General features: G+C 42.6%; 55 protein-coding genes (1 of these 55 running past the window's edge). 4 read left to right on the top strand and 51 right to left on the bottom strand.

All coding sequences use genetic code 11. The features are described 5' to 3' along the window. From DXA36_RS20025 to DXA36_RS20065, 9 genes are all read right to left on the bottom strand, one after another. Positions 1–1,202, bottom strand: partial view of an alpha-L-fucosidase gene (locus DXA36_RS20025; protein ID WP_118681246.1) — the 5' portion only. The gene continues 463 nt to the left of window position 1, outside the view; only the first 1,202 of its 1,665 coding nucleotides appear in the window; it begins with the start codon at positions 1,200–1,202; its stop codon lies beyond the left edge, outside the window. 73 nt (positions 1,203–1,275) lie between these two features. Beyond that, on the bottom strand, positions 1,276–3,258 hold the full coding sequence (locus tag DXA36_RS20030; protein ID WP_182479177.1) for an AraC family transcriptional regulator: 1,983 nt from the start codon (positions 3,256–3,258) through the stop codon (positions 1,276–1,278). A gap of 123 nt (positions 3,259–3,381) precedes the next feature. Beyond that, entirely contained in the window at positions 3,382–5,064 is a 1,683-nt protein-coding gene (locus tag DXA36_RS20035) for an extracellular solute-binding protein (protein ID WP_118681248.1), read from the bottom strand. A 67-nt stretch (positions 5,065–5,131) separates the two neighbouring features. Continuing rightward, positions 5,132–6,055 carry a carbohydrate ABC transporter permease gene (locus DXA36_RS20040; protein ID WP_243114696.1) on the bottom strand — a complete coding sequence of 308 codons (924 nt, stop codon included), beginning with the start codon at positions 6,053–6,055 and terminating at the stop codon, positions 5,132–5,134. Between the two features lie 19 nt (positions 6,056–6,074). Next, positions 6,075–6,989: an ABC transporter permease gene (locus DXA36_RS20045; RefSeq protein ID WP_118681250.1), complete on the bottom strand. Its 915-nt coding sequence runs from the start codon at positions 6,987–6,989 to the stop codon at positions 6,075–6,077. A gap of 156 nt (positions 6,990–7,145) precedes the next feature. Then, positions 7,146–7,340, bottom strand: coding sequence for a hypothetical protein (locus DXA36_RS20050; RefSeq protein WP_118681251.1), 195 nt, complete (start codon positions 7,338–7,340; stop codon positions 7,146–7,148). Then, the gene (locus DXA36_RS34435) at positions 7,327–7,527 is read right to left on the bottom strand and encodes a hypothetical protein (protein WP_412894910.1); all 201 of its coding nucleotides are present in this window, start codon (positions 7,525–7,527) and stop codon (positions 7,327–7,329) included. The genes DXA36_RS20050 and DXA36_RS34435 overlap by 14 nt, the downstream gene beginning before the upstream one ends. After that, positions 7,527–8,006, bottom strand: coding sequence for a glycoside hydrolase family 2 TIM barrel-domain containing protein (locus tag DXA36_RS20060; RefSeq protein ID WP_182479178.1), 480 nt, complete (start codon positions 8,004–8,006; stop codon positions 7,527–7,529). Before DXA36_RS20060 ends, DXA36_RS34435 begins: the two co-directional genes overlap by 1 nt. A gap of 38 nt (positions 8,007–8,044) precedes the next feature. Next, complete coding sequence (locus tag DXA36_RS20065; protein ID WP_182479179.1) at positions 8,045–8,431, bottom strand: sugar-binding domain-containing protein; 387 nt, start codon at positions 8,429–8,431, stop codon at positions 8,045–8,047. Between the two features lie 135 nt (positions 8,432–8,566). Between DXA36_RS20065 and DXA36_RS20070 the strand changes: the two genes are divergently transcribed. Then, complete coding sequence (locus tag DXA36_RS20070) at positions 8,567–9,391, top strand: AraC family transcriptional regulator (RefSeq protein WP_182479180.1); 825 nt, start codon at positions 8,567–8,569, stop codon at positions 9,389–9,391. A gap of 239 nt (positions 9,392–9,630) precedes the next feature. On the opposite strand, the gene DXA36_RS20075 is transcribed toward DXA36_RS20070, so the two are convergent. The 8 genes from DXA36_RS20075 to DXA36_RS20110 form a co-directional block, all read right to left on the bottom strand. Continuing rightward, positions 9,631–10,236 (bottom strand): hypothetical protein, encoded by a 606-nt coding sequence (locus DXA36_RS20075; protein WP_118681256.1) that lies wholly within the window; start codon positions 10,234–10,236, stop codon positions 9,631–9,633. A 207-nt stretch (positions 10,237–10,443) separates the two neighbouring features. Beyond that, positions 10,444–10,827, bottom strand: a complete 384-nt coding sequence (locus tag DXA36_RS20080) for a DUF6262 family protein (RefSeq protein WP_118681257.1) — start codon at positions 10,825–10,827, stop codon at positions 10,444–10,446. Then, a complete protein-coding gene (locus DXA36_RS20085; protein ID WP_118681258.1) occupies positions 10,793–12,301 on the bottom strand; it encodes a tyrosine-type recombinase/integrase in 1,509 nt (502 codons plus the stop codon). Before DXA36_RS20085 ends, DXA36_RS20080 begins: the two co-directional genes overlap by 35 nt. Positions 12,302–12,305: 4 nt before the next feature. Continuing rightward, positions 12,306–14,036 (bottom strand): tyrosine-type recombinase/integrase, encoded by a 1,731-nt coding sequence (locus tag DXA36_RS20090; RefSeq protein WP_118681259.1) that lies wholly within the window; start codon positions 14,034–14,036, stop codon positions 12,306–12,308. A gap of 18 nt (positions 14,037–14,054) precedes the next feature. Then, complete coding sequence (locus DXA36_RS20095; RefSeq protein ID WP_118681260.1) at positions 14,055–15,170, bottom strand: tyrosine-type recombinase/integrase; 1,116 nt, start codon at positions 15,168–15,170, stop codon at positions 14,055–14,057. 193 nt (positions 15,171–15,363) lie between these two features. Further along, positions 15,364–15,714: a hypothetical protein gene (locus DXA36_RS33055; RefSeq protein WP_182479181.1), complete on the bottom strand. Its 351-nt coding sequence runs from the start codon at positions 15,712–15,714 to the stop codon at positions 15,364–15,366. Then, positions 15,674–16,108: a type II toxin-antitoxin system PemK/MazF family toxin gene (locus DXA36_RS20105; protein WP_118681285.1), complete on the bottom strand. Its 435-nt coding sequence runs from the start codon at positions 16,106–16,108 to the stop codon at positions 15,674–15,676. Before DXA36_RS20105 ends, DXA36_RS33055 begins: the two co-directional genes overlap by 41 nt. Before the next feature lie 601 nt (positions 16,109–16,709). Then, the gene (locus DXA36_RS20110) at positions 16,710–17,168 is read right to left on the bottom strand and encodes an RNA polymerase sigma factor (protein ID WP_118681261.1); all 459 of its coding nucleotides are present in this window, start codon (positions 17,166–17,168) and stop codon (positions 16,710–16,712) included. Between the two features lie 1,160 nt (positions 17,169–18,328). On the opposite strand from DXA36_RS20110, the gene DXA36_RS33060 reads away from it, so the two are divergent. After that, the gene (locus DXA36_RS33060) at positions 18,329–18,484 is read left to right on the top strand and encodes a hypothetical protein (protein WP_182479182.1); all 156 of its coding nucleotides are present in this window, start codon (positions 18,329–18,331) and stop codon (positions 18,482–18,484) included. Between the two features lie 716 nt (positions 18,485–19,200). Here DXA36_RS33060 and accA read toward each other — a convergent pair. The 20 genes from accA to DXA36_RS20220 all read right to left on the bottom strand — a co-directional run bounded on the left by accA (position 19,201) and on the right by DXA36_RS20220 (position 44,394). After that, positions 19,201–20,772, bottom strand: a complete 1,572-nt coding sequence (gene accA / locus DXA36_RS20120) for an acetyl-CoA carboxylase carboxyl transferase subunit alpha (protein ID WP_182479183.1) — start codon at positions 20,770–20,772, stop codon at positions 19,201–19,203. A 77-nt stretch (positions 20,773–20,849) separates the two neighbouring features. Then, complete coding sequence (acpP, locus tag DXA36_RS20125) at positions 20,850–21,089, bottom strand: acyl carrier protein (RefSeq protein WP_118681263.1); 240 nt, start codon at positions 21,087–21,089, stop codon at positions 20,850–20,852. 57 nt (positions 21,090–21,146) lie between these two features. After that, positions 21,147–22,172, bottom strand: coding sequence for a class I SAM-dependent methyltransferase (locus tag DXA36_RS20130; RefSeq protein WP_118681264.1), 1,026 nt, complete (start codon positions 22,170–22,172; stop codon positions 21,147–21,149). Further along, on the bottom strand, positions 22,147–23,043 hold the full coding sequence (locus DXA36_RS20135; RefSeq protein ID WP_118681265.1) for a hypothetical protein: 897 nt from the start codon (positions 23,041–23,043) through the stop codon (positions 22,147–22,149). Before DXA36_RS20135 ends, DXA36_RS20130 begins: the two co-directional genes overlap by 26 nt. A gap of 36 nt (positions 23,044–23,079) precedes the next feature. Beyond that, on the bottom strand, positions 23,080–24,075 hold the full coding sequence (locus DXA36_RS20140; protein ID WP_118681266.1) for an arginase family protein: 996 nt from the start codon (positions 24,073–24,075) through the stop codon (positions 23,080–23,082). After that, positions 24,062–24,520: a hypothetical protein gene (locus DXA36_RS20145; RefSeq protein ID WP_147366629.1), complete on the bottom strand. Its 459-nt coding sequence runs from the start codon at positions 24,518–24,520 to the stop codon at positions 24,062–24,064. The genes DXA36_RS20140 and DXA36_RS20145 overlap by 14 nt, the downstream gene beginning before the upstream one ends. Before the next feature lie 693 nt (positions 24,521–25,213). Further along, the gene (locus DXA36_RS20150; RefSeq protein WP_118681268.1) at positions 25,214–25,831 is read right to left on the bottom strand and encodes a TetR/AcrR family transcriptional regulator; all 618 of its coding nucleotides are present in this window, start codon (positions 25,829–25,831) and stop codon (positions 25,214–25,216) included. Then, complete coding sequence (locus DXA36_RS20155) at positions 25,831–27,060, bottom strand: MFS transporter (RefSeq protein WP_118681269.1); 1,230 nt, start codon at positions 27,058–27,060, stop codon at positions 25,831–25,833. Before DXA36_RS20155 ends, DXA36_RS20150 begins: the two co-directional genes overlap by 1 nt. A 666-nt stretch (positions 27,061–27,726) precedes the next feature. Beyond that, positions 27,727–30,339 carry a hypothetical protein gene (locus DXA36_RS20160; protein ID WP_147366630.1) on the bottom strand — a complete coding sequence of 871 codons (2,613 nt, stop codon included), beginning with the start codon at positions 30,337–30,339 and terminating at the stop codon, positions 27,727–27,729. A 282-nt stretch (positions 30,340–30,621) separates the two neighbouring features. Further along, on the bottom strand, positions 30,622–30,918 hold the full coding sequence (locus DXA36_RS20165; RefSeq protein WP_118681271.1) for a helix-turn-helix domain-containing protein: 297 nt from the start codon (positions 30,916–30,918) through the stop codon (positions 30,622–30,624). Between the two features lie 13 nt (positions 30,919–30,931). Continuing rightward, complete coding sequence (locus DXA36_RS20170; protein WP_182479184.1) at positions 30,932–32,749, bottom strand: VirD4-like conjugal transfer protein, CD1115 family; 1,818 nt, start codon at positions 32,747–32,749, stop codon at positions 30,932–30,934. Between the two features lie 892 nt (positions 32,750–33,641). After that, positions 33,642–35,078 carry a DUF3991 and toprim domain-containing protein gene (locus tag DXA36_RS34440; protein ID WP_118681272.1) on the bottom strand — a complete coding sequence of 479 codons (1,437 nt, stop codon included), beginning with the start codon at positions 35,076–35,078 and terminating at the stop codon, positions 33,642–33,644. Between the two features lie 14 nt (positions 35,079–35,092). Further along, complete coding sequence (gene mobP3 / locus DXA36_RS20180; RefSeq protein WP_118681273.1) at positions 35,093–37,924, bottom strand: MobP3 family relaxase; 2,832 nt, start codon at positions 37,922–37,924, stop codon at positions 35,093–35,095. Between the two features lie 157 nt (positions 37,925–38,081). Further along, positions 38,082–39,002 carry a BsuBI/PstI family type II restriction endonuclease gene (locus DXA36_RS20185; RefSeq protein WP_118681274.1) on the bottom strand — a complete coding sequence of 307 codons (921 nt, stop codon included), beginning with the start codon at positions 39,000–39,002 and terminating at the stop codon, positions 38,082–38,084. Further along, complete coding sequence (locus DXA36_RS20190; protein ID WP_182479185.1) at positions 38,959–40,473, bottom strand: Eco57I restriction-modification methylase domain-containing protein; 1,515 nt, start codon at positions 40,471–40,473, stop codon at positions 38,959–38,961. Before DXA36_RS20190 ends, DXA36_RS20185 begins: the two co-directional genes overlap by 44 nt. A 296-nt stretch (positions 40,474–40,769) precedes the next feature. Further along, the gene (locus DXA36_RS20195) at positions 40,770–41,201 is read right to left on the bottom strand and encodes a hypothetical protein (RefSeq protein WP_118681276.1); all 432 of its coding nucleotides are present in this window, start codon (positions 41,199–41,201) and stop codon (positions 40,770–40,772) included. Between the two features lie 659 nt (positions 41,202–41,860). Beyond that, positions 41,861–42,112, bottom strand: a complete 252-nt coding sequence (locus DXA36_RS20205; protein WP_069410255.1) for a DUF6103 family protein — start codon at positions 42,110–42,112, stop codon at positions 41,861–41,863. Between the two features lie 13 nt (positions 42,113–42,125). Then, the gene (locus DXA36_RS20210; RefSeq protein ID WP_069410254.1) at positions 42,126–42,737 is read right to left on the bottom strand and encodes a hypothetical protein; all 612 of its coding nucleotides are present in this window, start codon (positions 42,735–42,737) and stop codon (positions 42,126–42,128) included. A 39-nt stretch (positions 42,738–42,776) separates the two neighbouring features. Continuing rightward, the gene (locus tag DXA36_RS20215) at positions 42,777–43,799 is read right to left on the bottom strand and encodes a C40 family peptidase (protein WP_069410253.1); all 1,023 of its coding nucleotides are present in this window, start codon (positions 43,797–43,799) and stop codon (positions 42,777–42,779) included. A 52-nt stretch (positions 43,800–43,851) separates the two neighbouring features. After that, the gene (locus tag DXA36_RS20220) at positions 43,852–44,394 is read right to left on the bottom strand and encodes an SLOG family protein (RefSeq protein WP_069410252.1); all 543 of its coding nucleotides are present in this window, start codon (positions 44,392–44,394) and stop codon (positions 43,852–43,854) included. Positions 44,395–44,530: 136 nt separating this feature from the next. Between DXA36_RS20220 and DXA36_RS20225 the strand changes: the two genes are divergently transcribed. Then, positions 44,531–44,872, top strand: a complete 342-nt coding sequence (locus DXA36_RS20225; RefSeq protein WP_069410251.1) for a helix-turn-helix domain-containing protein — start codon at positions 44,531–44,533, stop codon at positions 44,870–44,872. Between the two features lie 23 nt (positions 44,873–44,895). Here the strand turns inward: DXA36_RS20225 and DXA36_RS20230 are convergent, their stop codons facing one another. From DXA36_RS20230 to DXA36_RS20280, 11 genes are all read right to left on the bottom strand, one after another. After that, the gene (locus DXA36_RS20230) at positions 44,896–45,405 is read right to left on the bottom strand and encodes a gamma-glutamylcyclotransferase family protein (protein ID WP_069410250.1); all 510 of its coding nucleotides are present in this window, start codon (positions 45,403–45,405) and stop codon (positions 44,896–44,898) included. 19 nt (positions 45,406–45,424) lie between these two features. After that, positions 45,425–46,459 carry an amidoligase family protein gene (locus tag DXA36_RS20235; protein WP_069410249.1) on the bottom strand — a complete coding sequence of 345 codons (1,035 nt, stop codon included), beginning with the start codon at positions 46,457–46,459 and terminating at the stop codon, positions 45,425–45,427. A 71-nt stretch (positions 46,460–46,530) separates the two neighbouring features. Further along, the gene (locus DXA36_RS20240; protein WP_207666370.1) at positions 46,531–48,375 is read right to left on the bottom strand and encodes a VirB4 family type IV secretion system protein; all 1,845 of its coding nucleotides are present in this window, start codon (positions 48,373–48,375) and stop codon (positions 46,531–46,533) included. Between the two features lie 53 nt (positions 48,376–48,428). Beyond that, positions 48,429–49,193, bottom strand: a complete 765-nt coding sequence (locus DXA36_RS20245) for a Fic family protein (RefSeq protein WP_069410248.1) — start codon at positions 49,191–49,193, stop codon at positions 48,429–48,431. A 95-nt stretch (positions 49,194–49,288) separates the two neighbouring features. Continuing rightward, positions 49,289–49,882, bottom strand: a complete 594-nt coding sequence (locus tag DXA36_RS20250; RefSeq protein WP_069410247.1) for a hypothetical protein — start codon at positions 49,880–49,882, stop codon at positions 49,289–49,291. Then, a complete protein-coding gene (locus tag DXA36_RS20255) occupies positions 49,879–50,136 on the bottom strand; it encodes a hypothetical protein (RefSeq protein ID WP_069410246.1) in 258 nt (85 codons plus the stop codon). Before DXA36_RS20255 ends, DXA36_RS20250 begins: the two co-directional genes overlap by 4 nt. A 62-nt stretch (positions 50,137–50,198) precedes the next feature. Beyond that, the gene (locus DXA36_RS20260) at positions 50,199–50,591 is read right to left on the bottom strand and encodes a 4-oxalocrotonate tautomerase (RefSeq protein WP_069410245.1); all 393 of its coding nucleotides are present in this window, start codon (positions 50,589–50,591) and stop codon (positions 50,199–50,201) included. 175 nt (positions 50,592–50,766) lie between these two features. After that, entirely contained in the window at positions 50,767–51,084 is a 318-nt protein-coding gene (locus tag DXA36_RS20265) for a DUF7768 domain-containing protein (protein WP_069410244.1), read from the bottom strand. Between the two features lie 17 nt (positions 51,085–51,101). Next, a complete protein-coding gene (locus tag DXA36_RS20270) occupies positions 51,102–52,004 on the bottom strand; it encodes a conjugal transfer protein TrbL family protein (RefSeq protein WP_069410279.1) in 903 nt (300 codons plus the stop codon). 140 nt (positions 52,005–52,144) lie between these two features. Then, complete coding sequence (locus DXA36_RS20275; protein ID WP_069410243.1) at positions 52,145–52,576, bottom strand: hypothetical protein; 432 nt, start codon at positions 52,574–52,576, stop codon at positions 52,145–52,147. A gap of 33 nt (positions 52,577–52,609) precedes the next feature. Continuing rightward, positions 52,610–53,572 carry a DUF4259 domain-containing protein gene (locus DXA36_RS20280; RefSeq protein WP_069410242.1) on the bottom strand — a complete coding sequence of 321 codons (963 nt, stop codon included), beginning with the start codon at positions 53,570–53,572 and terminating at the stop codon, positions 52,610–52,612. 378 nt (positions 53,573–53,950) lie between these two features. Between DXA36_RS20280 and DXA36_RS20285 the strand changes: the two genes are divergently transcribed. Next, positions 53,951–54,646, top strand: coding sequence for a hypothetical protein (locus DXA36_RS20285; protein WP_069410241.1), 696 nt, complete (start codon positions 53,951–53,953; stop codon positions 54,644–54,646). Between the two features lie 90 nt (positions 54,647–54,736). Here the strand turns inward: DXA36_RS20285 and DXA36_RS20290 are convergent, their stop codons facing one another. The 3 genes from DXA36_RS20290 to DXA36_RS20300 all read right to left on the bottom strand — a co-directional run bounded on the left by DXA36_RS20290 (position 54,737) and on the right by DXA36_RS20300 (position 57,614). Then, the gene (locus DXA36_RS20290) at positions 54,737–55,750 is read right to left on the bottom strand and encodes a nucleotidyl transferase AbiEii/AbiGii toxin family protein (RefSeq protein ID WP_069410240.1); all 1,014 of its coding nucleotides are present in this window, start codon (positions 55,748–55,750) and stop codon (positions 54,737–54,739) included. After that, positions 55,731–56,408: a DUF6088 family protein gene (locus DXA36_RS20295; RefSeq protein WP_069410239.1), complete on the bottom strand. Its 678-nt coding sequence runs from the start codon at positions 56,406–56,408 to the stop codon at positions 55,731–55,733. The genes DXA36_RS20290 and DXA36_RS20295 overlap by 20 nt, the downstream gene beginning before the upstream one ends. Positions 56,409–56,540: 132 nt before the next feature. Beyond that, complete coding sequence (locus DXA36_RS20300) at positions 56,541–57,614, bottom strand: hypothetical protein (protein ID WP_069410238.1); 1,074 nt, start codon at positions 57,612–57,614, stop codon at positions 56,541–56,543. Positions 57,615–57,671: the final 57 nt, after the last annotated feature.

Genomic DNA, 57,671 nt, shown 5'->3' on the forward strand with positions numbered 1-57,671 from the left:
ACCTGGATCACCCTGACGGTATTATCCGCATTATTCCAGTCAATTTCCAGCCGGTCTCCTGCCTGTCTGAAGGAAAGTTCCTTTTCATTACCTGTCAGGACACATTTTCCCGCCCTGCTTTCCAGTCCGGTCAGGGCAATCGTTCCCTCCGCTTGTTCCGTAATAATCAGATACAGAGAATTACCCTTTCGTGTCACATATCCCCATTGGGGCTTATAAGGGAATCCGGCTGCCACGGTCCCATAGACTGCTTCCCCATTTACTTTAAGCCAATTCCCTATTTTACAGAATTCTTTCTTCGCCTCATCAGGTATCAGTCCCTTTGCATCCGGCCCCACATTAATGAGAAGGTTTCCGCCTTTACCGGCAACTTCCGCAATTTTCCTGATTGTCTCTTCACCGCCTTTATAGTCAGCCCCTTCCACATATCCCCAACCATTATGGGTCGTCATAGGTGTTTCCCAGGGAATATCAAGACCGGAAGCCGGAATCGCATCATCAGCCATAGTCATATAATCTGTCTCAATCTCTTCGGAAAGTCTGCTGTTTACCAGACAGCCGTCCTGAGTCTCATAAACCAGCCTTCTTATCTGCATCCCCTGATTGGGTGATATCTGGGAAGGCGTATCAAACCATATGGTAAGTACATCCCCATATTGGGTCAGTAATTCTTTTATCTGGGGCATATCAAATTCATCGATATATGTCTGCAGATCCTTCTTATTTTCATTCGGATAATCCCAAAAGTTTCCATAATTGCCATAGAGATCCCCCCGTCCCTTCTTCTCAAAGCTTGCTGCTTTGGGATGGCACCACTCCCTCACATGGGAATAATAAAAGCCCAGTTTCAGCCCTTCTCTGCGGCAGGCTTTCGCAAGCTCCGCAAGAGGATCCCTGCCAAATGGTGTGGCATCCACTATATTATATGGGCTGACCTCTGTATGAAACATGGAAAAACCGTCATGATGCTTTGCTGTAATTATAATGTATTTCATACCATTCTCTTTTGCAAATTTTACCCATTCATCCGCATTGAATTTCTCCGGATTGAAACGGGAGGCCAGCTTTTCGTATTCTCCCACAGGAATTCTCCTGGTATACATCACCCATTCGCCCTGCCCCAGGATACTGTATAATCCCCAATGAATAAAAAGCCCCAGCTTTGATTCTTTCCACCACTTCAGATTTTCATTTCTTTCCATGAATATTTTCTCCTCTTTTTCCCTTGAATTATTTTTACTATATGGAACCTATAATCTGGACTGCTCCATCGTACTAAGGCGTATCCCCATAATACCGTTTCCAAGCCCTGCGGAATACCTGGGGAGAATTATAGCCCACAAGGACTGCAATCTCTGACACTTTTTTCTTCTGTTCCATTAGCTCCTTTGCTCTTTCCATACGGATTCCTTCTATATACTTGGAAAAATTTTCTCCCGTAGTCTGCTTAAACAGCTTGGACAGATAAACTTCTGTAATACAGAATTCCTCTCCTACCAGGCTCAGGGAAAGCTGCGGATCGTTGTAATTCTCATTAATATATTTTTTGATTTTATCCGTTAATACCAAATTCTGCAGTGATACATTTTTTTCCTGCATATTCATCTCATAAGTCTCCATATCCAGGTACTGTTTTGCCCGATCATACCATTGCACTTTATGAGTGCCGAATACATTCTGAGGAATACTCAGGGCCTTCTGGGAATGAACAAATGCTCCGGGCAGCTTAAGGATGTCATCCGCCACATCCCCGCCTACCGATATACTATAAAAGGCATCCCCGGCTATGGTATCCTTTACAACACAGATCAGCTCCTCCGCCCTTTCTCTGACTCTCCTGGCGGAAACATCCATGGAAGCCATAAACACTACCATTCTTGCAAAATCAATATGATAAATATCCTGTATTTCATCAAATTTTTGTTCCCTGATTATATTTTCCAGAAATACTTTCTGTGCACTGATGTCCTCCAGTCTTGCATCAACATTTATGTCATTACAGCTTACCAGGAGAATTACATAATGTGCCGCGCTGCTTTTCAGGCCGATTTTATCCAGAATCTCTCTCGTCTCTTCTTCACTGCCGCATTCTCCTGTTAAAAATTTATTAAAGGCATCAGTCCGCATAACGGCAACCTGCTGCTGCATTCTATCCATCAAAGCAGAATTTCGTTCCACCAGAACTTTTATTTCATCCACATACTCTTCCATGGGGACTTTTTTCCCCTTACTCCCCAGCGCATTTCCTATTTCAATCATGGGAGCCGCAAGTTTTTTGGCCACAAGAAGAACCAGGCTTACCCCTACCATTACAGCAAGCAGCAGCAGCAGAAGCATCAGTTTGCGAAATCCTCCCGTCACGGCAAGCAGACTGGCGGCCGGAACTGCCTCCACACACAGCCAGTCCCGGTTCTTACTCCGATAGTAGGTGACAAACATTTCTTTCCCATTAACATTCATATTTATATATCCGCTGTTGTCCACTAACTCGGAGGTATCTATGTGTCCAGCTTCATAATTGGTCAGATTATTACTGAATATAAGGTTATCCTTCTCATCCAGCATATAAATAAAACCCTCATCATGATATTCCAACGGCGCAAAAAACTGCAGCAGTCGTTTTTTATTCACATAGAACAACAGCTTTCCGGCTATGTTCCGGCCATTGGAACTGATGTGACGTCTGCTGTATACCAGCACTTCGTTATAACTCTTATTCATTGTTGCAGCGCCATGATTATAGGAAACATTGTCCTGTGATTCCAGATAGTTTGTCTTAAACTGCTCTCCGTCCATACCATCCATATAAAAACTGCTCCCATAATAGCGATCAAAATAAAGCGCATTGGTAAAATAATCGATTACTATTCCACTCTGCTTTGAATACAGCTGGATATTCAATATGTCGTTGTTTCCCACCCGTATCGCGGACAATACTTTCTGCGCCCTTAATACATCAGAGGCATGGTAACTAAATGAAAAAGTATCCAGATTATAGAAATTAATTATCTCGGAATTTTCACTTAAATAATAACTGATCTGATCCATATTGTCATAAAGCAGTTCCATTTTCTCCACACTGCTTTCCAATATCCCCAGATTCCGTTCATACGTCTGCGTCTTAAGTTTTGCATTCAGGCTGAAATATACAACAAGCAGGAGCAGAAACGGAATGAAAAGAACCAGAAACATATTGCCCAGGAACCGTACAAAAACGGGTCTGTTTTTGATATTGGATATATAGCTTTCGAATTTCATATATCGCCTCCTGAGCTTTATTTTAGCCTCTGTCCTGTAAAATCTCAAGCAGATATAAATAACAGTATACCGTAATCCACGCCTGAGCATAGATTACGGTAAGCCTATGATTTAAAAAATTTCTTACTGCTTTGCGTTGTAGGTTGTCTGGATCAGTTCGATCATCTTACCATACCCCAGTCTGTCAAGATCACTTAGATAGCTCTCCCAATCCTTATCCACATTCCTCTTTCCCGTAATGAAGTCCACTATCGCAATTTTAACATAATCATCAACTGCGGTTTTATACTGCGTGAAGGTGGCGCTGTCATCACCGGAATATACCAGGGACGGCATGGTATCCACATCCGCCGCATAGGGCATAAGCTTCATGGTCTCCTGATAAAGCCTGGATTCAAAATTAGCAGGATCCATAATATCTCCATCTGTCTGGACAAGAACCTTCCAGTCAGGTTCCATGCCACGATAGGTTCCCCACCACGCATCTACTACCTGTCCCGGAGTTTCATAAACCAGGAACTTATATACGGCAGGAGTTACACCATCCATTCCAAAGGTACCCTCATCCGCATAATCCCATTCCTTACCCTGGATTCCTACCTGGCCTTTCATTGTCCATTCCGCCGTACTGAACAAATCCGCAATCTGTATTGCAATTTCCGGATGCTCACAGGCATCTGTAATTGTAAAATTGGATCCGCTTAATGATATTGATTTATCATAAGGAATCGCCTGATAACCGTCCGGACCTTTCAACGGAAGCATCATCGCATATTTATGATAACGCTCCACATTATTAATATCGAGCAGCATTCCCACATGGCCTGCGCCGGAAACACCAAGTATTTCAATATCCGCATTATTTCCGATAGCCGTCAGTTGGGAATTATCCTGCGTAAATGCAGCCGGATCAATTAAACCGTTCGCATATAAATCATTCATATAGCGCAGCCCTTCCCTTAGGTAATCCTGATCAAGTATCGTATGAATAGTGTCATCCTTGAGATAGTAATAATTAGTATTGAAATATCCGAAAGCATTCAGAAGAAACAGGTAGGGATCCGCATTCCAGGAATTAATGCAGCCAGTTAGCGGAATTTCATCTGCAATACCATTGCCGTTAGGATCATCATTCTTAAAAGCAAGAAGAACCTCTTTAAACTCTTCTGTCGTAGTCGGCATGGAAAGCTCCAGGTTGTTCAGCCATTCCTCATTAATCCAATATTTCATAGGACTGTTTACATGGCCCACGCCGCCGGAATCTACTGTAGGGATTCCATAAATGTTACCATCGGAACTTGTCATATCCTCTTTCCAGTTTGGATGTTCCTCCAGGCGCTCTTTAATATTGGGACAATATTTCTCAATCAGATCATTCAGGGGAAGCAGGATCCCCTCCTGTACGCCGTACTTTTCCAAATCCTGTGCCGTAAGAGTCGGCCCCATGATTACGTCCGGATATTCTCCGCTGGCAAGAAGCAGGTTCAGCTTTTCGGCCGCATCCTGCCCCGGTGCCGTAATCAAATTAAAATCAATTTTGGTATGCTCTACCAGATCCTGATACACCACGTTTTCCTTCAAATCAACAACATCACTGTTTTGTGACATAAACACAGTTAAGGTAACAGGCTCCTTCAGCGGGAATACATCCGCCGCCTCTTCTTCTGTCTGTACCGCTTCTGCGCCCTGACTGTCCGCACCCTCCGTCTGAACAGATCCATCGTCTTGTCCGCTCTTACCGCATGCCCCAATAGAAAGAACCATCGCCGCTGTCAGTAATACCGCAAGCATTTTTTTCAGTTTCATACCTTCTCCTCCTGTTTTTTGTTATTTGTAACAGTTTATCACTGCTGCTACCTTTCCTTTATCAAACCTAACCTTTAACCGAACCAATCATTGTTCCCTTAATAAAATATTTCTGCAGGAACGGATAAACCACAAGCAAAGGCAGACTGGACACAATAATCAAAGAATATTTCAGAAGCTCCGACAAATACTGCTTATGTAGTTGAGAATTAATATCCGTGCCTGCCATTCCCGCTACATCCACCGAATTCTGTATCAAGATATCCCTCAAAACAATCTGAAGAGGATATTTATCCGCATGATTGAGATAAACAAGCGCACTATAATAAGAATTCCAGTGTCCCAGCGCAAAATTCAGCGCCATCACCGCAATAATTGGCTTTGCCAGCGGCAGTATTACTTTAACAAAAAACTGAATATAGCTGCCACCATCCAGGCAGGTGGCTTCATACAGTTCTTCCGGAATGGAAGACATAATAAACGTCCGTCCGACAACCACCATCCATACGCTCAACGCTCCCGGAAGCACAATGGCCCAAATGGTATCCAGCACGTGCATCTGCTTCAGCCACAGATACGTAGGGATCGTTCCCCCATTAATAAACATGGTAATCATAAAAAAGGAAGTCACGAGCCTGCGTAGCGGAAATTCTCTTCTTGAGAGTACATAGGCAGCTATCAATGTTACCGCGGTACCGATTATTGTACCTGTTACCGTATATAAAATGGTATTAAAATAACCCATCCATACATTATTGTTTTTGAATACCGCCGTATATCCCTGCAGTCCCGGTTCAACAGGCCAGAAAAAGACACGTCCCTGTATCAGCGCCTCAGGACTGGAAAAGGAACAGCTCACCACATAAAGCAACGGATATAAAACACACATAGTAAATACAAGCAAAAACAAATAAACAAAAAACAGATAAACCCTGTCACCGGTCGACATTTTTATTCGATTCTTTTTTAAAGCATGATGTCCTTTTTTCACGATTTTGCTCCTATCCGCCTTAAAACAGGCTTGTCTCACTGAACTTATTGGCAATTGCATTTACAAGAACCAACATAATACAGTTAACCACCGCATTAAACAGGCCTACCGCAGTAGAAAAACTGAACTGCGCTTGTTCTATACCTGTTTTATATACATAAGTCGCAATTATTTCAGATACGTTATAATTCGCCGGGTTCTGCAGCAGATATGCCTTCTCAAATCCGATGCTTAAAACATTTCCCGCATTCAAAATTAACGTTATAATGATGGTAGGCGCAATACATGGCAAATCCACATGAAGGACTCTCTGAAGCCTGCTGGCCCCGTCTATTGCCGCAGCTTCATACAAGGAAACATCCACGCTTGCCAGCGCTGCTATATACAAAATAGAGCTATAGCCTGCCCCCTGCCAGATACCGGAAAAAATATAGGCGGGTTTAAAAAAATTCTCCCGGCCTGTAAAATTTACGGATTCTATTCCCAGCATATTCAAAAATGAATTAATCACGCCATATCTATAAGAAAACATCTGGAAAATCATACTGACTACCACTACCGTTGATATAAAATAAGGTGCAAAAGAAATCGTCTGCAGAGTCTTCTTCAGGCGTGCATTTCTGATTTCATTGAAAGCCAGCGCAAGTATAATCGGAAAGGGGAAACCAAACAGCATGCTTTCCAGACTTAAAACAATGGTATTTTTCAATATAGTTGGAAAAATGGGAATCGTAAAAAGCTGCCTGAAATATTTCAAACCAGCCCAGGGACTTTTAAAAATACCCTTCCGTATGCTGAAATCCTTAAATGCCAGCAAAATTCCTCCCATAGGAATATAACTGAATACCAAAACAAACAAAAATGGAATTAATGCGAGCAGATACAGCTGATGATACCTTTTATTTTTCTGACACTTTCTTTTAAAACAGCCCATACACACCCTCCTCCTGTTTTCTTTCCTGTCGTCGTCTGTATCCTCAGCATATCTTACAATTTCTCCACATAAAAGAGGCTTTTTTAGTTATATTTACCATATAAAGTTCAATGGAACTATTTTTTCCAGTTATATTTAAAATAATTCCATTACAATTCATAACTGAATCGTTACTTTTTGCATATTTTGTATTTCTACTTCAATAACCGTGTTTCCACATACAGCAAAAATAGACTGAAGCTTTCCGTGAAATGCCCTCCTGTAATTGCATTTTACATTTTCATGGCTGGACGGATCCCCGTTCCCGGTTCCCAAAAAGACTGTTTTGTCAAATAAATTAATTTCTCTCATATCTACCTCTTTCCAGTTTCTTTTTTGAAAGAAGAAACTGTACCTGAAATTCCTTTTCACAAAACTGATACTTTTCAGCCAAAGCGGGACCGCATCTTGTGGAGCCTATTCCCGACTGTTTATAATTCAGACAAAGAATGCCTTGGTCACACCACTCCCATACAAAACCTCCGCCCAGTCTGTTCATTATATAAAAAAGTTCCAGTAATCCTCCAAATCTCCCGATCCGTTCCCCAGCATGGCAGTATTCGCAAAGGATAAGCGGCCGTTTCTCGTTTTTCTTTTCCAGAAATCCTTTTCTATCCAGGCAGGGGCCGGATACATAACAAAAACCATATCCAGGGTTTCTTCGCTGTCAACTGCTTTGGGTGCTCCTTCCAATTCATGCATACTCTGATAATGAACAAGCCTGGAAGGATTCTCCGCCCTGATCCATCTGGCGACCTTCTCAAATGCCTTACTATAGCCGCTCTCATTTCCCATAGACCAAATCAAAACAGAAGTCCTGTTTCTGTCTCTTATTACCATCATCTGAATTCGATCGAGAATCGTTTTTTCAAACAATTCATTATTGGCAAAAAGGGCAATTCCTGAATAGTCTCCCTTATTATCTATTGTATGTGAGGCCTCCACACTGCCGTGCCTGATTACACCTTTGAACTTCACTGCGGTTCCATTCAGTCTGATACAGCCATCTGATACTTCTATTGTACGGATTCCGATTTTTTCCCCAACAGTCTCATTCTCCGTCCGTAAAAACCGCTTATACAAATACAGATTTTCTGTATTCCAAAGAATTCACTGGTCATATAGGGCACCTGATTGTAACCGGCAAATTGTTTATTGATATACAGATAAAAACAGCTGTCCCCCCCTTCGAAATTCAGATACCGCTCCATACCATCAGACAGCTCCATATGAAAGTGCCTCTGATATACCCCTGCAGGATTCTTATCCGGCGCAAAAGGCGGATCATAGGAAATCGGATAGCGAATATTCAAGTAAACAGGTTTGTCATAGCCTTGCAGCTGCCAATGGGAGGGAACCGGAATCGTTTTGACAAATTCCTCCTCCATAAAATTCTCACCCATGAAAATAATATTCCATTTTTCCCTCCATATATAATATTTTAAATACAGCATATAGAGATTATATGACTTATATTGTATGCATTTCAATCATATGATATTATTCTATATAAATATATGAAACAAGGAGTTACGAATATGAGCCATTCTCTTTATCCTATGAATCCGTTCAGTCTTAATCTGCCTTTAATTGTTTTTGGTATCGGTTATGAAGACAACCAACCACATGTTTTAAGAAAGGAAGGCTTTCCTTTACCACAACTTTTTTTCTGTATCAGCGGAGAAGGGCTTCTGAAAACAAATAATAAAACCTGTTGCATTAAAGAAGGGAATTTTTTTTATCTTCTTCCTGATATTCCGCATGAATATTGGAGGATTACGGAAAAATGGGAATTATACTGGATCGCTTTTTCAGGCAATGCCGCCCTGCCTCTTCTGGATACGTTAGAATTAGATAGATGCAAAACAGGTACTTTCAGCAATAAAGCCAGAACGGAGGCCTTATGCAGAAATATTTTTACGGTTCTTAAGACAGAAGAACCTGAGGGTAAAGCTGCCGCTTCCAGCATTTTGTACGAAATGATTACAGAACTATATGCGGCCGGTCGGGTAAAAAAGAAAAAAGAGCAGTCCCCAAAGGAGAATGCTCTTCTTCAAATCGTAAAGTCCTATATTGATGAAAATTATTCAAAGGAATTAACTCTTGCAGAGCTTTCTTCTTTGGTCCATATTTCTCCCCAGTACCTTTGCCGCCTATTCCAGAGATATTTGAATCTGCGTCCATTTGAATATATTGCTATGAAAAGAATCCAACAGGCTAAAATACTCTTGTCAGACCCGAACATATCCGTTTCTGAAGCCGCCAGCCTGACCGGTTATAATAATTGCAGCTATTTTTGTTCTGTTTTCAAAAAGCAGGAAAGAATCTCTCCATCGGAATTCAGGAGAAGAGCTTCTTACTGACGGTCCTGCTCAAACCATACATTATCCGCTTAAGCGCCGTATAATGTTCCTGATACGGAAGATCTCTGACGTTATCCTTATATGCGCCGCCAGGCGCACTGAAGAGGAAAAACGTTGCCGCCCTATTAACAGGACGTTCGCAACGTTTTTTAGTCTCTGACTGTATAAGGAGGGATCATAAACAGATTTATCTGTCAGGGGGAGAATTTTTTTCTTAATGTAAGTATAACCGGATTTTTTCAGCATCTGCCGCTCTCTTCCCACTCTGTCATCAGCGCTTCCAACTGTTCATCCGCCGCTGCGCATAGTTCCTCCAGCTCCATCAGCTTCTCATAATCCGACTGAATCGAAGGATCCTTACACTGTGCCTGATATGACGCAAGCTCTTCTTCCTTCTGTGCAATGAGCATTTCCAACCGCTCCAGGCGGCGTTTTCTCTTCGCTTCTTCTTTCCCCGGATTATAACCCTTCCGGCTGTTTTCCTTTTTGAGCGAAGACTCGCCGTCCACTGCATCCATCTCCGGCCATCTGCCCTTTGCCGGTATGTCTGCATTTTTACCAACGGACTGTATTTTCCCCTCCTCCTGCGGCCCCTGCCGCTCTTTTTCGTCCGCCCGCAATTTTTCCCAATATTGCTCATAGCCGTAAGGATAATAATTAACGGTTCCATCCTCAAATACCAGCAGGGAATCCGCAATTTCCTTCACAAAATATCTGTCGTGGGAAACAAAGAGCACGCTGCCGGGATACGCCTTCAGCATAGACTCCAGTGACTCCTTTCCCACGATATCCATATGGTTGGTCGGTTCGTCGATAAAATGTACCCCTCCCCTGCAAACCCGCATAAACGCTGGCTTTAACGGTATGTAAAAGTGTGTATACTGTTCATTTTATCCGTATTTTCAGAAAGAAACAGGTATGACCTTCGCCATACCCATTCCTCATCTCTTTCTGTCTATCCTGCAGATTCAAGTCCCGGAAACTGCCATTTTATATCTAAACTGTTAATCGCAGGATATGTATTCAATTATGTTCTTATATGAAAGATAATATTACAGGTTCCGAAGCAGCTCCCTGTTCTTCTTCTCCATTGCCTTTCTTAGTTTTTCATTTTCCTTCTGCAGTTCCTCTTTTTCACTCTGAAGGATCCTCAGCTGCTTGTGAAGGGCTGAGATTTCACTGTTCATTGCCATATCAAGGATATTTTTTCTTGGATGGCTTACACCGGCCTGCTGTTCCAACGCCTTGTCTACGGCCTGTCTTACCACCTGATTTTTGTAGAAAAACCCTCTGGAAAGTCCGGTCTTTTCCATCAGCTTTGGGATGGTTACCTTTTCATTCTCATCCATCAGCTCGAATATGGCTTTACGCGCCCGTTCAATTTTTTCATCGCTGGCTTTCTTATTTAAAATCAGCATCTTGTCGTATTTGTTCATACTCCGGCTCCCATCCATCTAAATTCTGCAGAATAATGTCTGACAACAGCTGTCTGACTTCCCTCGTTTCATCAGCCAGAACCACATTACTCATTCGTCTGTAATATTTTACATTCCGAACACCGCTATGCCCCAGCAGCTTTGTTATTGTAAAATCATCCAGATGCATTTCCGTCAGTTTTACACCGTAATAATGCCGATACATATGTGTGCCAAATCCAAATATTTTTCCATTATCATCCCTCAAATTCTCTCTGTATATCATCGTAACCACTCTGCTCTGTATCGTAGTATATTGTAAAGGTTTTTCCGGATTTTTGTCATCCACAAAAATATATTTTGTCAGTCCATACCATTTTTCGGTATATTTTATCGCTTTACGAATCAACGTAGTCAGTTCTTTACTAATCGGTTTCTCATAAGACTTACTTTTCATCTGTCTGATTTTTATAATATTTTCTCCTCTGCTTTCATAGAGGCAATCAGTTTCAAGCGTCAGAGTATCGGATATTCTGGTGCCCAACATTTGATGAATTACCATTGCCCTGGCAACCTGCTCGTCCATTTTCACAATACAGGCATTCAGACGTTTCAATTCCTCATCTGAATACACCTTAAATTCTGGACAATGTGCGGAAGGGATATCACTGTTCAAAAACAATCCTTCCAGATTTGGATAATCACATATATTGCCTATACTCTCCAGAATACATCTGAGACGGTTTAGCTCCGCATGAAAATATTTGTTTGAAGTTTCCTCAGTATGTAAATATATTAAGTATTCTTCTATTACGTCTCTGTCTATATCCCGGCAAGACCGTACCTTTTTCTGCTTTTCAGCTAAGAATCTTGAAAATTTCCTCATGGAAGACATTTCATGCTGTATACAGTCGATTGCTTCTACTTTGAGATTGAGATAAATACCTTTTTTTAATTCTTCTCTAATATCAGGTTGTAAAATCTTAGAAAAATTAATTGTCTTACATTTTTTTATTGGGTTTGTCTTTACATAAATATCCAGTTTATCAATATACCATATATCCTTTTCCTGCTCGTTTATATTATCTTTCTGCTGTAAGAATTCTACCACACTTCTTACATAACATATCAATCTGGAATTTCCTGTGTTTGAACTACCATATATATTATGATATTCACTTGTTAATGCGATTCCTTCTTCTAACATCCATGCCTTTAAATGTCGTAACCAGGTTTCCATATTACGATCTTTAAAACTTTTAATCCGCTTAGCCTTTTTTTGTAAAAAAAGAACCAGCTTATTAAAATAATATCGTTCGACAAAAAGAGTTGATAGTGCTACCTGACCTGCTCTGTATTTAATAAAAGCAATTATTTCCACTTGCATACCTACCGAAGGTATCCCCTCCAAATTATAAAAAGGATTTTGGGATACACTCTTGGGAACTAACGTGTCTTTCTGATATAAATCAAATAAATATATTTTGTTTTCCATTATGTCACCTCTTTTTCTTTATCAGGCTTTCCGCAAGGCTGCCATGGTTATTAAAATAATCTCCGTTAGCATCGGCCAGTTTTTTTGGCATATAATCTATATATTGCCGAGTCATTTCCTCATAGAAATGTCCCAGATAATCCCGAACACTCTGTAAAGATACTCCATTGTCATAAAATAATGTTGCTACGCTATGTCTATAATCATGAGATTGAAATATATATTCTCCATTCTGAATATAATTTAGATTACAATATTTCAACATTTTTCTCCGAAAGGTAGTATTATTATAAGCTCCGCCCTTCCTATTCTTAAATATATAATCTTCTTGTCCTATATTACACTTTTTCAGATATACCTTCATTAATCTATATAATGACATAGGAATAGGAATCCTTTTATAACTTTTCATTTTTATTTGATAAACCTGTATCCAGGCATCAATCCCCTGTGTAAAATAGGCATTTCCTTTAAGTGTACATACTTCACTCACCCTAAGCCCTACGGCCCATAAGTGTAGATACATCAATCTTAAATTCAAGGGAAAATTAGGAAGCTTTTGAATTATTTCCAGTGAAACTTTTAACTCTACACTCCTGTCGTGATGTTTCTGTACCACTTTTTTCAAATAATAATCTGCACAAAATGGAATCTTTTCGATATATCTATGTGCCATCAGGAAGTTAAAAAAATGAAGAATAATCATGACAATTTTATTGTAAGTACCCGCCTGAATATTCCTTTCCTGTTGTATACGGAAATATATGTCTACCTGTTCACCTGAAATGGCACTTATATCTGTATTGTTATCCATCTTGATTTCTGTTAAAAAACTACGTAAATAATTCAGATTTTGCCGTAGATTATTAATTGTCAGCTCTGTCATTCCCAGTCCATAGCGCATATATTTTTTCAGCAGTTCCCGATTTCGTTTATGCGTAATTTCCAGAAAAGAAAATGATATCACTGGATTTGAGGGATTCATCCTCTCTGGCAGTAAATGCAACCGTTCCAGATACCATATATGAGCTTCCCAATGGATCTCATCTGAATTGATAAAAAGTATTTTTCTACATAGATCCACGATTCTTAATGTATTTTTTGGCTTTCCTTCACTTTTCAACTTATCTGCAAACCTTTGAAAGTCAGTAAGCTCAAGCAATTCTATATCATTCATTAATTCTTTCACACAAAAATCATAAAAAGTTCTTAATGAATCAATATGGCTTCGTAATAGTTCCTGTTCCAAATCATTCTCCAGAAAGTAATGAAGAATACGAAAAACTTGTCTCTTCATCTTCTCAGGAGCGTTTCTGCTAAAATCCCATAACAATTCATCTTTTCTTTGTACTCTGTCCAACTTACTAACCAGTTCCTGATTCGGATGATAGGGTAGGAATAATATATGATTTTCGTATTTGATTTGATTATTTTTACCACTTATTACTTTAGTTTGGCCGCGTATAGAATGCTGTTTTATTTGATCAAATGCCTTCTCATAGTCACGAAATTTATTAGGCTTAATCTTTTCCGCCAAAAATTGTCGGAATAACTGCCGTTTAGTATAATCCAAATCTGATATATGCCAAATTCCGTATTTTAACATATATTTTTTTATCTTTATCCGATAAGCTATTTGTACTTCAGTACAATCAGCAAGTTCTGATTCCAGCTGTTTCTGAAGTTGCTCTGTATCCTCCTTTAATTCCGGTAATAATAATTGTTGTGCAGGCACCTAATATCACCTCCGCTTCTATAGTATCCTGTCGATACCGTAATTGGTGGAATGCTTGGCATAGAACTCACGGCTGGCCTCCAGCAGTTTATCATCGATAATGCCAAGATATTGAATTGTGGTATCCAGATGCTTATGCCCCAGGGCTTGGCTTATCAATTCCAAGGGCCATTCTGCATTCCATCGTGTAACTGCGAAATATCTTCGCAGCATATGCGGCGTCAGTAAGGTTCCAGTTTTTTCTGCTGCACGGTCCAGCATGGAATAGACACTGTCGACTTTCAGCGGCTTTCCTGCCGTATCCCCGGAGATATTTATAAACAGGTAATTCTGGTATTGCAGCAGGTTCCGGTATTCCGCCAGGTAATGCAGCAGGAAATCAAAGGTATCGTCACTAATTTTGGCTTTCCGGAATTCTGCATTCTTGGCACGCGCCTGGTTCTCATTATCCTCCCGGAAATATACCCCAAGAGTATGGTTTTCATAGTCTATATCCCTGCTGTAATTCACGCCCAGGATTTCTCCGATCCGGAAGCCGGTTTCCGCCAGCAGCAGGAGCAGCAGCTGATCCCTGCTGTTGGTGCATGCCTGCAGAGCCTGAATAATTTCTTCTTCTGTTGCCGCACGCACGTTGCGTTCCTCTGCTTTCATAAATCCACGGAAAGCTTTGGAACGCAGGGTGCGTCTGACTCCCACTCCATTGGTTACTGTAATCTGACTGTAAGAGAGTACCCGAAGGCTTGGTACATAATCAATCTCTGATAAAAAGAAATAGAACCCGAACACATCCTTTAAGTATGCGTTGCAGGTTCCACTGTCAACATCCCCTATTTTCTTTTTTTCCGTATGACGGCCTTCCTTCAGCCAGTACAAAAACTGCGTGAAGTGGCTGGATTGTTCTTCAAAGCCTAATTTACAGACCTGAGGGAAATCCAGTTCCTTCTCTGCCAGGTATTCCAGGTAACAGCTGAGGGAAAAGGCATACCGTTTTACTGTGTTTGGGGAAAGATTGGACTTTGTCTTATGCTTCAGATATTTGCTGGGAAAGAGCGCAATATCCAATGTCTCCCTGTTTAAAATGTAATAGTACCGTTTTGTGCCTTCCTTCATAATTTCCACTGTATACCGTTTCACGGCTCCACCTCCTTTCCTAACGCCATACACAGTATATCGCGTCGGTATATGGATAGCCATACCCACCACCACTAAAGATTCTTACCTTTTTTGAAGCAGTACTAACAACGGAATTTTCTGCCTTTGCTATTTTCTTCCATTGCCACTCTATCTAAAACTGTCGCTGCCAAGACAGATAACTGTCTGAAAGTAATCAATATTCTTGAAAAGATATCCTCCCTGTAAGAGGGGAATACACCTGTATTTTACACAGGCTTATAAATGCCAGAAATGGTGCGCGTATGCTTGGGTACCTGAGAATACGGGATGAATCTATAATTAAAAGGGCGTCCGCGTTCCCCTGCATTACTGCTTTATAAAAGAAAGTTAAGCCGTTTTCTTTTCCCCATACTGTTGCACCCACGTCACAAGAACTGCCAACAACTTCAAAACCCATTTGTCCCGCATAGTCTGTAAGCTGCTGGAGCTGTCCTTTCAAAGCTCCATGGGTATCCTCCGGTGCATCAATATGGCAGTAGAGCCATACCCTTTTTCTCATCTTCACTGCACCCCTCCTCTTTCCTCTCAGGCAACACTATTTCCTTATTTGTTTCTCCCTTCAGGCCAAGACTGATACTAATAGCCCTATTCATACGATACATCTGCGCCTCATTCAGTCTTCCTATGTATTCCTTCAACCGGGAACGGTCAATCGTGCGTACCTGTTCCAGAAGAACCATGGAATTCCGATACAAGCCCGGAAAATCGCTCCCTATCCAGATGTGGGTGGGAAGACGATGCTTGCCAAGGCGGCTGGTAACCGCTGCCACGATCACCGTGGGACTGTACCGGTTGCCGGCATTATTCTGTATAATTACCACAGGCCTAATGCCTCCCTGCTCACAGCCTACTACAGGTGTGAGATCTGCATAGTAAATGTCACCTCTCTGTATTGCCATAACTATATCACCTCTGTTTCCTTCTCTTTCTTTTCCCTGCATTTATGCTCCAAATATCATGGGCATGCCCCTATCTTCATAAAACGCGGCAGCCCAGCCGTTGATGACCAGGCCGCCGCAGTCATTTATATAAATTTCCTGCTTGTACTTCATTTTCGTCTGCTCCTGTTCGACACTACTCCCCGGAGCCGGAAACCGGATGGTTCCCTCAGGCAGTCAGCAAAGACCAGCCCTGGTTAATGGCCGTCATGGGGTTCTTACCCCTCCGGGGATCTCCCGAAGCCGCCCTCATTGCGTGTTCCCGCTCCCGCGGGGCTGTGACTGGACGGAAGTATCATAATAGGCTGTTTCGGTTTTGGCGGGGCGGCCCACCATAGGCCTCTTTTGGATCAGACAGGTATCGCTTTGCACCTTCGATGTTATTGGGTTAACAGACAGCTCTGGCCTGTCTGCAGGTGGTCATGGCGTGTCCTCCATGCCGCTTTTCGCTTTCGCGCGAAACAGCTAATGTATCTATGCTGCTGGATATGAAATTATCAAGGATCATAAGAAGGCAGGTGGCCTTCACTTATTTACACGTTGGGAGAAGCTTTTGCACACCCTAAATTTCAAAATTTTTCAAATTTTTTTTAAGTTTGTGCAAAATTCTTAGTTTCCGCTTATGTATCGCGTTGTGGCAGATCCCTTTCTTCTGTGCAATGTCACGTTCTGATTTTTCGTCAAAATAGAGCAGTTCTACAAGCTCTTGTTCCTCTTTTGTTAACATTTGTATGGCATGATGTAACTCTTCAAACATAACAGCACGGATTGCTTCCTCTTCCACGGACGGTTGTTCTTTGGTAAATTGATGCTCCAAATCCAGGAGTCGATCCAGCGAGTCCTCCCGGCTGGATATACAGATTGCTTTTTCTTCTTTCTGGTTTATTTCATAATTCTCGGCCTTTAGGTCACGTTGTTGATATTGCATTTTTCTTTCTGTACGGCGGAGCACTTCTATGACTTCTTCGCTGGCCCCGGGATATATATTTCTAAAATCTGGAACTCTATATTTATTTTTCATTCTTTCTTCTCCTTGTCCTTCGTAATTACTCAAAAATGAAGAACAAGGGGGAGGTGAACGGCAACGAAACTTTTCCGCTTCTAGATGAACAAAAAATTGTAATAAAAAATAGTAATAGATGAGATAGGCTGACTTACAAATCAATTATGTCAAGCCTAAGTAATGTAAAATATTAGTATCTCTAAAAGCAATCGCATTTTCCCATCTAACCCTCTTTTTTTAGTGAAAACGCATTCTATTACCTGTTCTTTGCCCATCCAATTTATCAAGAGAATAAAGTTACTGAAATATGCAATGATCGTTATATTCTATATATAAAAAATCGACTCAACTTTTATTATATTTTGAAAGTTTTCATAGAATATTTTAAAAAATTCTCAAAAAAATTCTGCCACAAAAATACCGTCATGAGCAAAAACTCATAACGGTATCCTCAAACGAAAATGATATTTGTTCCTAGGCACTGTAACCCTTCCACAAACCTGCATAAATACTAAATCCCAAAATAAAAACGGTTAACATATCGTTTCCTTCTGAGTAAAAGAGCAGGAAAATGGAAGAACCACTACATTTGGAATATACATTTAGAATCTCACATAGAGAATAGATTATTATAACAATACAGCCTTATATAAATTTAATTTGTCCACTAACAGTCACATTTTGACTTTAAATGTATTTTGTAATATGATAATTAAGATTATGTTTAAATATGAATACCCTATTCCACACTCTACTACTTCTTGAAAAAGTAAATATTAAGGTTAATTGTGTAATTTAAATCAGAGAAAATATGAAAAAGTTTTTGAGAAGAAAATAAAAGATGTGAACATAACGTAAGCCTGAAAAAGGTTTAGCTCGACGGCCAGTTTTTGTCAGGAACCTATTACTCCATCCAACCAGAAATGCTACTAACAGTGCTGAATATTTTGTCAGCTTGCAAGGCCGGAGGAATGAGGCGATGCGCCGGCATCGTTGACTGACGACAACACGGCAGATGGCAAAATAGGCAGTACTGTCAGTAGCATTTCTGGCTGGATGAAGTACTATTTATTGTTTTATAATTATTTTGCAGGATTTCATAATCGTATCTAACACTACAGCGAACGTTCTTTTTGATTTTACCCACTTTTTTTGATACAATTAAAGGGGGTGGTTTTATGATGACTTATACGGCATATGATCCGGAAACTTTGGAACAATGGTGTTCCGACAAAACCAATTTTCAGCTTTTTGATTCCGCATTACACGATTATCTTCAGATATTTACAGACACCGGACCCTGGATAGTCGGCTTTTCCATGCACAGTGGATAGGCTGTGACACAGCCTACGGGAACGGCCACGCCTATTCCCGTTCCCCTCTATCCGATCAGCAGTTTATGGATACGTACCAGCAACGTCTGTCCGCCATACTGGATACTCCAGATGGCATGCTGTCTGTGGATGAGTGCGGTTTCGAACCGGAATTATGTGGAACCAGGCTCGGAAATCTGGCTGTACCTGCGTAAGTATCAAGATGGGAGAATCAAGTACTTCGTATCAAATGCCCCTGGGAAAATAGAACCACAGGAATTAGACCGTGCAGCAACCCTAAGATGGCCGATAGAACAGTGCTTTGAAGAATACAAAAGTTATTTGGGGATGGGCCATTATGAATGCCGGTTATTGCAGGAAACAATCACGTTCACCTGTTCCCATATGCTAGAGAAGGTATGCTAAAATCGTTGTGCCTATCTGTCTCACCGCAAAAAGAATCTAAAACGTTTACTGTAGTGCTAGTACGGGCCGTTCCCGAGCATCTCACCGATCAGACTCGGTTTATTGCAATATCCGCAGCCCTTCCCTGTTATCAACGAATATCAGAATTACCTCAAAGGCTGTAATATATCATCCATCCTGTATGACGAGCGTATGGACTTTATAACCAAAGTATATTTGATGCCTCCTATAATTGTATCGCTACAATTAGAATCGCACATTTTATTAGATTTCATTATTGTTTTTAAAGTATAACAGTTTAACTATACTTTTTAAAAATTTCTAAATTTCTTATATCTTTCTAATTTAATGTTTCTATGACTTTTTCTTTGATATGTATATATAAATCTTACAAATTCTTCATATAAACACTCACAGACATTAGTCATTGATTCTATTTCGATTGGAGTATCTTCTCTAATAATCTTATCTACAATCTTCAGATCATATAACTCTTTTGCCGAGAACTTTAGTTTATTAATAGCTTTATTAACCATTTCTGCATTTTTCCAAACAATAGAAGCATATCCCTCAGGAGATATTATGGAGTATATGGAGTTCTCTAACATCCAAACTTCATTAGCTACTCCTAATGCCAAGGCCCCACCGCTTTCCCCTTCCCCAACAATGACAGATAAAATAGGGACACTTATATCTGACATATCATACAGGTTTCTTGCTATAGCTGAAGATTGTCCATGCTTTTCTGCTTCTTCTCCACAATATGCTCCAGAGGTATCAATAAGGCATATAATCGGACGCCTAAACTTCTCAGCCTGTTTCATCAGTCTGAGAGACTTCCTATATCCTTCCGGCATTGGCATTCCAAAATTTCTATACACAGCATCCTGCATTGACTTCTTACCTTTTTGAATACCTACAACTGTTATAGGAATTCCATCAAGTGACGCTATTCCACAAATTATCGCAGGATCATCTCCATATAATCTATCTCCATGAAATTCTAAAAAATCCGGGAATAAGTATTGAATATAGTCTTCACTTGTAGGACGCTTCTGAGATCGTGCAATCTTCACTTTATTTAATTTAGTTTCCGGCATCTGTATATCAATATTTCCATGTACATTTCCTGCTTTGTTCCGGTGAATTGTCATTTTTCTCTTTGCACCATGTAACCGTAAAATTTTGCTAATAACTTTTTTTTCGTTTTTAATATCAACAATATAATCTATCTGTCCATGGTTCATTTGAAATTCGGCTTTCTGGAAACTGTCCGGCATTTTCTTACCTATTGTCTGTTCCATAACCCGTGGGCCTGTAAATCCTATAAAGGAATCAGGTTCTGCAAGTATAATATCAGCTAAAGTTGAAAAACTGGCTAATACTCCTCCTGACGTCGGATTAGTTAATAAAGAAATATAAAGCAAGCCAGCCCTACTATGTTTTTTTACAATAGCTGCTGTCTTTTCCATCTGCATTAAAGAAAAAATACCCTCCTGCATCCTTGCACCTCCTGAACAACAAATTAGAAGTACAGGCAGCCTTAGCTTTATTGCTCTCTCAAATAACCTACATATTTTTTCGCCTACGATAAATCCCATGCTTGCCTTCATAAATTTAGTATCCATAATGCCAATCGCCAGCACTTGTCCGTTAATCTTTCCTTTACCACACAGTATGGCATCATAAGCATTTGTTTCTTTCCTTGCCTTTTCTAATTTCTCTAAATAATCCCTCTCAACATTAAAGGGTAGTTCCCGAAGATCAGAATCCCATTCTTCAAAAGAACGCGAATCTATTATATTATATAGTCGTTCATATGTGTTGTTTATAAAACATTCTTCACATCGTTCCGCTAATTTACTTCTTTTAAATCCATCCATAATAGCATCCATATTTTTATACCCACTTGCTGATAATTGTAAACATCCAAAATAGTTACTTTCCTTTTAGGAAAGTTTCAGATATCATAACCAATAGAGTGTTTTTTTAAATAGTCTACAATATCATTCACTGTTTTCATATTCTCTACTATAGAATAAGGAATTTCTATATCAAACGCCTCTTCTAATGCCAGAAATATTTCCATGATTGCCAGGGAATCTGCTCCCAGATCTTCTTGTATTCTGCTGTCTTCTTTTATCTCACTAACCTCAATGTCCAATTCTTCTGATAGTATATACTTTATCTTATTTATCATCTTATCTCCTTCACTACAATAAGAAACATATGAGTACATCATTGTTTACACCTAATGTTAATAATTAAATATATTTTTAAGCTTATATTTGCTTACATGTTCCATCGCTTTCTCCCAATTCTTGTTCAAAGCATAAATAAAACTAAGCTCATGTTCAATAGAGTGTTCTTTATTTTCAAGAGTCTTCAAAGAGTATTCTGCAGTACTATAATCAAGAGATTTATCTTTGTTGTTTAAAAGAGGTCCCATAATTTCTATTATTTCAGTTAACCTATAATACACATCAGGATCCTCTAAGAATAAGTTGTCTATAATAGATTTTTCATAATCTTGTATTTTCGTATATGTCCATGGACGTTCAATTTGGGGAATATTATGTACTTCTCTGATTATAGGAATAATTCTATTTTTAAAAAACAAATCCAGCCACCTAACTTCGTTATAGCATGAATCTATTTTTTCTCCAAGATTTCCTACCCAAAGCAAATAGCTACTCCACATTGGAATTACAAAAATATCTTTTAATGTCATACTTTTTATTAACATTATCATAGTAATAAAGATAGAAGGAACCTTTTTAATTTCCGTTTCTGTAGCGAGCAACGTACCTGAAAACTCAACACAGTGAAAAACAATTCTACCGTTTGGTCTTAGCAATTTTAAATATAAAGAAAAAAATTGTTCATCATAAGCTTCGCTTACATATCCTTTTTCATCATATACATCTACAATAATCAAGTCAAACTTATCTGTACTCTCTTTAACGAAATCTTTAAAATTACAATATCTAATGATAAACTTGTCTTTTTCTGTATTGAAATCCATATAGCCCTTATCTATTTCTATTCCAACACCAGTACATTCTATTCCCCATTTTTCGAGTATTTTAAGAAAAGTTCCAGCCCCATGTCCAATAGAAAGTATGTAAGGATTATCTAAAGTAGCAACAGCCCATGCTAAATAGTCCCAATATTTAAAAGTAAGTTTTTCCTTTGGAATTATAGAATGCTTTAAATTTGTTGGATTACCAGATTTATTATCCAGAACGATAAACTCGTTATTTATTTTCGTCCATGTATTCATAAATATCACCTTTTTCTTCTTCTAAAATAAGTGTAGGTTTTACTTCATTACAGCTCCATATCGCATTAGCTTTGTAATTATCTTCACCTAATATATTTGGAGTATCTTTTATAAATTTATGGTGCCTATACCACAATCTCCATTTTGCCGGATTATTAATAAGATGAACCCTAAAAAAACTCATCAACGACGAAGCTGTAAAATTAATATCTTTAGATAGAATAGGACGAGATACTGTTATTTCAGCATCATTAGATTCAATTGCCCCAATTGCAGGTATATTAAATTTATTTAAAAATCTGAATAGTCCACTCCTTACTTCTATTGTTGAACTAATAAAAGGTAATAGAATTGGATGTAGATCATCACCAACACCTGTCAATCCGTCTAAATAAACAATTATTACCCCTCCATTTTTAACATGCTTAGCCATCTGTAACCCTACTTCCGGCCGTTCAGCAATTACCATTTTCACTCGCATTTCCTCATAAAAGTCCCCCCACAGCTTTAAATTTTTTTCTGTACTATATGACTCTGAATCCACTATCAATAATATATCTTTATCAGCTTTCAGTTTATGCATTTCTTCTATAAATAGTTGTGCAACATGACGGTGTGCGCCATAATGATATAAAACCAATGCAAATCCTTTATTTGAATATAGCATTCGAATATCTGACAGTGAAAAACCTAAAAACTTTTCAAAATTTAGACTTTGAGCTGGACCTATACGATGTTTTTCCTGTTCTTCAATTTTTCGACAATATTCTTTCCACACATTAATTGGTTCATAATAACCAAGAAATCTTAATTCCTTAATTATATTTGATAATGCTAAAAAGTAATCCAGAGAAAGAATTCTATTTTCCATTTTGTCACCTCTTTAAATAGTTATTGATATGAATACTTAATTTCTTTGACTAAATATGCTCAAAGCTGTAATCATTATTAGAAGTGGGATATCATAATCTCCATTATGAATATCTCCCTTAGAATTTCCTTCAACAATATCTAAACCGACGACATTTGGAATAATCATAGATATATAATTAAGAAATTCATTTAAAAAATAACCATCAGGAACTGCATAATCCACATACGGAAAAATTGATGGATCCAAGCAATCTAAATCAATGGAGAGATAATGACTCTTACTTTTGTATTTATTTAAGTAAAATTTAATTTGCTCATTTTCATTATTATCTTTTGATATTCTAATAACTTTCCCATTATCAATTATTTGATTCTCTACACGTAACCCCCTACTACCTATCTGAATAATTTTTTCTACAAACGGCAACTGGGAAATAAAAGAAAATACATTTCCATGATCCATATCACTATCGATAGGATACAAATCATTATGGGCATCAAAATCCCATATTATAAGACCTGAAAATTTACTATCTAAATTGTATATAATGTCATATACAATTGAATGATCTCCGCCAATGCAAATAAATGGTTTATTTGCGTCTGTCGAACATGATACAGCTTTATTTATATTTTTTTTAAGTTCCAGTCGTGTTTCAGCCAATAAATTACCCAAATCTAATATTTTTCCGCAATCAAAAACTCTATTATTTTTTATCTCTGTTATCTTTATATTCGATGGCATTGGATAACTATTAAAACATTGCAATCTGTTTGATGACAATCTTAACTGTTCGGGAAATTTATCTACAGATGTTCTATCATATCGACTTCCATATTTAGCTGGAATACCAAAGATTATTGCATCAGGATTTGAATATGGATAATAGTATGAAAAAAAGGGGGGTACTAATTCTTCACTAAAGTGATTTTTTCTTTCATTATAATCAATTTTACAATATGTATTCTTTTTTTTGTCATAAAGATAAATAAAGCCATTTTCTATTGACCTTATTTCATATTTTTCCATCAAAATTATTTCCTTCTTTCGTAAGTTTGATTATTCTAAATAATACTCGAATCCAAACAACAATGTAAAGAAATTTCATCAGCACAAAACTCTCATTCTTTATTGTTGAATTACTGGAATAAAAACAAAAGCCAATAACAGTAATTAAATTCAATAAGAATACTAAGATCCACAAAATTACTTTCATAAATTTAGTTGGATATCCCATAAATAAATATGCTCCATCTGTATTTGAAAATGGGACTAAATTAATAGATGTAATACTTAGATTTAAAAATGCTAGTTGCTGAAGTACATCCTTTTTTAGAAAAACTAAAACTAAAATATTGGCCAAACATTGGCATATAATACCGTTAACAGTAAAAAAAACATATTGTCTATAACTCATATTTGTTGGATAAATAAAATGGGTTTGAACCCTAGGTAATTTTATATTTATTGCCACGAAATTCCCGCCGATTATATACATAGCAATAACATGTCCGATTTCATGTATTAATATCATTATCATAATATATAATAAAAAGATTAATAAAAGTTTAATAATATCATTGCCTCCTGTTAAACAAATAAGATTTAAATTTAAAATATCTAAAGATTTTATATGTTTATTCTTTATAGCACCAAAGTCATTTAGTTAACTAAATAACTTTGGAACTGATGCAATAACTCATATGTATATCTTCTTAATACTATGAACTGTATGAGTTATTGCATCACATACTTTTAAAAGAATAAAATACATAACTTCTTTCGACTGTTTACAGTTTTTGATTATGACTATGATTTTATTATTATGCCTTTTGAAATCAGCATCTGATTAAACAACGGATTAAGTTACGTTGAGATTCTAACTTTTTCAGTTCTTCAGCTGTTAATGGCTTTTCTTTCTGCTTATTTTCCTTTTCCATTGATGAATCCCTCCTTCCTTTTTCTTAAACATTTAGACATCAAGATAAGAGCTAAACAAATGAGTTATTGAATCATTATTCCTTTTGAAAAATCAGCATCTGATCAAGCAACGGATTAAGTTACGTTGAGATTCTAACTTTTTCAATTCTTCAGCTGTCAACGGTTTTTCTTTCTGCTTATTTTCCTTCTCCATTAATGAATTCCTCCTTCTTTTGTTATTTAACATTTAAACATCAAGATAGGTACACATATGTAAAATTATATTCCTGATGTATGTCATCTCTCTTTTGGGTGGTAAAAGATTGTAGCTTACAAAATATGCCACTAACCCATCTATTTGTGACCACCATAATCTTGAAAAAGCTTCAACAATTTCAGGCGCAATATTAGGTTTTGTTTTATAAATAATCTCTTCTACGATCCCTAAACTGGTATTTGCATTTTCTTTCATTTTATCTCTAAGTAATTCGTTTTTTGATGCTTCAAGCCAAAATTCAAATTTAATTCTGGCAAAATTCAGATTATCCTCTGTCCACTCATTTACACTCTCATCCCAGACACAAAGTAATTTTTCGGTTAATGTCATATCTTCAGATATAACCTGACTTAATGTGTCTCCAAGAGAAGGGGAATTTATAAAGTCATTCCAGTGCTCTGCTAATTCAAAAAAAATCTCTTCTTTACTCTTAAAATAATTGTATACTAATCCTTTACTAATGCCCGCTTCCCTTGTAATATCATCTATTGATGTAGCATAATATCCTTTTTTGGAAAAAAGGCCTAAAGCGGTTTTTAGTATATCCATTTGGCGTTGTTTCTTTTTTTCTTCTGATATCTTAGGCACTATGAAACCTCCGCATATATTTCATAATTTTCTTTGCTAGTAAAAATCAATATGATAATCGATATAAAGACAATAACTCCACCCGAAATAAGATATAGGTTATTAATGTTAAATTTATCAAGCACTATTCCTGTTATCATATATGAAACTGGTTGAAGACCGGTAGAGCATAAAAATTGTATGCTCATTACCCTTCCAACAAGAAAATCTGGAGTAAGTTGTTGTATTGTAGTAATAAATAATACATTTATGACTCCCAAAAGTAGTCCGGCTATAAATACAGCACCCAGAATTACCGGTTTCGAAGAACTGAAACTGAAAACCCCCCATACAATACCGAGAATAAGTGAACATCCTAAAATCATACGAATTGATTGGGCATTTTGCCTTCGTTTCATATTTCCTATTAAAATGGCACTTATCAAAGAACCCAGCCCCGTCATAGATAATAACTTCGTATATCCATCCACTCCTTCGGGAAGATTGATCATAGCTATTACAGGGTAACCGACCTGTTGAGGACCGATAATGCATAAATTTAGGATTGCAGTAAAAATCAATAATAATATTAATATAGGAAGTTTGAATAAATGCTTAAAGGATCCCTGTGGCGATACTCCCTCTTCATCTATACTATCGCTTTTCTCTTTATTATCCTTGTATTTTACTTTAACAAAAAGAAACAATGCAGTGATACTAGCAATAGCCAGTATCGGATATGCTTTATCGCTTGTTTTTTCAACAATGATTCCAGCTACAAGAGGGCCTACCAGCGTAGAACCTTGGTTAATAAACTGCATAACTGAATTAGCTTTTTGTAAATACTCCCTATTTACTAACGCCGGGATTGCAGAATAGAGCGCTGGTAATAGGGCTGCACTTAATCCCCCAAACAAAATTGCAAAAATAAAAATAAAATTTGTATTAACAATATTTATTTGAGTCACAAGAAAAAGGGAAAACATCAAAACACCTAATAATCCGCTTCCAATAACAAGAGTTTTAAATATACCCATCTTATCTGTTAAAAACCCACTGACCGGTAATATAAAAATTCTTGGTATTACCATAGCGGTCATAACGGAACTTAACAATAATATGGAACCAGTACTCTTCATAATCAGGGACACTTGTAAAACACTGTATAATTGATTGATAAGAAATAAAATAATACATGCACTAAAAAAAAATATAGCATTAATAGATAGAAACTTTTCTTTTTTTTCCATAAACTAAATACCTTTCAAAATTAAAAACTGACTATTTAGTTTATTATACCTCAAATTTATTTTTTTACAAGTGTTTTTTTATATTATTTAAAATATTTATCAAAGAACGTCCTTTCCTAACTGTTTATACAAATGCTACATCCCATTTATTTCTTACCTCCAGCAAAGCATTTCCTCTGGTAAAATACTGTTCCCCCGAGGTTTCTGCCAATACATCGAATCGTCATAAGCTTTAGATCTATTTCCCCTCCTTAACAGAAAGTGGAGATTACCTTTCAATTCCCCTTAAAAAGAACGATGTATTGATTCCTTTATTATTATCTATTTCGTCAGAGTTGGCCATTCATGTTCCCCCTCTAATGGAATTTTTTTTCGATGTTACATTATTGTAAAAACTTAAGATATTCCTACACAATCATAAAAACAATCATTCGCACCATGCATTGCCTTTATGCTTTTTTAGATTTGAACTACCTGAGCTATAATTAGAAAGGAAAAAATCCATAAACACTTTTTCATAGTCATGCGTTCTCCTCCTGCATAAATCCCCTAGCATTCTTCCTTGTTATAAAAAGGCACAAGTGATCGCCATCTCACTTGTGCCTTTTTGAATAACAATCCAGAAACACACCGTTACCTGTTTCCCATTTGTAAATATCAGAATCCCTATTCTTCCCTATAGCTTTCTGAGGTATCACCAGCTTCCGACTCTTCCTGTTCCTTTTCCTCTGCCGGCTCTTCATTGGCGGACAGTGACTCCATTTCTTCAGAAGGCGGTTCCGCTGCACTGCTGCTTTCGGTTTCTGTCCCTCCTGTTTCTTCCTGCTCTTTTGACTCCCCCTGCTCTTCCCTATCCTGCGTTTCCGTTTCAGCCACTGTCTCTTCCGGTACCGTTTCTGTCCCCATCTCTTCCCCTATTTCCGATTCCCTTTCTTCTTCCTCCCGGTTCGACCCTTCGTCATTCGGGATAGCTACGTAGTCCTCATACCTTTTCGGTATATAAGCATTGACTGCCACCTGTGTAACAGGAGCAACATAGACTTCCGGATCATACAGGATATGCGCCCCTATGATCTGCCCATCCACAAAGCCGCATCCCACATCCCAGCCCACAAACGTGGCATTTGTCTTCCCGCAGGACAGCCTGTCATAGGTATGCGTGGAACTGTCATAGCCATGGAATCCATCGATTCCCGGGCCGTGGTGCTCGGTAAAGGATATCTGGCCATAATTATCATCCGCCCCGCAGCTGCTATGTTTACGGATTACATTCTGTTTGATTTTATGCACATTTCCATGGCAGCTGCACCAGGTATCGCCTTCACTCCAGAACCCTCCGTTTCCATGTACGGTTACCGTACAGGTGGCTTTCGAATAACATGCCGGGCCATGCTGGTGGTAGCGCTTTTTTGTATAGCACCCGCTTCCCTTCTCACTGTCACCGGTATGATAGTGGTAATCATAGCTTATCGTCCCGGGTACCTGCTCCACGCCTATAACCAGCTGCTGTTCTACCCGGAGGATGGCCTCATAAAATTCATGGAACGTGGCATCCTTCGTTATCGGTACGTTTTTTGCGAGCAATGCGGATGCCAACAGCTGTTTGCCATCACTCGCACGCTGAAAAACCGACTGCACATCCTGCTCCAGCTGGGAGAAGCCTGCCGAAGTATGGTTCTCCAGTTCTGCAATCCGGTTTAGCAGCTCTCCCTGATTACCCTCAACAGCCTGGTTCACGTTGCTGACTGAAGTAGATAAATCAGAAAAATGATTTTCAAACCGGCTTACCATTTCCTCCTTATTGCTGGCCACATTCTCCCCGATATTGGTTACTGTATTTGTAAGGCTTTGAAAATTCTGATCTACATGGCTGCTCAAATCCGCAAACCATTTCTGGATCCCTTCCGTTTGCGTCTGCAGGGTAAGGATCAGCTGATCCAGATTTCCGGTACTTGTCTCAGAAAAAGACGTATCCATCCGGGTAAGAGTGGCTAGCAGCTCCTGCTGTTTTTCATTTTCGGATGACTGCAGGGCCTCTATCATCTCTTTGATTTCTTCATGTGACCGGTTCATTACCGATTGGATTTCCGAAAGGTTCGTCTGGATTCCTGTAAACCGTGCGAGAATCTCTTCCATCCTGCTGGTATCCAACTCGTCCATATCCTGCAATACCCCTGCAATCTCCTCCTGGGTATGGGAAATATCGGTATGGGCCTTCTCCAGATTGGACAGCAGCTGATTCACCCCGGTATCTGTTTCCGCCAGCTGGGCCTCCAGGGTTTCAAAGGCTTCCTTTAACGCCGATGCGAAAGCAGAGTGCAGCGTATCAAGTACCAGCAACAGCTCTTCCTGGGATTCCTCCAGATTTATAAGCAGATCCTTGTTCTCCTGCTCCCCTGTTTTTCTCAGTTCTTCCAGAAGCTTTGTAATATCCTGGTTTACCGCAACAAGCTTCTCACGCACAGAAGTCTCCAGCTTATCGACTGTATTTTTGATGGATTCATACCGGTCTGCGCTGTTGGTGTCTGCGGTATGGATCCGTTCTGTCAGCTCTGTCTGCACCGTATCCATCTCATCCTGGATGCTCTCCAACTGCATCTGAATTTCACCATATACTTCCGTATTGGAATTCTGCGTACAGTCAAATTGATTTTCATAAGCTGTAAACTGCTCCTTCAGGCCATTGATTGTAAGCTGCAGGTCTGCCACATGTTCCTCCAGGCTGGCATAACCGCCATCTTGCACGGTAGTCAGGTGCAAAATTTCTTCTTTGTTTTCTGTTATACTCTGATCCATCTGTGTCAGATATTCGGAGATTGCAGTCAGATCCTGTTTCATCTCTTTAGTCCATGTGTTTTGCACAACCATTCCGGAACCGTCCCCCTGATCCGACGGGGAAAGAGCGGACTCCTTATGCGCAGAATAAAAATCTACCGTCCACTCCGCCAGTTCTCCTGCTTCTTTTTCGGCCAAAACCCCTGACTGAAGAAAAGCTTCGCGCAAAGCGGAGACACTTTCTTCCCCTGCCGTCCCATCCGGCAGTTTTCCCAGTACCTCACAGGCTATGTTCGCTATGGCCGGTATCCTGCCGTCGTCCCCGGACAGCCAGGGAATCCCCCCTGCCTCCAGCGCCTCCGCCATTTCGGCCTGCATATCCCCCCTTCCCTCCTGCATTTGGGAAACAGCTAATCCGGTTACTAAAACAGCTATAAAAACCACCAGCAGGACAATCCCCGCCAGAAGCTTCCTGTCCTTTTTACTCCATTCCTTCTTTTTCATTCTCTGCTCCTTTTCTGTAACGGTTAAGGCAGGCAACGGTACCCTTTTCTTACCTGACATGAAAAAAGAAGCATAAACCACAATGCTTCTTCCCTCTTCCTCCTCCTGTTCCGTGCCTTCCCGGTTATTCTCTTTTCTCTGCGCTGTCTTTTCTTCTCTTGTTCCCTTCCAGCATACGTCATCCTGGCATATCCCATATGGCACCGGGGAGGCAGATCCCACCCCACGCGTATTTGCCCAAAAAACAGACGGATCCGGTTCCCCCTTCTTTCCGGCAGCCTGTCAGCCTCTTCCTTCTATGGAGTCCGTCCCCGGCGGAGGCCTGCAGCGTATGGTATAAAGCAGGCTGCTCCGCCCTCCATTCTCCCGCCAGCGTTGTTCTTTCCTTAGAAGCCCTGCCTGCACCAGATCCGCAATAGCACGCTCCACCGTCCGGCGGGAGAGGTTCAGCTCCCGTGCGATGGTGCCAATCGACGGAAAACATTTCCCCTCCGCATCCGCCCGGTCCTGCAGATACATATAGACGGCTTTCGCCCGGTGGGGAAGGTTTTCCCGGTAAATGTATTTAAAATATCCCATTTTTAACCTCCTGTTAATCCGTCCGCAGCGGCGGTTTTCCAGCCCGTTCCACAGGCCTCCTGGGAACCCGGGAAGGATCCCGCCGTATTCTGTACGGCGTTTCATCTGCCGGTGAAACGGGCTGCCGCCACTCGGGGAGATCCTCCTCTTCCTCCCCGCTCTGTCTGGCGATTTCCTGCTCCAGTTCATACCGGTCTGCATAAACCACCTTCCGAACTGCACGCTCTTCCTCTATAAACTCTTTATCCAGGCAAATCCCCCAGTGTAAAAACAGCGGCAGCTTTGTCCGCATGGGGTTGCAGCCTGTCTTTGCCAGGATAAACTGCCCTTTGGGAAGTGTTTTCAGCTCATCCGGCGTCATCAGCGGCCGCTGGATCATCTGCAGGCTCTGGCTGGGATCATTCTTTCCCCTGGATATGGATCCGCTCATCACCGTCTGGTTTCCCAGCGCTTTGGACAGGATCTCTGCACTTTCCGAATTCGGCGCAAAACCGCCGAACAGGATGTCCTGGCAATTGTCGATGATAATTGCGGCCCCCTCCTTCCCGTAATTCCGTTCCAATTGTGCAAAGCTCTGGATGATCGGCACCATGGAAATCCGGCGGGAACGTCCGGCGGAAAACATCATTTCCATGGACTGGATTTTGGGTATGGTCCCGATCTCATCAGCAAACACCATCACCCGGTTGGGAAGCTTCCCGCCGTGTTCATCGGCGATGGTCAGCATCTCCCGGTAGAGCTGCTGCAGGAACAGGCTCACCATGAAATACTTGGTGTTGTCCTCTTCCGGAAGTACAAGAAAGATGGCAGACTTCTCGTTACAGAAAGTTTCCGTGTCCAGGGAGCCGTCAAAACAGAGGATCTGTTCCAGTTCGGAATCCAGGAAGGCGTTTAAGCGGGACATGGCGGTGGTCAGGACGGAGGCCATGGCCTGATCGGCTGAGTTTAAGGCAGCGCCCGCAAACCAACGGGCCTTATGCTCCGGGGGCAGCTTGTCCATCAGGAGCTGGAACTGGCTTTTATTCTTAACCGGGGACGGGGCCAGCAAATCCTGGATCATCTTGAACACCGAAACGATATGGCGCTTCGGGGGAGGGCAGTACTGGGCAATGAGCAGGATCACACTGGCAAGCAGCCCTTCCGCCGCATCATAGAAAAAAGCGTTCTGCCCATAGCTGCCGGCATCCTCCCCGTTGGAGCAGATGATGGTTTTTGCTGTGATTTTGGCATACTTTTCCGCTTTGGCTTTGTAAGCCAGGTTCTCCGGATGGGCCAGCCAGGCATCCATGTACCGGTTGACCAGCATCAGGATGTTGTCCCCATCCGAGCGGGTGGGGTTTCTCAAATCCAGGATAGAAATCCGGTAGCCGTAATAGTCTTTTGCAATCCCGGCATAGCTGCGGAACAGATCTCCTTTGGTGTCGGTGGTGAGGAAACTCATGCCGGAGGCACAGGCATATTCGATGTTGGGGTATAAAAAGAAGGCGGTTTTCCCTACGCCTGCGGCTCCAATCATCAGGCAGTGGATGTCGCCGCTGTCTACCAGGGCGGTTAAGGAACCGCCCTTTTTCCGGTACCCAACTACCAGGCCCTGGGTGGAAGGCAGGTTTTCTCCACGCCTCCACCGTTTTGGATCGTAGGGGACATGGGAATAGGTCTGTTGAATCTCCTTTTCGGAAGCAAAGCGTGCCGTACCGTACTGGCCGTCCCCTACGATCCGGGATTTGATACCATCCAGTGTGTAATAGTGGGCCAGCATGGATAATCCGCCGATGACAGCGAACATCCCCAGGCCGCATACCAGGAGCAGTACAATTTGTGGTGTCTGCATGGATTCCTCCTTTATAAAGTAAATTTATTGTGCTTGAAACAAAGATGGTAAGACTTATCCATTCCCCAACAGGAAAAGAAAACATAAAAAAAAGCAGCAAATCTTTAGGAAAGACTTACTGCTTGATGGGCCGCAAACGATGAAAGACGAATATTCAATTATAAAAGTAAAGAGGGAATTGGCAATCCTGCTCTCTCTCTTCAACAAATGAGAAGTTGCACGTTGGCAATGAGCCATGCAAAAAAGGATGAAAGCGAATTTGCGTTGTGCTCGCACATAAGCAAATTTGATTTTGACCTTTTTTATAGGGCGAAGCCTGTGACCGAGATGGAGCGTCAGCGAAATCGAGGTGCATGGCGGACTAATCGGAAAACCGGAATTCGTTGTTTAGTTATAAAACATTTAAAGCAAAAGTAAAAACAACATACCAATGGCTACGAACCCCTCACATATACAAACAATAGTATAATTTCTTTTGCTCATCTTGCCTTTTTTATACTCATCATTACATAGGTATATTGTCAACAGTGAAAATACTATACACATAATTTCAAAATATAACATACCGCAATCCTCTCCCAAAAATTCCAATTTTGCACCCAGTTCAGCTCTTCCGAAATACCAGAAGTTATCAATCCCAAACTATACAAAATGGATGCCCAGCAGGGTCAATCATAGTAATCCACTCACCATCACCATACTGCTGGATTTATCCTTTTGACACAACAAAAGGTATCTCCTGCCGTTTTCAACCGAATTTTTACCTGTCCTAATTATAGCACCCAGTCCCTCACTCTTCTACAATAATTCGGAATAGTCGAAATTTTTCTCCTTCCATTTTATTAACAAATAGCCAGTATATTTTGAAAGCTATCTTTTCCAGATACTCCTTTTATCCCATACTCTGCATGACCGAATTCCTTATACGGAGCAGTTCTGCTTGTTTATGCCAGCCAAGTTCTGCCTTCACCTGTAACCGTACACAGTCAAGTGCAAGCTGCCTGTATGATTCTACCAACTGCGGATGTCCCTGGTTCCCTATCTCTCCCATTTTGTCCGCTTGCTGTTTAATTGCCCCCAGCTGTTTCCGTATCTCTTTCTTTTTATCCTCCCAGCTGCCACGGTTCTGGTGGGGAAGGTACTTTTTTTGCAGCTCTGTCAGCCACTGTCCGTTATCAGGCGCAGATAATCCTGCAAGAAGAAATTCCTTCTGAGCCAAGGCAAGACATTGGAGTACCATTTCCTGACACCATCCGGTTACCTCCTCCCGTAAGTCAGAAGCAGGCAGCTTCAAGCCCGCTGTCAACCACGCCGCCTTCCATCCCCTATCCAGCAGACTTTGGACACTGGCTTGCCCATTTCTTTCTTCCCTCTGTGAAAGGTTCTTGAAAAATGCAGCGCATAAAAGAAGCTGTGAGTGTTCCTCCGCTGGAAGGGCCTCCCTTCCCCGGGCTGCCTTTAGCTCTTCATTCCAATCCTTATGCTGAGGCTTAAGGGAAAACACCTCTGCATAACTCTGTCCCCGAAGGATTTCTTCCAGACGGCCTGTTGCCTCGATACCGGCAGCATCATGATCCAGACACAGGCAGACATTTTGGATATCCGGATGTTCCTTCAGCATCTGAAGCAGTGCATGTTCTGCTACTCCGCAGAGACACACATAGCTGTGCTGCTGCCAGTTTTTCGGATATAAGGTAAGGAAAGAAAGCATGTCTATAGGTGCCTCAAAAACATATATCGTATCGCTCTGCCCTGTGAAATGAAAACTGTACCGGGGATCACATCCTTCTACGTTCCCCTTATAAGCGGCGCCTTTCGTACAGGTACCCCTTTTATGGGCATGCCGGGCTGTCCCGTTACTGTCAAAGCCCACAAATACCGCATTATGATATTTGGCATCTTCATATAGCATCCCCGTTTCAACAAAGGCAGACACGATTCCCCTATCAAGGCAGCGGGTTTTTGTCAGGTAGGCAGACACACGGTGCATATCCTCGCTCTTTTCAGGAAGCTGAAATGGTTTGGGTGTCTCCTGCTTACTCTGCCGATAGGTTTGATAAGCCTGCCCCTGTTCCCCATCCAGAAGCATGGTTACCGCATCCGGGTATTCCAGGTTATAGAACCTGCGGACAAAGCTGACTGCCTGCCCTCCCTCATTGTCAGCATGGTCGTACCACTCATTACCGCGTATGGTGATACTCCTGTCACTGGCCAGACGTTTCTCCCTGCCGGAGGAAAACAGCTTTTCACCGTGTTTCGTAAGGAAATCCACTAAATCTACGTGATTCGCCCGTTCTTTCTGCTCTTCTGTAAAATAGATATAAGACAATGCAGTCCCTCCCTTCAATAGTTCTGCTGCTGATTTAACGGTTCCCTGTCATCTTTTTTATGTCCCTGTGCCTGCTTTTTCTCCGCCAGTTTACGGCGGCGTTTCCTGTCAATGGCAAATTGGCTGCTGTCTGATACTTTCGCAAAGTTATTCCGGAACAGATTTTCCAGCTGGTGCAACAGTCGGGTTGCTGCCAGAAAAGCGGAAGGATCGCGGAAAGAATCCATATGATCCAGGAAAAACCGGGCATAAATATTTCCCTGGGCGGCAGACGACTGTAGAAAGAACTCCGCTTTTTCCTTATCCCGGGGAATCTCATGGCCACACAGATACAGCTTGCCCAGGACATACTGTGCATACTGGTTATTCTGATCTGCTGCATCTGTCAGCCAGCGGATTGCCATCTCTACATCCTTAGGCTGATACTCACCGGAAAGATAAAGTTTTCCCAGCAGATACTGGGCGGACGCATTTTCCTGGTTCGCCGCAGACGTGAACAGTTCTACCGCCCGGGCATTATCCTGCGGCATCTCTTCCCCTGCTAGATATAACTTTCCAAGTGTATATTGGGCATACTGGTTCCCCAAATCCGCAGACAAGGTCAACCATTGGATGGCTTTTTCCGCATCTTTCGGTATTTCCTCCCCAAATAAAAATATCCTGCCTAGCTGGTATGCGGCATACTCATTATTTTGTTCTGCTGCTTGTGTAAATAACTTCACAGCCTTCGGAATATCCTTCGGTACATACGTTCCTTCCAGGTAAATTTTGCCCAGCATATAACGGGCGGATGCACTTTCTCCTTCCGCTGCCTTTTCTATCCAGGCAACTGCTTGTTCCGTGCTTCCAGTTCCGTTCTCAAGCCACAGCTTTCCCAAAGCGACCTGGGCATCCTTATTTCCAAGCTTTGCGGCATGCTCCCAAAAGACTGCCGCCTGTTCCTCATCTTTAGGGGTACCGGTTCCTGAATAAAGCATCTGTCCAATCCGGTACTGCAGTTTCTCATCATGGCTCTCTTCTTCCAAATAACGAAAGCCGGCAAATGCTTTCTGAAAATGCCTATTAGCATGTTCCTCCTCCTTATCCGTTCCGATTCCATCCCGGTGCATTTTGGCGGCTTCGTAATCCGCATAAGGGTTTCCCTGACTCGCCGAACTGGTATAAAGCGTAAATGCCTGTTCCAAGTTTTTTCCTACACCCTGTCCACGGGAATACAATCCTGCCAGGGAATACTGGGCGTACTTTTGTCCCGCTTCTACTGCTTTTTCAAACCACAGAGCTGCTTTTGTATAATCCTGATCGGTACCAAGTCCGGCTGCATACAGCTTACCAATGCGGTACTGGAGGTAAGGACGCTGCTTATCCTTTGCAGACCGTTCCGCTGCATGAAAAGCGCGCAGTGCTTTTGTATACCACTCCCGGGCAAGCCCCGGATCCCTTTCCCGGCCAAGGCCATCCGCATACATGCGTCCCAGATCATTCATAGCCAGCGCATTTCCAGATTTTGCTTCCTGCAGAAACAAGCGGAAGGCTTCCGCGAAATCTTGCTTCACTGCCTCCTCTCCATAAAGGTACTGCCGCGCCAGTTTATACTCCTGACTCCATGTAACCCGTACTTCCTGGTCAGGCACTTCGTTTTCATCTGGCTGGTTTTCTTCTACCTGCCATTCTACCGGTGACTGTGCCGGACTTTCTTCCAACTCCCGCCTGTCCTCCTCAAATGTAATATGGTGACTGCCAAGCTTCAGTGCTTCGGCAATCACCATGTTCTTAATCGATTTAAAATGTGGCTGTTGGGATAAAGGAGGGAGAGGAGCACCTTCCTTTTGATAGGTCTGCCGGATTTCCCTCTGCCAGTTGCCCCAGGCCTGATAAAGGGCATCGACCCTGCTGTCTTTTGCCAGCTCATCCACAATCTGGTCAACAAGGTTCTTTACATCCTTTTTTAAATATCCATACACTTTTTTACCCTTGGTATTCTGCAGCCGTTCAGACAGATACACGATATGATTTTCGATTCCCGGGCTGGCCATTGTCCCGGAACGCAGTGCTTCCATCCTTACCCGGAACGCTTCCTCTGCTCCCTCCTTTAATTCTGCACGGGCCTGATTCTGCTTCTCATAAAGGTTCGCAAAGTCCTGCCGGAAAATAGCATGGGCCAATTCTGACCGCATGGCTTCAATGGCTTTCTGTGTCAAATAGCCATCATTATCTTTAGCAGAATAGATCATCAAATGGACATGGGGATGATGGCCTTCATTATGATACGCCGCATACCAGCGCAGATTTTCACTGTCAATCTTCATATATTTACAAAGCATCGCCCGTTTGGAACGAAGCAGTTCCCGCCACTGCTCCCCACTGTCATAGCCCAGGCGCGATGCATCTTCCCTGCGCAGGGATATCACATGGGTCCATACCGGGCCTTTGTGTCTTATCACTTCCTCCTGTACTTTCGCAAGCACTACCGGCTGTCCTGCATCCGTAAACAAACCATGCTGTCCCATCCGTTCCACACGGGGACGGTTTGCGATGTAGTCCACGTAATTTTCTTTTTTCCCAACCATATCTATATTTTGTTCCAAGATACAGGAAATCAACTCGGAGGCATTTCCCATAGTAGGTTTCCAGCAATAGTCTTCATACTCTAACAATTCTTTGCCATTGGGCACATCACGAAGCAGCTGTTGTATTAGCCTTTTCTGATTCTCTGTTGCAGACAGACGGCGTTTGCTTTCATCTATCTTTTCTACGCCTTCCCGGGTACTAATGTAGCGGACATAGTTTTCCAGATGGGCTGGTGGGGTATCCTTCATGTAGCTGGATGTGAAAATGATTTTAGCCATCAGATACTCCCTTCAAAAAAGAAAAGCACCAACCATTTCTGATTGGTGCTAAAGACTTAACTATACCTAAAATAAATGGTTTTTATTTCGTAATTTTTTAAACTATTAATTCATACTGTCGATTACTCTCATCATATATTACTTGGTGATAAAAACTTTAACTTCTCGGTCCTAAAAAACGATCACCATTGAGATGAATCATATGATCAGGTACTTCGGCAACCCAAACTTCCGTATCCCATGCAATCTCCATTATCTTTTCCTTATATTTTCTCATTGATTGAAAAGCCGTAACAAAAATCAAACCTGAAATACTATTTTCACATGACTTCTTTAATTTATATACTCTTTCAGCCGACATTGGGCCAACAGAAGTAACTGCCTCGATAAAATATACCCAATTTTTTTCCTCAACATATAAAACGACATCTGGTAGTGCAGCATTATCAAATACTTCAATACCCAGCTCTTCTATCTTTGGCTTATTAATATACAAATATCTATCTGCTGTATCGCCCACATATAACAATATAGCACCTTTAGCAAACCTTGTAGAGAATTCCTCTAAAACTGCTTTCTGTAATTTATTATGAGGTGATCGTTTAAATTCAATTTCAATACCATTAATTATAGAACTAGATTTATCAATCACTTTCTTCTGTTCGTAAATTTCTTCCAATGTTTGGTGGGTTTCCTGAAAATGCTTTAATTCATCCTCCCATTGTTCCGTTTTAAATAACTTCAGTAGTTTTGCAGTCTCTTTTGTTAAACGATAAGTTGTTAATGGACTATTCGTTATTGCACCGTTATTTTCTAAAATTGCTGCATCACATAAGGGTTTTAATGAATCTTTCCTAAATGTTTCTCTAGTATTTTCTTTATAAGTTCTCTTATAATTAGTATTAATAAACTCTATAATATCATGTGGCCTCATATATGCTTCAGTAACATTTTTCCACTTGTCTGTTTCCTTTAATCCTGCAAGAGCAAGCATTGTCAATGCTGTTCTTTCATTTTGTTGTTTTTTCGGAACCTTAATTTGTTGCAATATCTCTTTCATTTCTCCTATCTTTACCATAAATAATCCCCTTTATAATATTATCAAAATTTATTGTTTCATCCTGTTGTTGAATCTTCTGGCCAATTTCCCGAATCTTTACAATATCCGGAATTGGCATTGTATTTATTTCCGTTGCATTAACCTGTGTACTTCCATTTAATATACGATAATACTTATCCCAAATCTGAGAAGAAAACAAAGCCCAAATGCCAAACAACTCATCTTTAGTAATTTGCCCACTTGTTTTATCCAAGTAGTTTACATGATTTTCTACCGCTATGATTTTCGTTGAAATATTGTCTACTAATAATAAAGCTGGCTGTAATCTACGAGTTTCTTCTTTTGTAGTAAACCGTTTTATTAAAAGCATGTCCTTATATTCCATAAAAAGACTTTTCTTATTACTCATCTTCATATATTGGCCCTTTGACACGTTTACCGGAAATTTAACGAATCCTTTGTATAAATGAAATGGACGTATTAATGGAACACAATTATTTTCTTTATGTAACTTGATATCCTCTTTATTCCGAAACTCAACCACTTGCCCAGTTTTAAAAACATATCCCTCCGTCTGCAGGGTACTTTTAAAATTTGCCATAATGGTAAGAATATCAATATCTTCATCGCAAACAGGTAATAGAACATAATGATTTTCACCACCTGTAATACACATTTTGCTTTTTACAAATAGTTTAGTAATCTTATGAAAATCATTTGTACCATTACTTGTAGTAATACTAATCCTAGGTGTCTGATTACTTGATTTCATTCCAAATATTATCATAGTCTCTTGTAAAACAGACTCTGCGTCAAAGACTTTATCCCTGGACACGAAAAGGTGTAAACTTTTCAAACAAATATTTCCTAAAAAATACTCTCTAAAATATTTAAAATACAGGCCTGATGTCCAAGATCTTGGAACAATAAATATAAATTGGCCATTCTTTTTTAAAAGATGAGAACTCATAGCCATACATAAGTAATAGATATTAGGCTGCCCATACACTATATCTTCCATAGCTTTTGCTTCTGCGTCTTCTTTACCTATCTTTTTATACGGTGGATTACTTATCACTATATCAAAATTGCCCACATATGCTTTCTGTTTCCATAATTCTCTATTTTCTAATATAAAATTCTTTTTTATTACTCGGAAAATTAAATTAATATTTTTCGTTGCACACTGTTGTTGCATTATCTGTAAATTTTCGTCTAAAACTGCAATTACTCTTTTATCATTTTCATATAAAGTAAGTTCTATATTTTTAATTTTTTTACTTCTTAACAATTTTTCCAACACAGCAGCTGACAATATCCCTGTTCCCGCACCTACATCAAGTATCTTCAACCTTGTATCAGTTTCTACCTTTGAAGCCATGTATTGTGCTGTTTGAATAGATGTAAAAAATTGTCCAATTTCTTTTCTTTCTTCCTTTGGAAACCCCTCTATATATTTTTGAGTATTATTAATAATTTCTTGTAACAAAATTTATCCTCGCTTCTCGAATTTTGATGTAATTATTCTAATTTTCGAACATAATTGCCTTTACTAATAGCTACACAAAATTTTTACAACTTCTTCATTTTCTATAAACCATTTAGTATAATATCTTTTGATAAAAATACTTATATTCTTTATCACTAATTACTTTTCTAGTAGAAGGTGTAATCCCGTTCCCATATATTAGCATAAAATAATCCCAATCACTATCTCATTATTGAAAATAATTATACAACGAAATGCTCTTAAGAGCAATTTTTATATGTGTAATCTATGCTGAATCACTCTCTAATACTCATGGTATTTTCTCGCTTTTGATATTTATAAGCTTCTTCAAAATCGACTGTTCCATTAATATGCCTGACCTCATCTACACACTTAACATGGAGTTTTTGTAAATCATTCTCACCTACCTCATGAGTATAAGCAATCACATGACTCAGCTTGGATAATTCTACAGCCACCTTAAAATCCATTCTCGCTATCCGATTTTCCGAATCATGTACCGTACCTGATATAACAGAACCAAGAGACTGCAACAGATAGTCTTCAGCCCTCCTGGCTGTGAGATAACCCATATAAAATTTTAAGGCTTCCGTAACAAATTCATTCCGCGAACGGACATTGGCTTCTTCTAACATTCCATCCACGCGCTCCAGGATATCCTTATTTATATAAAACCCCCGCCGCACTTTTTCCGTTTCTTTTGCCATTTTATCCCCTCTTTTTCACTCCTGGATGCTCCATATTCAATTACTATACCCTGAAATAGCTTGTTATCTAGCTACTTTTAAATAATAGCATAACTAATCCCCCTATCTGTAAATATGTTATTCAAACCATCTTTCCCGCACGGCTTTGCCGGGCGGTGTTTCCCGGGGTTAGGCTGCCAAAGCAGCATAACCCCTTTAACCTGCACACTTTTCGACCCATGCATTTTCTCCGGAACTGGACAATCCTCAGTTTTCCGACTTTTCATAAGACCTCTATATTTGCCCAAAGCGGCGGGAAGAAGCATATGGCAAATACAGCGCCATCCTGTCTTTGAAAAGTCCTCACAGGGCTGACACAGGCATCACATCCGGTTTATTCTGCCTGTTACCTGTCTTCTGTATCCCTTTTCCTGTTTACTGCCTCATCTGCAGGGTTTCCTCCGTTTTGTTCCTTTTCTCCCCCCACTCCACAAAGCCCCAAACAGGGCCGACATTCCCGCTGGTGGTTACATCTCCACCCTGTCCCTAAAAACCGGACACAAGGGTTTACAGGGGGCAACAAAGGCGGGAGAATCGTTTCCCCCGCCCGTCATATTTTCCGTACTTTGTCAAATCCCAATTTCTGCCCCTATTCTCCTTCGGAAAGGTTTTTGTTTTAGTCATGTTTCCGCTGACTGAAAATCTTCTATCACCGGAACGGCCGGCTTTCTCAGCCTGTCCTTTCCCAAAGCATCCCTCGCAACCTTATCATCAATATATTCCCGGGTTGTCTGCGGGACATATTTCTCATAAAGCTTCTGGATCGTTTCGGTTAATTCGGTCTGTAGATTCGCGTCTTTTTTCCCCATATGGAAGGTCAACGCATCGATCTTATCTGTATTAAATGTTACATTCAGTGTTGTGTTTTTCATTTCCGGCTCCTCCTTACCGCTTCATCTGCTGTGTCCTTGCCAGGTAAATTTCTTCCGTATCTGCCACCCATTTTTCATAAAGTTCGTCGGTACACTGGCCGGTAAGCACGGAAGAAAATGCCTCCAGCCTGGAGGGGCTAACTCCCACCAGGGACACTTCCAGCCCATTTAAGCCCATATAAACCTGGCACACTTCGGCATCCAGTATATCGGCCCATTCTGTTTTTCCGGCCTCAGTAAGGATGTCGATACATAGCTCTGGGATGACCGGTGTATCCTTATGGTATTCCTCCTCATGGGTGAGGCTAACCTCAAGGAAGGGAGACTGTATCAGGTCACGCAGCCTCTGGTACGGAACGGGTGCAGGCACTCCTTCCGGTTCCCGCTGTGCCACCCCTCTGTCTTTATCCGCCCCTATTTTAAGCTGGATACTGCTGGCAGCTGCCACATTCTTTTGCGTATCTTCCACATAATACTCCTGCAGATTATAGCCAGCCTCCCCGATTTCCTCATTTGACATACCCAGCACATCATGAAAACACCAATAAAGGCTTTGTCCGCTTTCCAGCCGGCTGAGATATTTCAATGCCTTGCCCAGCTGCTGTTTTGTTCTTTTTTCTGCCATCTTATCACCTCAAACATTCTACTTTATGATAAATAAATCCTATTGTAGGAGCCTTCCCATCCCATAATAGTGTGCCTTCCAATAGCTGGAATTAAAGTCTGCATAACCGATGGGAGATCCGCAATGCAGCATTTTCCCATTCCCTACATAAATCCCCACATGGCTTACCGGATTCGAAGTCGCATAGGTACGGGTGAAAAAGATTAAGTCCCCAGGCTTTGCCTCCTCCCGGCTTATCGTTGCACACTGGTTATAAATCCCCTGCGCTGTAGTCCGGGGCAGGGAATAAACACCGGATTTTGTATAAACCCAGCAGATAAATCCGCTGCAGTCAAATCCTGTCCCAGGGGAGGAGCCTCCCATAAGATAGGGATATCCGATATATTTTGTCGCTTCCGCCATCAAATCAGAAAAGCTGCCTTCTCCCAGGCCTGTCCCTGGCGGCAGGCTGTCCCCTCTATCCGGCTGGCTGCCGGCTCCCTGTATGGCGATCTGGTAAATCCGCTGGGCATTTATCCTGTTTTCTTCGGTTACTGCCCTTCCCAAAAGGATTTCCAGATTACTATATATGGTATCCAGGGAGGAAAGTGGAACCACCTCTGTATAAACATTCCCTTCCTCATCCTCCCTTTCTTCATACGATACAAAACAGTCTGCAAAACCCCGGTAATCCTCTTTCCCCATTCCCGGCTGATCCGCACCAAAAAACAGCGCATAAAAAATAGCCTTTATCCGGTACCCATCCACGTCCCCTCCCCCCGGGTATTCCCTCATTCCCTCAAATACCCTGTCCAGATCGGAAAAACTCCCCCTCATCTGCCGGATATAGCCCCGATAATCCGCCGGAAGCCGGGAGGATAAAAATCCCCCCTGAAAGGCCAGCTCCACCGCCGAGCGATTATGGGTAGCCGTGCCGGAAAGCAGACATAAGATGACTGCAACTACCAGCAGGAACGGGAGCAGGACAGCCGCCAGGATGGATGCGGCGGCTGTCCGCCCTCTTTCATCCGTCCCTGCAAGCAGGGCAGCTTTTGCCGCAAGCACAGCTGCCGGCACTGCCATAGGCATTTCCTCCTTTCAGGCAGGGCAGGGATCGGCATGTCCAAAGTCCGCCTTATCTCTGCTCTGTTTCTGTCAATTTTGTTCTGGTAACCTGTAATGTATGGGCATCAATTGTGATAACCGCCCGGTTTTGTTTCTTTGCCAAAAGGAGCATCTGTCCGGTTTTGCCGCGCCAGGTACCGTCCCACACAGCCAGGACATGCCCGCTTTTGCCAATGGCATATTGGGTATGTTTTTTGAAACAGTCCCTGGTATAGGAAGTCTGGAGCTGGGTCAGCTTATCACAGCCGGCCAGGATATCATAATAGGTTTCCCGCAGTTCTACCGCCCAACGTACCGCCTGTTCCTCATAAGGCACTGCACACTCCAGGCTGATCTGCCGGTACTTTTTCCGTAATTCCAGGATCAGGCCTGCACAGATGAAATCATAGCCGGGAGTCATACCCGTGATAAAATGGGTTACTTTTTCTTTTGTTATTAAATTCTTAATCTCTTCCTTCAGTAAATCGGATATTGTATTCTGCACTTCCCCTTCCGGCCAAGCGGATAAACACATGGGACGGCTCCCGGCAAAACAACACGTCATTTTTAGCATCCTTTTTCTCTCCCTTTCCTCTGTTGATGTTATCAATTATACTCGATAGAGGATATTTATCAACCGGTATCCCTAATGTTTATCTGCAATCGTATGGGGTAAACTATTGCTATCAAGGATACAAGGCGGTGATGAATTGGAGAAAAAGAAAACAGTGGATGTTGAAATAGGCCAGAGAATCCGGAGGAGCCGGGAGGCGCTGGGATATTCCCGGGAAACCCTTTCCGATAAAGCGGAGCTGTCCAACTCCTTCCTAAGTGCAATTGAGCTGGGGACGGGAAGCTGTACAGCGGAATACCTGCAAAGGCTCTGCCGGGCCTTAGGCGTATCCGCCGACTATATCCTTTTTGGGATGGAACGGCAGGGTGACCTGACGCCGATCCATGCCATGCTGTCCGGGCTGGATCCCCAATATCTCCCCTTGGTGAAACAGCTGCTGAGTGTTTATGTCCAATCAATATCGCTGTCGAAGGAATAACCAGCGTCTGCCCAAAGAGGCTGTTATCTTTGCAGTCCCCATCCATGGCTGTCGGACGGGGACTGCCCGTTTCCGATTTCCTGCCGGACAGCACGGTCATAGGATTCATTTATGGCATTTTCCAGGATTTGTGTCGGGAAGCCGGCTTCCTCGTAACCCTCCCAGATGGTATCCGCATAATCATCGGCAGGGATCCCGTATGCATAGCCGGGATTCATCCGGTACACCATGGCGGACACCATCTCCCCTTCGAATGCGACTTCCTCCCAATGCTTGCCGTATAAACGGGGATATCCCTCATAGCGGTCAAGCGCCCTCTCATTCCCACGGTCAATTTTCCAGAGAAGCACAGGGACCACTCCTCCTTTCTTCGGTTCTATTGTAGCAACGGCATTATGCCGCCTTCCCCGGAACACTAATTCATAATCCCGCAGTTCCGTTTTTCCTATTACTCCGGCACCGGGACACCGGATTGCCATCTGTGACAGGTTCAGGTTGCTTCCGTAGGCAAGATAAAGAATTTTTTTGTTCATCGTTCTCCCTTTCCCCTACTTATAGGTGCATAATAAAAGCCGGAGGTTCCTGTTGTTCCCCGGCCTGCTGTCCGTCGCTGTGTGGTTTGTCTCTGTACTGTGCTTCTTCCCTTTTCCGCCGCAGCCGTTCCTTCTGGGCTTCCGCCTGCGCCGGATCCTTCCATGCAATGCAGCCTTCCAGATTGGCCAGCAGGTGATGCCTGGCTGTGGCAAACTCATCCCCGATTAAACCAAGCCGCAGCAGCCATGTACGGAACGTATACTTTTCATTTGTCGTCTGGGTTTTCCGTCTGCTTGCACAGTTCTGGTTTAACGCCTGTGCGCTGATGGCAAGGCAGAACTGGATATACGCTTTGATTTTACCTGCATGCAGGGTTCCGTTGAACAGGCGGAACTCCACCGTACCTTTCTGGAATACGGAATGCAGGTTCAGACAGTGGTAACGGCTGTCATGATAATGCTCGGAGGTCCCATGGATATAGTCTCTTTGCTGTTCATACCAGATTGTTTTGAAGCTTTCCGTTGTTTTCGGTTTCCTGCTGTTTAATTCCTCTAAGAATCCGTTATCTACCTTTCTGCAATAGCGCAGTTCCCTGTCCACGTCTACCTGCAGCGCTTTATAAATCAGGTCTTCCTTGGATGCCATAATGTTAGTGATATTGCGCAGCGCCCTGGCATCAAAGGGCAGGGCATTGATGTGCACATGGATGCCGCAGCTGGTATTCACAAAAGCCCCGGCTGTTTTCAGCCTGCGGATTAATTCCTGGATGGGGACGATATCCTCATACCGGCAGATAGGGCTTACCATCTCTGTTTTATATTCTTCGCCGGCTGAGACTTTCTGCCTTCCTTCCCTGCGCTGTGGATCAATACTGCCATCCCGCATAAATTTCCACTGGCGTCCCTGTCCGTCCAGGGCTGTATATATGCCGTAAAAGGAACCTGTATAGCGGGAAGACGTACCAAAATATTCGGCTGCCACCTCTGCGGCACGCTGCCGGGTGATGCCTGTCATTTCAATCTCAATCCCAAACATCTGCCCCTTCAGATCCATTTTTCCCCTTTCCTTTCCTCATACCGGTACGCCAGATTTTCTTTCTCTTTTGGACCATTTCCTGCCTCCCTCTATCTCCCGCCTGCTTTCCCGAACAGACGGGCTTTATAATCCGGGGCGTTGACCATCAGGTTATACCTCTCATTTCCGCATTTATACAGGCACACCCCCCGCTGTGGATAACGGATCAGGTTGTATTCGGATTCCTCCAGCTGCAGCGTATCGGTATAAAATCGGGCATCGATGCTGCCGGCGTTAAACAGGAACTGGTGCGTGGGGATGGAGAACAAAGGCTTGGTGTACTCCCGGACACCATCTAAATTGAAATCCTCCAGGTTCTGGCTGGCGATTATCACAGCAGAATCCTTTTTGCGTACCCGCTTCATAAAGTTCCGGACGTATTCTACAGCAGTCAGGTTGGATAAAAACAGGTAAAACTCATCGAGGCTGGCAGCTGTATTTCCTTCTGTCAATAATTCATTGCTCATGAAGGAAAGCACATTGAACAGCAGTGCATTTTTCAAGCTCCGGCTGGCCTGCAGCAGGCCTTTTACCCCGAAGGCCACAAAGCTGGAATCTGTGATATTGGTATGCCCGTTGAAAAACTTGCTCTCCGCCCCCACACACATGGAATGCAGCCCCAGAAGGATACCCTGGAGCATTTCAGCCGTATAAAGCTGCCGGCTATTTTCATTAAAATCCTTGAATTCTGATTCGATGAAATGGTACAGGTCGGACAGGATCGGATACTCCTGGGGTCCTAAGCGGCTGAAATCACTCTGATCCCGGATTTCCCATTTGGCATACAGCTTCTGGAGCATGATCTCAATCACATCAATCTCCCGATCCGTAAAGTCTTTATAGGTCCGGAAGAAGTCTTTTAAAAAGCTGATATGCTGGGAAAGGCGGGAACGGATCCGGAAGGTCTGCGGCGCATCCATGTCCTCCGGGCTGCCAGTATCATCCCAGGTTTTTGGCTCCAACGGGTTGATAATAAATTGACCGCCCATCAGATCAATAAAACAGCCGCCCAGGTTATTGGCCAGATCCTCATACTCCATTTCCGGATCCAGCGCGCAAACACGCATGCCTGCTTCCCGCAGATTGGTCAGGATCAGTTTGAGCAGGTAACTCTTTCCTTGTCCGCTGTTGCCTAATATCAGGATATTGGCATTGGTTTTATCCTCCGCACGGCGGTTGAAGTCCACCAGCACGTTGCTTCCGAATTTATCCCGGCCTACATAAAAGCCCTGGGGATCGGTCTTTCCCGAATAATTGAAAGGATACAGGTTTGCTACGTTGCTGGCTGGCAGCACGCGTTCGAATTGTTCCCGGAACAGGTTCCAGCCGGTAGGCATCACACACTGGAACCCCTGTTGCTGGCGCAGCAGGAGGCGGTCTACATTGAGCTTGGCACGGATTAGTTCTGTCAGCACCTCTGTCTGCAGGAGTTTTAATTGGTCTGTATCATGGGCGCACAGCTCCAGATAAACTGCCGTATGCAGTAGCGGCTCCCGGTTCCGGTGCATGTGCGCTACAATCGTGGCCACATCCTGCAGGTTGCTTTCCGCCAGTACGGTCTGTTGTAAATCGCTTGTGCTGCTCCTGTCCATCCGGTTTTTATTCGCTGCATTGCTGATGATTTTCTTTTCTTCCACCGGAGTTACATGGCGGGTATAGATGCGAAGGGTGACACCGTCCTTTTCCCCCAGATGGGACAGGATGGCCTGCTCATCGGTGGCTGTCGGGTATTCCCGTAACGCCCATACACAGCGGTACGTATTTCCACAGATAAAATAATCGGTTTCAAATTTGATAACAGAGGGGGCTATCATATCCAGGAATTCCTGGGTATGTACTTCCTCTACAGGAACACTTTCTGCCTTTTTCAAATGGCTACCTCCTTGCCTGGGCATAGAAAAAGCCGGATACATTTCTGCATCCGGCTCCTTGCCCGTTCTTTTTGATATTATATAGATGGTTCCTGCCCCCGGCCTTGTACCGGCGCAAGCAAGCCCAGGTATAGGTCGAGCTGTTGTTCCACAAGTTCTGCAACCATATCCGCAAACAAGGTAAGATCTCCCCCTACGGCATAGGCTTCCAGGGCATTAAAATAGGCCAGCCGGTTCTCTTTGGCAATCGATATGGCTGGAAAACCGTTTGCCATCAGCTGATAGTTCATAATCAGCCTCGATGTCCTGCCGTTTCCATCCGGGAACGGATGGATTTTAACAAACTCCGCATGTGTCCAGGCTGCCAGTTCAATCAGGTTCAGCTCTTTCCCTTTCCAGGTCAGATCCCCATAAAAATCCTTGACCTGCCGGTACATCTCATTGGGGGAAGGCGGGGTATGCTGCGCACCGGAGATATACACATCCACACTGCGGTAAATGCCCCCGGTGAAAATGTTTTCCATTAATAAAGCATGGATGTCTTTGATCCTCTTTTCATCCAGCAGCAGCCCCTTTGCAATACAATCCTTCACATAACGGTATGCCTTCTGGTGGTTGACCAGCTCGTAAACCTCCCGCAGACTCTTTCCTCCTATAGTAATCCCGTCCTCCAGCAGCACTTTTGTTTCGATTAAAGTCAGGGTATTCCCCTCAATAGCGGTGGAGTTATGGGTGTATTCTATTTCAAACGCCTGCTCGTAGGACTGCAGCGTAAGCTCCGGGATGGATGACCTGCCTGACTGGTATAAGTCTCTTTTTCTCAATAATTCTGTGTAATTCAAGCAAACCACTCCTTTCTCTGCTATCCTTCGGATACCTTAACAGTATACCACAATTTCCCTAAGGTGTAACTAACAATCCGTAAGCCTGCGGCCTGTTAATCCCCGGGTATAATCCAGCGTTCCCCGTCGAAGTCTTCAAAGCGTTCCGTGGTAACATTCTGCTCATAGTACACGGCAAGTATCCGTTTGATATCCTCCCTGCCGGCACGCTTAACAGAAAAGCCCTGTTCCTTTAATGACTTTTCAATCCGGGACAGGTAGGGAAACACTTCCGATTCCTTTTCCCCTTTCAGCCGGATTAGTATCAGGAATTCCCGGGCGGTAGCCATCTGCACCTGGATCCGGTCCAGATGGGTCAAATCCTTTTCCAGGAGCTTTCTCACCATGGGATTTTGTTCCCGCTCCATCCGGGTGCGCAGGAACTGTTTGTTGTCTTCGAAGCTTTCCCGGCTGTTTAAGCACAGCATCTCAATCTCAGCCACCCCTTTCAGTACGGTCATAAGCGCATAAATCCGTGCCCCCACGTTTTTCTCGGACAGGACGGAAATGTTCGAAGGCTGTACCATTAAATACACCAGTTCACCCTCCCCGTAGGTGATAAGGCTGTAATCCGTTATTGCTTTGGCCCCGATAAGCTGCCTTGTGGAATTTTTTTCCCTGGCCTGTTTTTTCTCTGCTTGTTTCCTCATCCCAACCTCCAATCATACCTCTGCTTTCTGAAAAAGAAACGGCAGGCACAGTTCATAAAATCCAGGATGCTCGTGTCCTCAAAACGGATTGTCAAAAACGCATAAACTGCCGTCAGGAGGATAGGCAGATAAAAACCTGCCTGTGTCAGGGCCAGGATTGAAACCACCGCACACACGCCTGTAATTCCAATATCTTTCAACTGCCACAACCAAAGCGTCGCTTTGGATTTCAGGTTATCCGGATAGATATACATAATACTTATTTCCTCTCACGAAAGATGCCGCAGCTTCTTGCCGTGGCATCCTGGTTCCCTTTTTATATGGTTTCTTCTGTCTCCTGAGGCTCCTTCCTTTGTTCCGTTTCAGATGTCTCTTCCGTATCCCCGGCTTCCTCCATCCCTGACGTTTGCCCAGCTTTTCCAGTTTCCGCTTCTTCCAGTGCCTGTTCAATCAGGCCGATGACGAAATCCTTCTGGCTCAGCCCCGTCTTCTTCAGGTGCTCCTTGATTCTTCCGAATAGTTCTTCCGATACCTGGAATGCCAGCGTCTTTATCTTTCCCTCCATCTCTTTTCCTCCCCTTTCAAAATGTTCTTTTAGTACTTGTTCTACATACTGGCTTAAGGTTAGTTCTTGTTTTTCCTGTTCCTCCCGGACCTTCGTGTGCAGGGTTTTCGGGATCATGGCGCAGAGGTTTTTCTTTTTCTCCATGCTCAGCGCTCTCCTTTCTTCTTCGTTTCCAAGCCAAGTATACCGGCAATGCCAGGGATTAGCTATGACGATACCCAACAAGATCTCAGTGAAAAGGGAAGCATTTGTACTAATATTATATACCCGGTATCTGTATGAATTCAGTGAAGGATTCCAATGTTCCAGCTATACACTTCTAGATTTTTCTTATCCTGCGCACAGGTAGCTCGAAGCTTTCTGCCGTAGCCAGTTCCACCCGCATCCCCAGCGTTATACGGCCTCCGCACAGCCATATTTCATCGCAGGCCTCCAATACACGCAGCCCCATTCGGAGCCCAGCTTCCCGTTCTTCCGGGATGCCATCCGCAAGGATTTGCGGGTAGAGCAGATGTGGGGCCACCGGCGTGGCTCCCTGCCCTATAGCATAGCGGCACGCTGCTTTGGCAAACTGCACATTGGTTTCCACATCCCCCGCATAAGGGGATGCAATGTATACCAGCTTACTTTTCCCCATGTACTCCACCGCCTCCCTTATTTCACTACCGTCTGCACCACAGTCCGTGTCAGGTTGACCGCATTCTGCGCCGCATACACAGCTCCCATCACGTTGGCACGGGTTCCGGTTTCCAGGCCGAACTGTCCCGCAATCCGGGGGATTTCCCCTGCGGATAGCATGAACCCCAGCCCCAGCAGGGCATGATCCTTAAGTACCATCAGCCCGGCCGTCAGTATGGTCGCCTGCAGGAACGTGGTCAGGCACAGCCCAACCACCTGCTTACACCATCCTATAAAGCCATCAATATAACCCCTGGGCACGCTGAACATATATAAACTCCCCACGGCGATCTGGATTAACAGGATCCCGCCCCTTTTCAGGTTGGAAAAGAAAACCTTAATCACCGCATAGCCCATCAGGATCAGGAGGAAAATCATCATACCCGGGTTGTCGATGCTTTGCAGCCCTCCCATAGCCCCGGAGGATGCCGCCTGTTGCCAGGTTCCCGCATCCTGCAGGGAGGTGATAATCTCCGAAGCTGCTGTCCCGATATCTTTGCCCAATCCGGTAATCTCTGCGGTAAAGCTTCCCTGCAAAGAAACACAGAGCTGATACAGTTCTACCGGTACCGTAGTAAACAGGCTGACAGCCAGAAACCCTTTCACCGCATTCAGGGCAGTGTCTCGCATACTGCCCCGTCCGGTCTGGTACTCAATGGCACATTCAAAGGCAGCTACCACAAGGCCTGTTACATACAGCGCCCACGCCAGATAGGAAAAAAACAGCACAAGGGACTGCACCCACCCCATCTCAAATAAATCGGCTCCCATATTCCCCATCTGCATAAAAAAATCACCCAGGAACCCTACCACCTGGGTATAAATCCAGTCAATGATCTGGCCAAGTACCGTATCCGCCACAAAATCCCAAATAAACACCTGTTCCCCACTCCTTTCCTTTTTCCCCATCATCCTTCAAAAGGCAGACAACCAGGGCAAAAAGAAAAACGCCTGTAATTTACACAGCCGTTTTCCCCTTTTCTTCTGTTATATCCTTATGTTTCCTTACACATGCATTTTTATTTCATAGCCTGCCCGATCTGCAGGCCAGACTGCCGCGGCTCCTGAAACATGGCGGCATATCCGTTCACTGCATCAGCAAGTATACGGTAATCCGCACCGGATGGCTGGTAAACATACCATTCCGGCCCGCTTCCGCCTTCCCAAATATGGGGAAGAATCCCCTGGGTAAAGTTTGGGTTATTCCCCTTTTTTATGCCAAGGATATCCCCAAACCACAGAGACACGCTGTCAATGGGACCGTCCTTCCGGTTAATGATGGTGGCTTTGATTCCCTCATATTGAGCGCTGATTCTGTTGGTCACAAACTCTAACCGCAGCCGGACATCCCCATCCAGCCTTGCATAACAGCTTCTTCCCACAAAGGTAGGCTCCTCAAGGTGCAGGCCATGGCGGAGCAACTTTCTCCATTCCGTTTCATAAAATGTCATTGATTTTCCTTTCTTTCTACTATAGTTGAAGATCTAATGTTTCATGGATAGGTCTAAAACCTTATCCTGGCTGCCCTTATACATCACCCCATCTTTGATATAAAACTGATCCGGGCCGTCATGGCTTACTGTATGCAGGATATCCCCGTCATAGTTGTAAGGGAAGTTATCCCCTACGATCTGCCTGATTTCCCATTTGACAGCCTTTCGTGTATGCCAGCTATCCCCTTCCAATTCATACGCGTAATTATCCACCTCGATAAATTGATCCGGCCGGCATTTTTCCGCAAATTCTTTAAAATCCGGCAGGTTAGGGATAAAACGGGAGGTAATACAGCCGCCTGTATAAATCTCATCTTGCAGAAGCTGCCCTTTTTTATTTCGACCGCTCAGCATGATTACAGAAAAAGTAACCGTCATCCCATCCTCCGGCAGAAACAGCTTCTTCCCTTCTTTGTCCCTGTCATCCCTTTTTATCTGTTGTTGGGGAACCAACTCCAGCAAGTTTCCTTCGGCCGCCAGAAGGGTATCCAGACAGCTGACCAACGCCTCCATATGCTCCTGCCAGCCAATCCAGTTCTCCTCCTCGAACCAGCCGCCCCACATTTCCTCATGTTCCGCCTTGCACTTTGCATTTTCTTTTGCATAGCGGAGGGAATCCGAAAGATAATCCCGAAGATATGCCAAGGATTCTTTTGATGCGGTAAAAGATTGGATAGATGCGAATTTTCCATCTTTTTCAGACCATTGCCCTACATAATCCAGGCTTGCGGCATCTTTATTTAGATAAAGGACTATCAGTTCCGCCACCGCCATAAAGCTAGTATGGGATAGTCCCTCAGATGCTTCAGGCGGCCTGTTCCAGCTGCTCTTCTGTAACGTATCTATCACGGTATCCAAATCTAATCTTCCTTCCCACAGCAGCTTTTTGCGGACATAGCTTATAGCATCCAGTCCAGAATCAGACTGCAATGCAGAGATTCCCCAACAGCCCATATCGCTTCCTCCTACGATAGAATGTCTTACTTTTTCTTTTATTGCAAAACAAAAAGCCCCCTGTTAAGGAAGGCTCGTACTTGACAATTATGATATTCAGAGTTTACATAACAGTGGCGGGGTTTCCCCGACAATAAAAAAGTCATGGCAGACTGATGTGTTCCAGCACAGCAGTCCTGCACGAAGGTGAAACCAGCACCCAGCACAACCGTTATAACGGCACCACGACAAGTAAAGTATACTGCTTTTCTTGCGGCGGCACAAGTACCGATTTTTCGCGCTTGCATGGGTAAAGGGTATTGAAATGCCCACGCCTTTGCATGCGCTTTTTGAAGATACGGGAAATTCCCGACCCTAAAAAGGAAAGGTCGGGATTAAATGAACATTTTTAAAACAACGGGCGACATTTTAGGATGCCGCGATGGGGATCTGGCTGAGTCCTCCCTCCACTCTTTTTTTACTTTAGCAAAGCAGGTGCGAATGCAGCTGGGAAAGCGGGGCTACCTGCTGGATAACTACCTCTCCCTCTTCTTTGAGGCGGTGAATAATTCACTTACCACCGATACCTCGGAAGAGGGGATGGGAAGCGCGGAAACGTATCAAGCCTTGTGTGATCAGGTACTCAAAAATACTGACTTACAGGGCGGCTCCCCTTTTGCTGCAAAGTTAGGGGATATCCTGAAAGAACATCCTTTCATTTCTTCTTTCCAGGAATCCGATACACAAAGGGAGCTGCTTTTCGCATTTGCTGCCGATATATTCCTGGATGAGGCGGTCACACAATTTTTCACCGAACAGAAGGACTCCATGTCCAATACACTGGACATCATCAAGCTGGGGGATCTTTACCGGCAGATAGAGGCAATTGTAGGGGAACCTATGGCGGAGACATTAAACCTAAGACTCAAGCAGACATTTTTAATTGCCCCCCTGGCTGCTGTGTTCCGGCAAGCTTTTACCCATAGCTTGCTTTTCAAGCTTACACACAGGGATAGTGAAACCAGCAGACAGGTATTCCAGCTTCTGTTAGATAATTTTGCACCCCCTACTGAGGCAGGCACTTCCTTACCGTAAGTATATTTACGACCATAAATATTTTTGTTAACCAAAGTAAGCAGGCACACCGGATTTTCTTACCGTGTGCCTGTAATCATGACAGTTGGATTAGTAGCAATTCATCTGCCGGGTATTATCAGTAACAGCGATATGTTCCCTTTCCAGCCCCTCGTCTAACTGAAGCAGTTTTTGATTTAATTTTTCCATGCATATGGACATCTGTTGGACCTGGAGAACATCGCTTTGCGAAAAAACATAAATCTCCTGCATTTTAACAAAAGCGGCACTTAACTGAGCATCTTCTAAAACGGCCCGGAATAGTTTAAATTCGGAAAAAGGTTTTTCCGCCAGGTCACTGCCAATCCGCCCAGTCTCTTCCCTGCGTTTATAAGCAAGCATTTCTATCAAATCCCCTGGTGTTGACAAAAGCTCCTGTATCCTTTCCAGCTCCATCATCATTGTCAGGTCATAAAGGTGTTTTGCCGTGTCAATCAGCATCTGGCGCTGGTAGTAAAACTCCGCTGCCAGTATTTTGTCCGCAAAGATCCGTTCTAGCTTAATAGTACGGATAGGAAACGGCATCATTTCATAGCTGGATTCCAGTATGGCACGTTGTTCTATCGTTGCTTCGGTATAAAGCAGGGGCGCTATTTTCAGTGCTTCTGTTGGTTCACTGACGGTAAAAGAGGTCGCTTCCACCTTCACAAATCCAAACCGCTGAAGCGCGTCGAATTCATCAACATTCGTTACGGGATCATATTCATATACGCTGGTAATGCTGCCCCGTTGGTTGCTCTCCCTGCCTTTCTCCGAGGTCCGCCGAAGCCCGCTGTATCCATTGGCTGCTGTTTCCAGCCTTTTTTTACCCTGGCTTTTGGTGCAGTCTTGCGCCTCTACTGTAAGGTCTATATCTTCAGAAAAGCGTTTCATGCAGCCAATCGCTTTATATAAAGCGGTACCCCCCTTAAAGTATGCAGGGAGTGAATCCTGCCGTTCAGCCAGCTCTGAAAGGAGCAGTGTCAGATAGTAATCTTTCTCTATGATATCCATTCGGATACCGGTTCGCCGGCTTATGTCCGAAAGCAGCGCCTCAAACGCCTCCTTATCCTGATGCAGATTCATTTATGCCTCCATTACCTTTCATTAATAAATCGGTCAACTGCAGTACCGTTTTGGCGGGATAGAGCCGGCGCGCAGTAAAAATCAGCTGCAGGGCATCCAGTTGTTGTCTCTTTACAAACTGGCACAGGATCAGCTCTGGCTGCTGAGCATCAATGTGGGCATCCGGCAGATCCCGTACCACATCAATAAACTGGAGATATTTCCAGTTCTCATCCGTCACCCTTTCCTCCGGCTTTCTCAGTTTGATATGGCACCCATCCGGCAACTTCAATCCATAACCGTTGGTAGCAACCTCGATTTCCCGTGGCAGGAGCGTGGTCAGCCCCAGCCGGTTCATCAAGGCAGCCCCTGTCTGATAGCCTATTTTTACGCCGTTTCTGACGGTAAGGTCTTTGACCATTATTTCATCGATATTCGGGGTAACCTTTCCAAAAATACTTTGTTTCACATGACAATATATACCCTTTTGCAGCCGCTCAATTTCCCCTTTGTCCGCCATCCGTTTTAATTTGACATTGGTTGCTGTCCTTGCCTTATCGTAAGGTATGGCAAATTGATCAGCCAGAAGCCGGGCAATGTCATCTGTCCGGATGATTTCCCCATAGGGCAGATTTTTAACTGTACTTGTTATATGCTTTCCGTAGCCTGCCTGTTCCATGTTGCGCCTCCTAAAATGATATTATAATCTATTACTTTTTATCTATTTTTAAGCTAATAATATCATTTTATACAAACAAAGTCAATTTTGTGCTGATTACGCCTCTTTGAATTTATAGGAAGATCCCCTGGCTCATTTCATTCCTCCCATTTGGAAATCGGCCTGTTCCTGGTTATGCTTTTCCAATACCCTTTTTAACCCCTCATCGCCTTTATAGAATACATAACCATGTTCCGTAAATTTTCCTTCTTCCTGTTTCTTCTCAAGATTAGGAATACGGACATATTCAAATTGGTTGAGGTTCTTTACCATTTGTTCCACCTGCCAGGAATGGGCAGGCCGCAGCAAGGAATTAACCGCAGCAAGCTTTTCTAAATGTATAGCATTGAGGGAATGGACCATATTACACATGTGGTTTATGTCATAGATGGTTTCCTGCTTTATATCAAGAAAATTTTCCATCTTTTTCGGGCCCCAGTTTATCTGTTGTATGGTAATGCCGGCAGGATATTCTATTCCGCCCCGTAAAAGTTCCCGCGGTATCCGGCTGTCCACCATAGGCAGAAAAAGTCTGACATCTTTTCCTTCATTGCTGCTTACTTCTACTTGTGCGATACCATCATATAGATATTCAGGTAAACTCCCTCCCTCATATAGCTGTACCAGTTCCATACCATTTTCATAAACCACTCCATAAGGGGTAACCTTGCCAACCTCGTTTACCAACAGGTTTTGTGCTTCCTTCAGGAAATCATGTGTTTCATATTCTTCAACAGAAATCGCTCCCCCATTTTTTATCAGATAATGATTTCTTCCGATATCCTCTATACCGTAAAAATTTCGGATCACTGTTACTTCTTGGCAGCAAAAGGTCAGGTTGATAAAATCCTGGATCTTGGAAATGCCTTTGATAATGGCGGCTCCCTGAAACTGGACATCCTCCGGATCCCAGAAGCTTTCCAGCCGTTTTGCGAGGTAGTCCAGTTCATCTACATTGACATAGCTGGTTTCCAGGCGTTTTAGAATAGGAAAAAAATCGCTGCGAATTTTCTCCACACAGCAATCCTGTTCCACTGCATCGCCAATCTCCAGTGATTTTAAAAGTTCCAACACATGATCATATTCATTTTTAGGAATAGGGAATGGGATGCTGACAACACCATATTCCGGGTGTCTCCCATTTTTGATTGTCGCTTGCAGGTTCATGTTCCACCTCCATTTTTCAAGAAAAGAAAGATATCCATAGGGAAAAAGAGTAGCCTC

The organism is Eisenbergiella sp. OF01-20 (assembly GCF_003478085.1).
Classification (GTDB): domain Bacteria; phylum Bacillota; class Clostridia; order Lachnospirales; family Lachnospiraceae; genus Eisenbergiella.

Excerpts from the sequence above, each read along its gene's own strand:
- DXA36_RS20030 (WP_182479177.1), bottom strand. The coding sequence starts at position 3,258 with ATGAAATTCGAAAGCTATATATCCAATATCAAAAACAGACCCGTTTTT.
- DXA36_RS20035 (WP_118681248.1), bottom strand. The coding sequence starts at position 5,064 with ATGAAACTGAAAAAAATGCTTGCGGTATTACTGACAGCGGCGATGGTT.
- DXA36_RS20045 (WP_118681250.1), bottom strand. The coding sequence starts at position 6,989 with ATGGGCTGTTTTAAAAGAAAGTGTCAGAAAAATAAAAGGTATCATCAG.
- DXA36_RS20050 (WP_118681251.1), bottom strand. The coding sequence starts at position 7,340 with ATGAGAGAAATTAATTTATTTGACAAAACAGTCTTTTTGGGAACCGGG.
- DXA36_RS34435 (WP_412894910.1), bottom strand. The coding sequence starts at position 7,527 with ATGAACAGACTGGGCGGAGGTTTTGTATGGGAGTGGTGTGACCAAGGC.
- DXA36_RS20065 (WP_182479179.1), bottom strand. The coding sequence starts at position 8,431 with ATGGGTGAGAATTTTATGGAGGAGGAATTTGTCAAAACGATTCCGGTT.
- DXA36_RS20070 (WP_182479180.1), top strand. The coding sequence starts at position 8,567 with ATGAGCCATTCTCTTTATCCTATGAATCCGTTCAGTCTTAATCTGCCT.
- DXA36_RS20075 (WP_118681256.1), bottom strand. The coding sequence starts at position 10,236 with ATGCGGGTTTGCAGGGGAGGGGTACATTTTATCGACGAACCGACCAAC.
- DXA36_RS20080 (WP_118681257.1), bottom strand. The coding sequence starts at position 10,827 with ATGAACAAATACGACAAGATGCTGATTTTAAATAAGAAAGCCAGCGAT.
- DXA36_RS20085 (WP_118681258.1), bottom strand. The coding sequence starts at position 12,301 with ATGGAAAACAAAATATATTTATTTGATTTATATCAGAAAGACACGTTA.
- DXA36_RS20105 (WP_118681285.1), bottom strand. The coding sequence starts at position 16,108 with ATGGCAATACAGAGAGGTGACATTTACTATGCAGATCTCACACCTGTA.
- DXA36_RS20110 (WP_118681261.1), bottom strand. The coding sequence starts at position 17,168 with ATGAAAAATAAATATAGAGTTCCAGATTTTAGAAATATATATCCCGGG.
- DXA36_RS33060 (WP_182479182.1), top strand. The coding sequence starts at position 18,329 with ATGATGACTTATACGGCATATGATCCGGAAACTTTGGAACAATGGTGT.
- accA (WP_182479183.1), bottom strand. The coding sequence starts at position 20,772 with ATGGATGGATTTAAAAGAAGTAAATTAGCGGAACGATGTGAAGAATGT.
- acpP (WP_118681263.1), bottom strand. The coding sequence starts at position 21,089 with ATGATAAATAAGATAAAGTATATACTATCAGAAGAATTGGACATTGAG.
- DXA36_RS20130 (WP_118681264.1), bottom strand. The coding sequence starts at position 22,172 with ATGAATACATGGACGAAAATAAATAACGAGTTTATCGTTCTGGATAAT.
- DXA36_RS20135 (WP_118681265.1), bottom strand. The coding sequence starts at position 23,043 with ATGGAAAATAGAATTCTTTCTCTGGATTACTTTTTAGCATTATCAAAT.
- DXA36_RS20140 (WP_118681266.1), bottom strand. The coding sequence starts at position 24,075 with ATGGAAAAATATGAAATAAGGTCAATAGAAAATGGCTTTATTTATCTT.
- DXA36_RS20155 (WP_118681269.1), bottom strand. The coding sequence starts at position 27,060 with ATGGAAAAAAAAGAAAAGTTTCTATCTATTAATGCTATATTTTTTTTT.
- DXA36_RS20160 (WP_147366630.1), bottom strand. The coding sequence starts at position 30,339 with ATGAAAAAGAAGGAATGGAGTAAAAAGGACAGGAAGCTTCTGGCGGGG.
- DXA36_RS20165 (WP_118681271.1), bottom strand. The coding sequence starts at position 30,918 with ATGGGATATTTTAAATACATTTACCGGGAAAACCTTCCCCACCGGGCG.
- DXA36_RS20170 (WP_182479184.1), bottom strand. The coding sequence starts at position 32,749 with ATGCAGACACCACAAATTGTACTGCTCCTGGTATGCGGCCTGGGGATG.
- mobP3 (WP_118681273.1), bottom strand. The coding sequence starts at position 37,924 with ATGGCTAAAATCATTTTCACATCCAGCTACATGAAGGATACCCCACCA.
- DXA36_RS20185 (WP_118681274.1), bottom strand. The coding sequence starts at position 39,002 with ATGGTAAAGATAGGAGAAATGAAAGAGATATTGCAACAAATTAAGGTT.
- DXA36_RS20195 (WP_118681276.1), bottom strand. The coding sequence starts at position 41,201 with ATGGCAAAAGAAACGGAAAAAGTGCGGCGGGGGTTTTATATAAATAAG.
- DXA36_RS20205 (WP_069410255.1), bottom strand. The coding sequence starts at position 42,112 with ATGAAAAACACAACACTGAATGTAACATTTAATACAGATAAGATCGAT.
- DXA36_RS20210 (WP_069410254.1), bottom strand. The coding sequence starts at position 42,737 with ATGGCAGAAAAAAGAACAAAACAGCAGCTGGGCAAGGCATTGAAATAT.
- DXA36_RS20215 (WP_069410253.1), bottom strand. The coding sequence starts at position 43,799 with ATGGCAGTGCCGGCAGCTGTGCTTGCGGCAAAAGCTGCCCTGCTTGCA.
- DXA36_RS20220 (WP_069410252.1), bottom strand. The coding sequence starts at position 44,394 with ATGCTAAAAATGACGTGTTGTTTTGCCGGGAGCCGTCCCATGTGTTTA.
- DXA36_RS20230 (WP_069410250.1), bottom strand. The coding sequence starts at position 45,405 with ATGAACAAAAAAATTCTTTATCTTGCCTACGGAAGCAACCTGAACCTG.
- DXA36_RS20235 (WP_069410249.1), bottom strand. The coding sequence starts at position 46,459 with ATGGATCTGAAGGGGCAGATGTTTGGGATTGAGATTGAAATGACAGGC.
- DXA36_RS20240 (WP_207666370.1), bottom strand. The coding sequence starts at position 48,375 with ATGCCCAGGCAAGGAGGTAGCCATTTGAAAAAGGCAGAAAGTGTTCCT.
- DXA36_RS20250 (WP_069410247.1), bottom strand. The coding sequence starts at position 49,882 with ATGAGGAAACAAGCAGAGAAAAAACAGGCCAGGGAAAAAAATTCCACA.
- DXA36_RS20255 (WP_069410246.1), bottom strand. The coding sequence starts at position 50,136 with ATGTATATCTATCCGGATAACCTGAAATCCAAAGCGACGCTTTGGTTG.
- DXA36_RS20260 (WP_069410245.1), bottom strand. The coding sequence starts at position 50,591 with ATGGAGAAAAAGAAAAACCTCTGCGCCATGATCCCGAAAACCCTGCAC.
- DXA36_RS20265 (WP_069410244.1), bottom strand. The coding sequence starts at position 51,084 with ATGGGGAAAAGTAAGCTGGTATACATTGCATCCCCTTATGCGGGGGAT.
- DXA36_RS20275 (WP_069410243.1), bottom strand. The coding sequence starts at position 52,576 with ATGACATTTTATGAAACGGAATGGAGAAAGTTGCTCCGCCATGGCCTG.
- DXA36_RS20280 (WP_069410242.1), bottom strand. The coding sequence starts at position 53,572 with ATGGGCTGTTGGGGAATCTCTGCATTGCAGTCTGATTCTGGACTGGAT.
- DXA36_RS20285 (WP_069410241.1), top strand. The coding sequence starts at position 53,951 with ATGAACATTTTTAAAACAACGGGCGACATTTTAGGATGCCGCGATGGG.
- DXA36_RS20290 (WP_069410240.1), bottom strand. The coding sequence starts at position 55,750 with ATGAATCTGCATCAGGATAAGGAGGCGTTTGAGGCGCTGCTTTCGGAC.
- DXA36_RS20295 (WP_069410239.1), bottom strand. The coding sequence starts at position 56,408 with ATGGAACAGGCAGGCTACGGAAAGCATATAACAAGTACAGTTAAAAAT.
- DXA36_RS20300 (WP_069410238.1), bottom strand. The coding sequence starts at position 57,614 with ATGAACCTGCAAGCGACAATCAAAAATGGGAGACACCCGGAATATGGT.